Origin of the sequence: Zobellella denitrificans, from assembly GCF_002407485.1 — a bacterium.
Taxonomy (GTDB): domain Bacteria; phylum Pseudomonadota; class Gammaproteobacteria; order Enterobacterales; family Aeromonadaceae; genus Oceanimonas; species Oceanimonas denitrificans.
This window is the reverse complement of record NZ_CP012621.1, coordinates 2,156,137-2,213,807: the sequence shown is the minus strand read 5'-3', so window position 1 is coordinate 2,213,807 and position 57,671 is coordinate 2,156,137. Positions and strand designations below refer to the sequence as shown.

44 protein-coding genes, 1 tRNA gene and 2 pseudogenes (2 of these 47 only partly in view) are annotated in these 57,671 nt (G+C 64.3%); 26 read left to right on the top strand and 21 right to left on the bottom strand.

Translation table 11 applies throughout. The features are described 5' to 3' along the window. On the top strand, positions 1–2,020 hold the 3' portion of the coding sequence (ovoA, locus tag AN401_RS10460; protein ID WP_096779297.1) for a 5-histidylcysteine sulfoxide synthase. It extends 98 nt beyond the left edge of the window; 2,020 of the gene's 2,118 nt are visible here — the last part of the coding sequence; its start codon lies beyond the left edge, outside the window; its stop codon occupies positions 2,018–2,020. Positions 2,021–2,119: 99 nt separating this feature from the next. On the opposite strand, the gene malT is transcribed toward ovoA, so the two are convergent. From malT to AN401_RS10435, 5 genes are all read right to left on the bottom strand, one after another. After that, positions 2,120–4,831: an HTH-type transcriptional regulator MalT gene (gene malT, locus AN401_RS10455; protein ID WP_096779296.1), complete on the bottom strand. Its 2,712-nt coding sequence runs from the start codon at positions 4,829–4,831 to the stop codon at positions 2,120–2,122. Positions 4,832–5,035: 204 nt separating this feature from the next. Beyond that, the gene (locus tag AN401_RS10450) at positions 5,036–5,863 is read right to left on the bottom strand and encodes a MalM family protein (protein WP_096779295.1); all 828 of its coding nucleotides are present in this window, start codon (positions 5,861–5,863) and stop codon (positions 5,036–5,038) included. A gap of 78 nt (positions 5,864–5,941) precedes the next feature. Beyond that, the gene (locus tag AN401_RS10445; RefSeq protein ID WP_096779294.1) at positions 5,942–7,162 is read right to left on the bottom strand and encodes a maltoporin; all 1,221 of its coding nucleotides are present in this window, start codon (positions 7,160–7,162) and stop codon (positions 5,942–5,944) included. A gap of 86 nt (positions 7,163–7,248) precedes the next feature. Continuing rightward, positions 7,249–8,355: a maltose/maltodextrin ABC transporter ATP-binding protein MalK gene (malK, locus tag AN401_RS10440; RefSeq protein ID WP_096779293.1), complete on the bottom strand. Its 1,107-nt coding sequence runs from the start codon at positions 8,353–8,355 to the stop codon at positions 7,249–7,251. 3 nt (positions 8,356–8,358) lie between these two features. Next, on the bottom strand, positions 8,359–9,336 hold the full coding sequence (locus tag AN401_RS10435) for an alpha-amylase family glycosyl hydrolase (protein WP_096779292.1): 978 nt from the start codon (positions 9,334–9,336) through the stop codon (positions 8,359–8,361). 388 nt (positions 9,337–9,724) lie between these two features. Between AN401_RS10435 and malE the strand changes: the two genes are divergently transcribed. The 3 genes from malE (at position 9,725) to malG (ending at position 13,495) form a co-directional block, all read left to right on the top strand. Further along, on the top strand, positions 9,725–10,909 hold the full coding sequence (malE, locus tag AN401_RS10425) for a maltose/maltodextrin ABC transporter substrate-binding protein MalE (RefSeq protein WP_096779290.1): 1,185 nt from the start codon (positions 9,725–9,727) through the stop codon (positions 10,907–10,909). 95 nt (positions 10,910–11,004) lie between these two features. Then, complete coding sequence (gene malF / locus AN401_RS10420) at positions 11,005–12,588, top strand: maltose ABC transporter permease MalF (protein WP_096779289.1); 1,584 nt, start codon at positions 11,005–11,007, stop codon at positions 12,586–12,588. A 16-nt stretch (positions 12,589–12,604) separates the two neighbouring features. Further along, positions 12,605–13,495 (top strand): maltose ABC transporter permease MalG, encoded by an 891-nt coding sequence (malG, locus tag AN401_RS10415; protein WP_096779288.1) that lies wholly within the window; start codon positions 12,605–12,607, stop codon positions 13,493–13,495. Between the two features lie 131 nt (positions 13,496–13,626). On the opposite strand, the gene AN401_RS10410 is transcribed toward malG, so the two are convergent. Both AN401_RS10410 and ppsR read right to left on the bottom strand, forming a co-directional pair. Further along, positions 13,627–15,039: a uracil-xanthine permease family protein gene (locus AN401_RS10410; protein WP_094040788.1), complete on the bottom strand. Its 1,413-nt coding sequence runs from the start codon at positions 15,037–15,039 to the stop codon at positions 13,627–13,629. A gap of 344 nt (positions 15,040–15,383) precedes the next feature. Next, positions 15,384–16,196, bottom strand: a complete 813-nt coding sequence (gene ppsR / locus AN401_RS10405) for a posphoenolpyruvate synthetase regulatory kinase/phosphorylase PpsR (RefSeq protein ID WP_094040789.1) — start codon at positions 16,194–16,196, stop codon at positions 15,384–15,386. Between the two features lie 197 nt (positions 16,197–16,393). Between ppsR and ppsA the strand changes: the two genes are divergently transcribed. The 4 genes from ppsA (at position 16,394) to queE (ending at position 20,714) form a co-directional block, all read left to right on the top strand. Next, positions 16,394–18,772 carry a phosphoenolpyruvate synthase gene (ppsA, locus tag AN401_RS10400; protein ID WP_094040790.1) on the top strand — a complete coding sequence of 793 codons (2,379 nt, stop codon included), beginning with the start codon at positions 16,394–16,396 and terminating at the stop codon, positions 18,770–18,772. Between the two features lie 174 nt (positions 18,773–18,946). Further along, the gene (queC, locus tag AN401_RS10395; protein WP_096779287.1) at positions 18,947–19,654 is read left to right on the top strand and encodes a 7-cyano-7-deazaguanine synthase QueC; all 708 of its coding nucleotides are present in this window, start codon (positions 18,947–18,949) and stop codon (positions 19,652–19,654) included. After that, the gene (locus AN401_RS10390) at positions 19,642–19,998 is read left to right on the top strand and encodes a 6-pyruvoyl trahydropterin synthase family protein (protein WP_096779286.1); all 357 of its coding nucleotides are present in this window, start codon (positions 19,642–19,644) and stop codon (positions 19,996–19,998) included. Before queC ends, AN401_RS10390 begins: the two co-directional genes overlap by 13 nt. Next, positions 19,995–20,714, top strand: coding sequence for a 7-carboxy-7-deazaguanine synthase QueE (queE, locus tag AN401_RS10385; protein WP_232513284.1), 720 nt, complete (start codon positions 19,995–19,997; stop codon positions 20,712–20,714). The genes AN401_RS10390 and queE overlap by 4 nt, the downstream gene beginning before the upstream one ends. Here queE and AN401_RS10380 read toward each other — a convergent pair. Both AN401_RS10380 and moeA read right to left on the bottom strand, forming a co-directional pair. After that, positions 20,711–21,469, bottom strand: a complete 759-nt coding sequence (locus tag AN401_RS10380; protein ID WP_096779285.1) for a molybdopterin-synthase adenylyltransferase MoeB — start codon at positions 21,467–21,469, stop codon at positions 20,711–20,713. The two genes, queE and AN401_RS10380, sit on opposite strands and share 4 nt — an antisense overlap. Further along, positions 21,469–22,710, bottom strand: coding sequence for a molybdopterin molybdotransferase MoeA (moeA, locus tag AN401_RS10375; protein WP_176442088.1), 1,242 nt, complete (start codon positions 22,708–22,710; stop codon positions 21,469–21,471). The genes AN401_RS10380 and moeA overlap by 1 nt, the downstream gene beginning before the upstream one ends. A 173-nt stretch (positions 22,711–22,883) precedes the next feature. On the opposite strand from moeA, the gene folE reads away from it, so the two are divergent. Next, complete coding sequence (gene folE / locus AN401_RS10370) at positions 22,884–23,540, top strand: GTP cyclohydrolase I FolE (protein WP_094040795.1); 657 nt, start codon at positions 22,884–22,886, stop codon at positions 23,538–23,540. Between the two features lie 208 nt (positions 23,541–23,748). On the opposite strand, the gene AN401_RS10365 is transcribed toward folE, so the two are convergent. Continuing rightward, the gene (locus AN401_RS10365) at positions 23,749–24,627 is read right to left on the bottom strand and encodes a LysR family transcriptional regulator (protein WP_094040796.1); all 879 of its coding nucleotides are present in this window, start codon (positions 24,625–24,627) and stop codon (positions 23,749–23,751) included. Between the two features lie 564 nt (positions 24,628–25,191). On the opposite strand from AN401_RS10365, the gene AN401_RS10360 reads away from it, so the two are divergent. From AN401_RS10360 to AN401_RS10350, 3 genes are all read left to right on the top strand, one after another. Continuing rightward, positions 25,192–25,752 carry a YceI family protein gene (locus AN401_RS10360; RefSeq protein ID WP_094040797.1) on the top strand — a complete coding sequence of 187 codons (561 nt, stop codon included), beginning with the start codon at positions 25,192–25,194 and terminating at the stop codon, positions 25,750–25,752. A 15-nt stretch (positions 25,753–25,767) separates the two neighbouring features. Next, positions 25,768–26,496, top strand: a complete 729-nt coding sequence (locus AN401_RS10355; RefSeq protein WP_096779284.1) for a hypothetical protein — start codon at positions 25,768–25,770, stop codon at positions 26,494–26,496. An 87-nt stretch (positions 26,497–26,583) separates the two neighbouring features. Continuing rightward, the gene (locus AN401_RS10350) at positions 26,584–26,856 is read left to right on the top strand and encodes a SelT/SelW/SelH family protein (protein WP_096779283.1); all 273 of its coding nucleotides are present in this window, start codon (positions 26,584–26,586) and stop codon (positions 26,854–26,856) included. Here AN401_RS10350 and AN401_RS10345 read toward each other — a convergent pair. Next, a complete protein-coding gene (locus tag AN401_RS10345) occupies positions 26,836–28,572 on the bottom strand; it encodes a lysophospholipid acyltransferase family protein (RefSeq protein ID WP_094038071.1) in 1,737 nt (578 codons plus the stop codon). The genes AN401_RS10350 and AN401_RS10345 overlap by 21 nt on opposite strands. Before the next feature lie 93 nt (positions 28,573–28,665). On the opposite strand from AN401_RS10345, the gene AN401_RS10340 reads away from it, so the two are divergent. Both AN401_RS10340 and speA read left to right on the top strand, forming a co-directional pair. Next, positions 28,666–29,601: a patatin-like phospholipase family protein gene (locus AN401_RS10340; protein ID WP_094038072.1), complete on the top strand. Its 936-nt coding sequence runs from the start codon at positions 28,666–28,668 to the stop codon at positions 29,599–29,601. Positions 29,602–29,829: 228 nt separating this feature from the next. Then, a complete protein-coding gene (gene speA, locus AN401_RS10335; RefSeq protein ID WP_096779282.1) occupies positions 29,830–31,734 on the top strand; it encodes a biosynthetic arginine decarboxylase in 1,905 nt (634 codons plus the stop codon). A 493-nt stretch (positions 31,735–32,227) separates the two neighbouring features. Here speA and rsmS read toward each other — a convergent pair whose 3' ends face one another. Beyond that, positions 32,228–32,395, bottom strand: a complete 168-nt coding sequence (gene rsmS / locus AN401_RS10330; RefSeq protein ID WP_096779281.1) for a pleiotropic regulatory protein RsmS — start codon at positions 32,393–32,395, stop codon at positions 32,228–32,230. 241 nt (positions 32,396–32,636) lie between these two features. Between rsmS and AN401_RS10325 the strand changes: the two genes are divergently transcribed. Both AN401_RS10325 and AN401_RS10320 read left to right on the top strand, forming a co-directional pair. Next, positions 32,637–33,266, top strand: coding sequence for a TetR/AcrR family transcriptional regulator (locus tag AN401_RS10325; RefSeq protein WP_094038075.1), 630 nt, complete (start codon positions 32,637–32,639; stop codon positions 33,264–33,266). Positions 33,267–33,297: 31 nt separating this feature from the next. After that, complete coding sequence (locus tag AN401_RS10320; protein WP_096779280.1) at positions 33,298–35,562, top strand: acyl-CoA dehydrogenase; 2,265 nt, start codon at positions 33,298–33,300, stop codon at positions 35,560–35,562. 276 nt (positions 35,563–35,838) lie between these two features. Here the strand turns inward: AN401_RS10320 and pyk are convergent, their stop codons facing one another. From pyk to sodB, 4 genes are all read right to left on the bottom strand, one after another. Beyond that, positions 35,839–37,278, bottom strand: coding sequence for a pyruvate kinase (gene pyk, locus AN401_RS10315; RefSeq protein ID WP_094038077.1), 1,440 nt, complete (start codon positions 37,276–37,278; stop codon positions 35,839–35,841). Positions 37,279–37,563: 285 nt separating this feature from the next. Continuing rightward, on the bottom strand, positions 37,564–38,415 hold the full coding sequence (locus tag AN401_RS10310) for a MurR/RpiR family transcriptional regulator (RefSeq protein ID WP_094038078.1): 852 nt from the start codon (positions 38,413–38,415) through the stop codon (positions 37,564–37,566). Positions 38,416–38,669: 254 nt separating this feature from the next. Continuing rightward, the gene (gene rimO / locus AN401_RS10305) at positions 38,670–39,983 is read right to left on the bottom strand and encodes a 30S ribosomal protein S12 methylthiotransferase RimO (RefSeq protein ID WP_096779279.1); all 1,314 of its coding nucleotides are present in this window, start codon (positions 39,981–39,983) and stop codon (positions 38,670–38,672) included. A 135-nt stretch (positions 39,984–40,118) separates the two neighbouring features. Beyond that, the gene (sodB, locus tag AN401_RS10300) at positions 40,119–40,700 is read right to left on the bottom strand and encodes a superoxide dismutase [Fe] (protein WP_094038080.1); all 582 of its coding nucleotides are present in this window, start codon (positions 40,698–40,700) and stop codon (positions 40,119–40,121) included. 509 nt (positions 40,701–41,209) lie between these two features. Between sodB and AN401_RS10295 the strand changes: the two genes are divergently transcribed. Beyond that, positions 41,210–41,548, top strand: a complete 339-nt coding sequence (locus AN401_RS10295) for a Grx4 family monothiol glutaredoxin (protein WP_096779278.1) — start codon at positions 41,210–41,212, stop codon at positions 41,546–41,548. A gap of 154 nt (positions 41,549–41,702) precedes the next feature. Here AN401_RS10295 and AN401_RS10290 read toward each other — a convergent pair whose 3' ends face one another. The 4 genes from AN401_RS10290 to AN401_RS10275 form a co-directional block, all read right to left on the bottom strand. Then, complete coding sequence (locus AN401_RS10290; protein WP_096779277.1) at positions 41,703–43,403, bottom strand: histidine kinase; 1,701 nt, start codon at positions 43,401–43,403, stop codon at positions 41,703–41,705. A gap of 57 nt (positions 43,404–43,460) precedes the next feature. After that, a complete protein-coding gene (locus tag AN401_RS10285; RefSeq protein WP_096779276.1) occupies positions 43,461–43,790 on the bottom strand; it encodes a TusE/DsrC/DsvC family sulfur relay protein in 330 nt (109 codons plus the stop codon). A gap of 26 nt (positions 43,791–43,816) precedes the next feature. Beyond that, positions 43,817–46,003, bottom strand: a complete 2,187-nt coding sequence (gene yccS / locus AN401_RS10280) for a YccS family putative transporter (protein WP_232513283.1) — start codon at positions 46,001–46,003, stop codon at positions 43,817–43,819. An 84-nt stretch (positions 46,004–46,087) separates the two neighbouring features. Beyond that, complete coding sequence (locus tag AN401_RS10275; RefSeq protein WP_094038085.1) at positions 46,088–46,747, bottom strand: Bax inhibitor-1/YccA family protein; 660 nt, start codon at positions 46,745–46,747, stop codon at positions 46,088–46,090. A gap of 219 nt (positions 46,748–46,966) precedes the next feature. On the opposite strand from AN401_RS10275, the gene AN401_RS10270 reads away from it, so the two are divergent. The 3 genes from AN401_RS10270 (at position 46,967) to AN401_RS10260 (ending at position 48,570) form a co-directional block, all read left to right on the top strand. Next, positions 46,967–47,057, top strand: a tRNA-Ser gene (locus tag AN401_RS10270). A 65-nt stretch (positions 47,058–47,122) separates the two neighbouring features. Then, the gene (locus tag AN401_RS10265; protein ID WP_096779275.1) at positions 47,123–47,791 is read left to right on the top strand and encodes a TIGR01621 family pseudouridine synthase; all 669 of its coding nucleotides are present in this window, start codon (positions 47,123–47,125) and stop codon (positions 47,789–47,791) included. Positions 47,792–47,880: 89 nt separating this feature from the next. Continuing rightward, entirely contained in the window at positions 47,881–48,570 is a 690-nt protein-coding gene (locus AN401_RS10260) for an SDR family NAD(P)-dependent oxidoreductase (RefSeq protein ID WP_096779274.1), read from the top strand. 2 nt (positions 48,571–48,572) lie between these two features. On the opposite strand, the gene cra is transcribed toward AN401_RS10260, so the two are convergent. Next, complete coding sequence (gene cra, locus AN401_RS10255) at positions 48,573–49,550, bottom strand: catabolite repressor/activator (RefSeq protein ID WP_094038088.1); 978 nt, start codon at positions 49,548–49,550, stop codon at positions 48,573–48,575. Between the two features lie 173 nt (positions 49,551–49,723). On the opposite strand from cra, the pseudogene fruB reads away from it, so the two are divergent. From fruB to hypF, 6 genes and pseudogenes are all read left to right on the top strand, one after another. Further along, a pseudogene (gene fruB / locus AN401_RS20360) lies at positions 49,724–50,824 on the top strand (fused PTS fructose transporter subunit IIA/HPr protein); the annotation flags it as partial. 36 nt (positions 50,825–50,860) lie between these two features. Then, positions 50,861–51,151 (top strand): annotated as a pseudogene (locus tag AN401_RS20355) (HPr family phosphocarrier protein); the annotation flags it as partial. A gap of 87 nt (positions 51,152–51,238) precedes the next feature. Continuing rightward, positions 51,239–52,891, top strand: coding sequence for a phosphoenolpyruvate--protein phosphotransferase (gene ptsP / locus AN401_RS20350; protein ID WP_408645774.1), 1,653 nt, complete (start codon positions 51,239–51,241; stop codon positions 52,889–52,891). Continuing rightward, the gene (gene pfkB / locus AN401_RS10245; protein WP_094038090.1) at positions 52,888–53,832 is read left to right on the top strand and encodes a 1-phosphofructokinase; all 945 of its coding nucleotides are present in this window, start codon (positions 52,888–52,890) and stop codon (positions 53,830–53,832) included. Before ptsP ends, pfkB begins: the two co-directional genes overlap by 4 nt. Then, positions 53,833–55,578, top strand: a complete 1,746-nt coding sequence (locus AN401_RS10240) for a PTS fructose-like transporter subunit IIB (protein WP_096779273.1) — start codon at positions 53,833–53,835, stop codon at positions 55,576–55,578. It begins immediately after the preceding gene. A 232-nt stretch (positions 55,579–55,810) separates the two neighbouring features. Beyond that, on the top strand, positions 55,811–57,671 hold the 5' portion of the coding sequence (hypF, locus tag AN401_RS10235) for a carbamoyltransferase HypF (protein ID WP_096779272.1). It continues 950 nt past the right edge of the window; the window shows 1,861 of its 2,811 coding nt (coding positions 1–1,861); the start codon lies at positions 55,811–55,813; the stop codon falls past the right edge of the window.

The following is a 57,671-nucleotide window of genomic DNA, read 5'->3' as shown; positions in this document are numbered from 1 at the left end:
CTTCAGCCTGTACGAATCCCTGTTCGACTGTATCAACAGCGACGACGCCTATTACCTGCGGCCGGAGCCGCTGCGCCATCCGCTCATCTTCTATTTCGGCCATACGGCGGTGTTTTTTATCAACAAACTGGTGCTGGGCAAGTACCTGGACCGGCGGCTGGACGAGCGGCTGGAGTCGATGTTTGCCATCGGCGTGGACGAGATGTCCTGGGACGATCTGAACGACGCCCACTACGACTGGCCCTCGGTGGCGCACACCCAGGATTACCGCCGGCGGGTGCGGGAGCAGGTGGATGCCTTTATCGGCGAGATGCCGCTCAGCCTGCCCATCACCCCCGACTCCCCGGCTTGGATAGTGCTGATGGGCATAGAGCACGAGCGTATCCACCTGGAGACCTCGTCGGTGATCCTGCGCATGCTGTCGCTCGACTGGTTGCAACCCCATCCGCTCTGGTCTTCGGCCTGTCCCGAAGCGGGCCCGGCGCCGGAAAACGGCCTGCTGCCGGTGGCCGGCGACACCCTGACCCTGGGCAAGCCGGACTCCGCCGCCAGCTACGGCTGGGACAACGAGTACGGCCGCAAGACGGTGGTGGTGCAGCCGTTCCGGGTCGCCCGCTACCTGGTGTCCAACGGGGAATACCTGCGTTTCGTGCAGGCCGGCGGCTACCAAAGCCCCGAATACTGGACCGAGGAGGGCCGCCAGTGGCTCGCCTTCAGCCGGGCCGCCATGCCCCGTTTCTGGCTTTCCCGCCATGGCGAATACTATCAGCGCAACCTGCTGCAGGAGGTGCCGCTGCCGCTGAACTGGCCGGTGGAGGTCAATTATCTCGAGGCCAAGGCCTTCTGCAACTGGAAGGCGGCCCAGAGCGGCACCCATGTACGGCTGCCCACCGAGGCCGAATGGACCCTGCTGCGCAACCGGCTCGACGCCGACCAACCCGACTGGGCGCGGGCGCCGGGCAACATCAATCTGGAGCACCATGCCTCGTCCTGCCCGGTGGACCGCTTCGCGGTGGACGGCATCCATGATGTGATCGGCAACGTCTGGCAGTGGACCGAGACCCCCATCGACGGCTTTCCCGGCTTCGAGGTGCACCCGCTGTACGACGATTTCTCCACTCCCACCTTCGACAACCGCCACAACCTGATCAAGGGCGGCTCCTGGATCTCCACCGGCAACGAGGCCACCCGCTATTCCCGCTATGCCTTCCGCCGGCATTTCTTCCAGCATGCCGGCTTCCGTTACATCGAATCAGACCATGCAGAGGTGCCCGTGGAACCCGTGAATACCTATGAAACCGACGACCTGGTGGCCCAGTACCTGGAGTTCCACTACGGGGCCGAATATTTCGGCGTGGCCAACTACCCGGTGGCGTGCGTGCGCACCCTGCTGGCGCGGCTGCCGGGGCTGAACAAGGGGCGGGCGCTGGATCTGGGCTGCTCGGTGGGCCGGGCCAGCTTCGAGCTGGCGCTGCACTTCGACAAGGTGGACGGCATCGACTTCTCCGCCCGTTTTATCCAGCACGGCTTCCAGCTGAAGGAGAGCGGCCAGACCCGCTTTGCCATTCCCACCGAGGGCGAGCTGGTGGAGTTCAAGGAGAGCAGCCTCAAAGCCCTGGGCTATGAGGAGGTGGCCCACAAGGTGGAATTCGTGCAGGGGGATGCCCACAACCTCAAGCCCCGCTTCGGCGGTTACGATCTGATCTTTTGCGGTAACCTTATCGACAGGCTCTACGATCCGGCAGCCTTCCTGGGCCAGGTGCACGAACGGCTCAATCCCGGCGGCTGCCTGGTGCTGACCTCGCCCTATACCTGGCTCGAAGACTATACCCCCAAGGCCAGGTGGCTGGGCGGCGTCAAGGTTAACGGCGAGAACTTCACCACCCTGGACGGCCTGCAGGCGGCCCTGGGCGAGCGCTTCGAGCTGGTGGGACGGGAGGACATCCCCTTCGTGATCCGCGAAACCCGGCGCAAGTTCCAGCATACCCTGGCGGAAATGACCCTGTGGCGGCTGAAGTAGCCAGGACGGAGGCCGGCAAGGGCGGCCCCGGATAGAGAGAAAAGCCGGTCATTGACCGGCTTCGTGCCTTTGACCAAGGCCCGGGCGCCCGTCCGGCGCTCAATACCCCATCAGTGTCAACAGGCTCTTGGCCTGGGCTATCGCCTCCTGGCGGTGGTTGATGCCGAGCTTCTGGTAGAGGTTGCGGATATGGGTCTTGATGGTGGTGGCGGCCACGTCCAGCTCGGCGGCGATCTGCTCGTTGCTGTAGCCGGCGTAGATAAGCCCCAGCACCTGCCATTCGCGCTGGGTCAGGGGGCTGGTGCGCACCAGCTCGGGTACCTGGGGGTGGGTCAGCAGTTTTTCCACCAGGGCCTCGTCGAAGTGGGCCGAACGGTGCCGGTGCTGGTGCTGGTTCAGTTCCTTCAGCAGCCGCTGGGCCCGGTGCAGGCTGAGTTCGTCCAGGGCGTGTTCCTGCACCAGCTGGCGCAGCAACTGGCCCAGTGCTTCCCCTTCCAGAATAAAGTGGCTGACAAAGCCGGTACGATTGGCCAGGGTCAGGGCCTCCAGCAGGCACTGGCGCGCCGGGCACGGCTCGCCCCGGCGCAGGTGCAGGTGGGCCTGCAGGATAAGGTTGCGGTTGAGATCGCTCACCAGCTGCAGCCGGCGGGCGCTGTCGCTGCGTTGGCCGAGGATCGCCAGGGCGGTGTCGGGGTCGCCGGCCAGCATCTGGGCCCGGGCCAGGTTGCGCCACTGGGCCTGCTGGAAGTGGTTGGCGTCGCCTTCCGGGGTCCGGGCGCCGGCCAGCCAGCGGCGGAGGGCGGCTTCGTCGCCCGTCAGCTGCCACAGCAGCAGCCGGGTCTGGTCCACGCTGGCCACCCAGTCCATATGGAAATGGTCTTCCTGCAGCAATTGTTCGCAGTGCTGGAGATGCACCCGGGCATTGTCCAGGTCGCCGCGCACCAGGGAGATCTTCACCAGCATGGTCTTGCACTTGAGCTGCCGCTGGGGCGAAAGATCCTCCAGTACCTCCAGCCCCCTGCGGGCCGCGCTTTCCGCCTCGTCCAGGCGGTGCCAGCTCCACAACACCCGGGAGCGCAGATACAGCAGGAACTCGTGCAGCGGTATCTGGCCCAGGTGCTGCTCCTGCACCAGTTCGAAAGCCCTATCCTGTATCTCGAAGGCGGCCTGCAGGTAGCCCTGGGCCAGCAGTATCTCGCTCTGTTGCAGCAGGGCCCACAGGGCCTGGTGGTAGATGCCGTAGCGGCGGGCCATGGCCTCGCACTGCTGCATCACCGGCAGGGCCCGGGTCAGTTGCCCCAGGCAGTGGTAGACCTCGCCGGTAACGGTGGTGGCCACTACCCGGCTGTGGCTGCGGTCGGCCGGTAACCGGGCGAGGGCTTCTTCCGCCAGGGCCAGGGCCTGGTGGGGCTGGCCGGCGTTGATCGCCACCTGGGCCCGCAGGGCCTGGAACTCGGCCCTGTCGCCGGGTGCCAGGGGCAGCCCCTCGGTCGCCATCGCTCGTTCGGCGCGACCGAGCTGCAGCTCCACCTCGGGGTAGCGGTGCCGGCTCTGGGCCAGCCAGGCGCGCAGCAGCACCAGGTCGGGGGAGCGCAGCAGGCAGGCTTCGGGTAACTGACCGAGGCTTTGCTCCAGCAGTCGCAGTTCGCCGCCGTGGAACAGCGACCAGCCCTGCGCCAGCAGCAATTGCTGCAGTTGGGCGGGGTCATTGGCGGCCAGACAATGGTAGAGCGCCTCCACCGGGAAGCCCTGCTCCAGCCAGGCGCGGGCCGCCAGGCCGTGCAGTTGCGGGCCCAGGCCCGGCTGTTCCCGCTCCCGCTGGTGCACCAGAAACTGGGTGAACAGCGGGTGAAAACGAAACCAGACCCCTTCCGCATCCAATCGCTGGGTAAAGAGTCCCTGGCGTTCCAGGTTTTCCAGCACCGACTGGCCGTCTTCCCGTGCCGTCAGCCGGTTGGCGAGTTCGGCGTTGAGCGAGCGCAGCACCGAGCAGCGCAGCAGGAAGTCGAGGGTGGCCGGCTCCACCTTGTCCAGCACCTCCTCCTCCAGGTAGTCCCGCAGGTGCGCCTGATTGAGTCCGGCCAGGCGCCGGGCCGACTGCCGGGGTTCGAGATGGCCCTGGCGAGAGGAGAGGGCGATCAACTGCAGGGCGGTGGCCCAGCCCTCGACGTCGTCGCACAATTGGGCCGTGTCGGCTTCGGCCAGAGGCAGGGTCAGGCGCTGTTGGAAGAACTGGCCGGTTTCCTGGTGATTGAAGGCCAGTTGCCGGCTGTCGATTTCGAACAACTGCTCCCGCACCCGCAGGTTGGCGATGCCGAGTGGCGGCTGGGTGCGGGATACCACCAGCAGGCTGAAGGACTCGGGCATATGGCGCAGGAAGAAGCGCAAGCCTTCGTGTATCTGCTCTTCCCGGAGCAGGTGATAGTCGTCCAGCACCAGCAGGGTGGGGGTGTGCCAGCCGGCCAGTTCCTCGAACAGCTGGCCGAACAGGGTATTGAGCTTGCTGAACTGGCGCTTTTCCGCCATGGCCAGGGTCTTGGGGCAACTCCCGCCCGTGGCCTGGGCCAGGGCGGCAATCAGGTAGTGGCCGAAGCGCTGGGGATCGTTGTCGCTCTCGTCCAGGGAATACCAGCCCAGATGCTCGTGATCGGCGGTCCACTGGGCCGCCAGCGTGGTCTTGCCGTAACCGGCCGGGCAGTGCAGCAGAATCAAGGGATAATGGCCGGCCTGGTCCAGCAGGGCCAGCAACCGCGGGCGCAGCAGGGTGTGGTGCAGCCGCGATGGGCGGTTCAGTTTGGACGGGATCAGCATGGTGAGGTCTTCGGTTCCCCTGTTGCTCGGTCGGAATATTCTACCCACATCCTACCCGGGGCGGTAACGAGCACAACCGCAGCCCCCATTTAACCGTGTCCGATCACAGTTTTTGTGCCTGGGGGCGGGTGGTGCTGCCGGCATGGATGAAAAAAGGGTGTGCAGTGCACACCCAAACACAAGGAAAGTCAGTAGGCTGGACGGCTACTTCACCGCCTCGACAAAGGTACGGCGAGCGGAACCGACGCCCAGCCGCTCGGCTTCTTCCATCAGCCGCAGGGCCTTGTCGATGTCCCCCTGGCCGGCGGCGGCGCGGATGGCGCCGAGAAAGTAGGCTTCGGTGTCGGGCAGGGGCGCCGCGACCGGGCCGGCCGCCGTCGCCGCCAGTGGCTGCGGGCCTATTACCACGGCGCTCTGCTTCTGCTCGGTCGCCACCTTCAGCTGCAACGTACCACCTGCCCGGTGGAATAGCCGCACATCCGGGATGTCCGGCGGCTGGTTGCCCATGGCCCTGGCATGTACCTTGGCGGGGTGGGGCATCATGGTATAACGGGCCAGGTCGTCGGCCCGGGTGAACACCAGCAGATGGATCCGTTGCTGTCCCGGCATGGGGGTCAGCCGGATGCGGCCTTCCAGCCGGTTGTCCAGCAGCAGCCGGCCCGGGGCGAAGGGAAAGGCGTCGGCAGGATAGAAGGCGGCGGGGTTCAGCCCTTCATCCAGTACCAGCGCATTGGGGACGAACACCTCATTGTGCTCGTTCACCAGGCTGTGCAGGGTGATCTCCAGGGTACCCCGGTCGGCGGGCAGGGTGAAGGCCGCTACCGGCCCTTCGCCCAGGCCGGTGTCGAGCCGGGGGGCTGCATCATCGAGTGTCAGGGTTTCGGCCGCCTGCGGGTTCAGCGGCCGCCACTGCAGGGCGGCCAGTTGCTGCTGACCGATGGTCGGCAAGTCCTGCGGTGCCTCGGCCGCCGCCACGGGCTGGGCGGCCAGCACGGCGCCGAACAGGCACAAGGCGACTAGCGTTTTGTTCATGATGCCTCCTATCTGTAGTGGTGCCCTATGATCGAAAAAATCCGGGAGCGCGGACGAGCCGCCCGCGCTCCAAGGGGGTTACCACCAGGCTTCCATCTGCACGCCGAAGGTCACTTCGCCGTCGCTCGCTTCAGGGGTACCGGCACGATCGCCCCACTTGTCGTTCCAGTCCGCGTAGGTGGCGAACAGGCGGATGGCCGGGCGGGCCCAGATGCTGTTGCCGGCCTGCCACTGCTGGGCCAGGGTGTATTTCATCTGATCGTTGCGCCGGCCGCTGGCCTGCTCCTTGACGTTGTCATAACCCACCTCGAGCAGGGTGCTCATGGTGTTGTTCCACTTGTACATGGGACGCACGCCCACCGAGTACCAGGTATTGCCGTTGTTGTTGTCCAGATCCGTGTCCTGGTACAGGGCCACGTACATCAGCTCCCAATCGCTGGCGGGCTGTACCACGCCGTGGTTGATCAGGCGCAGGCGGTCACCCTGGTTGTCGACGTTGCCGCCCGAGGCCTTGCCGTAGAGCATGGCGTCGGTGGCATACTGCACCACGAACTTGTTGAAGCCGCCGAAGAAGTTGCCCTGGGTGTGCTGGGCGGTAAGCATGTAACCGTCCTTGGGGGCGTTGGGTGCGAGGGAAAAGTCGTCGCGGGTGTTGGCGCGGCCGTAGTCCAGGCCCAACTCCAGGCTGCCGTCCCGGTTGGTCCTCAGGCCGGCCAGGCGAAGGTCGAAGATGTCGTTGTAGACCTTGTCCTCTTCGTCGGTGACAAAGTGGGTGGCGCCACCGGCCTCTGTATTGCGGGTGGCCGCCAAAGACAGCTTGCCGAAGCCCAGGTCGACGTTTTCCAGGCCGGCGCCGGGGCCGGAGATGTCCCAGTAGTAGAAATCGATCATGTGCACGTCGTGGCGTTGGTAGAAACGTTTGCCAGCCCACAGGGTGGCGCCAGGCAGGGCGTCGAAGATGTTGCGGGCCTGGACATTGACCTCACGGAAAGCGGGATCGACCTGTTCCCAGTCGTTCTGCTGACTGATGGCGTAGGCCAGGTTGGTATCGAAGTAGAAGCTTTTTTCCCCTTCGGACCACAGTTCCTGGCCCAGCTTCAGCTCGGCATAGGTTTCGCATTCGTTGCCCAGGCGGTACTTGGCGCCGGCACCGGTGGCCGCGAAGCACTGCTGTTCGCCGCCGCTGCCGGTCCAGCCGATACCGGAACGGGCGTAGCCGTGGAATTCCACCGCCATGGCCTGGCCGGCCATGACCGCCGCCACGGCGGATGCAACGGGAAGTAAACGCCATTTGCTCATCTGAGTTCTCCTTAGTTGGCCATGTGCAGGGACCATTCCCTGGTCGGCCTTGCTTGATTAAAAGGGTCGGTTGTGTCGGTACCCGGTCAGACGCCCGGCTCGACGTGCAGCCGGCGACAGGCCCGGCCGTCTTCGTGGAACAGGTGGCAGCGCTCGGGCGCAATGCCGATGTCCAGCGGCTGGCCCTCTTCCACCAGCAGCACGTCGTTCTGCCGGTAAACCAGGTTGCTCTTGAGGGCGGGAATGCGGATGTGCATCTGGGTTTCGTTGCCCAACTGCTCCACCACCTGTACCTCGCCGGTCAGGCGAACCGGTGCCTGTTCGCCGGGCAGCAGGTGTTCGGGACGGATGCCGAGCGACATATTGGCGCCCTCCTGCACGGCGCGCCCGTCCACCGGGATCCAGAAGCGGGTATCGTTGGCACTGATCTCCACCCGGCCGGCCTCGGCGGCGGTCACCTTCACCGGCAGGAAGTTCATCTTGGGCGAGCCGATAAAGCCGGCCACGAAACGGTTGGCGGGGTAGTGGTAGAGTTCGAGCGGCCTGCCCACCTGGGCCACGCGGCCAGCCTCCAGCACCACTATCTTGTCGGCCAGGGTCATGGCCTCCACCTGGTCGTGGGTCACGTAGATCATGGTGCTCTTGAGCCGCTTGTGCAGGCGGGCGATTTCAATGCGCATCTGTACCCGCAAGCCGGCGTCCAGGTTGGACAGCGGCTCGTCGAGCAGGAACACCCGGGGCTCGGCCACCAGGGTGCGGCCGATGGCCACCCGCTGGCGCTGGCCGCCGGACAGCTCCTTGGGGCGGCGTTCCAACAGGTGGGCCAGTTGCAGTATCTCGGCCGCCTGGTCGACCCGGCGGCGGATCTCCGCCTTGGGGGTGCCGGCCAGCTTGAGCCCGAACGACATGTTGTCGGCCACCGACAGGTGCGGATAAAGGGCGTAGGACTGGAACACCATGCCCACGGCCCGCTCCGAGGGTGGCACCTCGTTCATGCGGGTCTCGCCGATACGCAGCTCTCCCGAGGTGATCTCTTCCAGCCCGGCGATCATGCGCAGCAGGGTGGACTTGCCGCAGCCGGAGGGGCCGACAAACACCACGAATTCACCGTCGCGGATGTCCAGGTCGATATCCCTGGAGATATGGACGTTTCCATATGACTTGCACACCTTGTGCAGGCTGACATTGGCCATGAATTACTCCTGTACCTTGGGCGTGACGATGGCGGCGGCGAAACCGCCAAGGTTCAATTGATGGTCGTCGCTCAGTTCGGTCTGGCCGAGGATCAGCTCCGTTTGCCAGCCGTTCGGGAGCGGGGCCAGCCGGTGCTGCTGGCGATAGGGCAGCAGGTTGAGGACCACGGTCAGTGACGGCTGCGCGCCCGCCAGTCGCACCCACAGCAGGCCGTCGTGCAGGCCGGTGGCGGCGATCCGGCCGTTGGCCACCAGCGGCTGCCGGCGGCGCCATTGCAGCAGCCGGCGGCACTGGTTGAGGGGGGACTCGGGTTCCTGCTCCTGGCGGCTGACGGCCATGGCCCTGTGCTCGGTGGCAACCCGGCGCTGCATGGGTTGCTGCGCGACCGGGCTTTGCTCCGGGTATTCGACCCAGGGCAGGGGGCTGCGGTTACCCCTGGTGTCGCCCGGTTCGGCGGCGTGGGGCAGGCCCAGCTCTTCGCCCTGCCACAGGCCGATGGGGCCGGGCAGGCAGGCCAGCAGAGCCAGGTAGGGCAGGGCCACTTTGAGATCGCCGCCGCCGCAGCGGCTGACCACCCGGGTCAGATCCGGGCCACCGGTGGCCCAGACTGCCTGCCCGCCCTGTGCCCGCTTTTCCAGCCAGTGGGTCAGCCCGATGGGGCCGTGATCGACCAGGGTGCACAGGGGCAGGACCTCGCCCTCCGGCCAGGCGCGAAAGTGCCGGTTTTCCGCCAGCCAGAGCGACAGCCCGGCCTGTCGTAGCCGGATCGCAAACGCCTGCCACTGCACCTCCGGGATGCCATGCCGATCGTCCCGGCTCAGCACCAGGCCGTCCACACCCAAACGGCCGAAATAGTCCAGTTGCCGCAATACCCCGGCCAGATCGCCCTGGCCGTCGCCATCGCCATCGAAAAAATGGGCGCTGTCCACGCGATACAGGGTCGCGTTCCGGGGCAGGCTGGAGGGGCGGGTGTCGGACATGGCTCGGCTCGAAGGGGTGGTTGTCGTTGGCCTCATCATGCCCGCCGGCCGACGGGCTGAAATCCTCCGCCAACGGAAATATTGCGGGGGGAGGAGCGGGGAGGAGGAGGCCCCCAGGCCGGGGGAGGAAGTCGGGGCCGGGGCAGGGGGTGGGCTGCGTTTTTTGTGATCCACTTAACGATAACGGCACTCCCGACTGTGCGGTGAGTCACATAACCGGCGGAAGCTTTGAGCCGGCTCACCTTTTTCCGGGCGGGGGCGTAGCGGGGGGGAGGATGCCGGTACCGTCCTCGCGGCGGAAGATGCGGATAACCGAAATCCGTCATGTCCGCCCGTGACGCGACGGTTTTCGCTCTTGCAACTCCCGTCACGGATAAGGATAGGAACTATGGAAAAAGCAATGGGTAAGGTCGCCCTCGGTGTCTTGGCCGGCCTGATGATGTCATCCTCCGCCCTGGCCGCCATCGAGGAAGGCCGGCTGCTGATCTGGATCAACGGGGACAAGGGCTACAACGGCCTGGCCGAGGTGGGGCAGTGGTTCGAGCAGGAAACCGGCGTGCCGGTACGGGTGGAGCACCCGGACAAGCTGGAAGAGAAGTATCCGCAGGTCGCCGCCTCCGGCGACGGCCCCGACATCATCTTCTGGGCCCACGACCGCTTCGGCGGCTATGCCCAGGCCGGCCTGCTGGCCGAGATCAACCCCAGCCAGGCCTTCCGCAACAAGCTGCACGACTTTACCTGGGACGCGGTGAAGTTCGACGGCAAGTTCATCGGTTATCCGGTGGCGGTGGAGGCCCTGTCGCTTATCTATAACAAGGATCTGCTGGCCGAGCCCCCCGCCAGTTGGGAGGAAATCCCGGCCCTCGACACCCAGCTGCGGGCCAGGGGCAAGTCCGCCATCATGTGGAACCTGCAGGAGCCCTACTTCACCTGGCCGATGATCGCCGCCGACGGCGGTTACGCCTTCCGCTTCAACGGCGAAGGCTACGATCCCAGGGACGTGGGCGTGAACAACGCAGGCGCCCTGCGCGGCCTGCAGACGCTGGTGGATCTGGTCAACAACAAGCATATTTCCGCCGATGTGGACTACGCCATCGCCGAGGCGGCCTTCAACCAGGGCGAAACCGCCATGACCATCAACGGTCCCTGGGCCTGGGCCAATATCGACAAGGCCGGCATCAACTACGGCGTGACCACCCTGCCCACCCTCAACGGCAACCCCTCCAAGCCGTTTACCGGCATCCTCAGCGCCGGCATCAACGCCGCCAGCCCCAACAAGGAACTGGCGGTGGAGTTCCTGGAAAACTACCTGCTGACCGACGAGGGGCTGGACAAGGTCAACCGCGACAAGCCGCTGGGTGCCGTGGCCCTGCGTTCCTACCAGAAAGCGCTGTCCAGCGACCCCCGTATCGGCGCCACCATGGACAACGCCATGAAGGGTGAAATCATGCCCAACATCCCGGAAATGGCTGGCTTCTGGTATGCCGAGCGCAGCGCCATCCTGAACGCCATCAGCGGCCGACAGGACGTGAAGGCCGCGCTCGACGACGCCGCCGCCCGGATCACCAAGTAAGGAAAAACCCGCCACCGGCCACACCGGTGGCGGGCAATACCGGCGCTGGCAACTTGCGTCGTGGCCCCGCCCAACCATATCGACAGAGCGTTATCATGCAGTTATCAGAGACGACCACCCTACCTCTCAAATCTCCCGCCTGGCCGCCCCTGCTCGCCTGGCTGAAGTGGCTGTGCATCGTTGGCGTCGGCCTTGTCAATGCCTGGTTGGTGATACTGATGTACGCCCAGGGGGAGATGCTGTTTGCCATGCTGACCCTGGTGCTGGTGGGCAGCGGCCTCTACCTCTTCGCCAACCGGCGCAGCTATGCCTGGCGCTATGTCTACCCGGGGCTGGCGGGCATGGGCCTGTTCGTGCTGTTTCCGCTGCTGTGCACCATCGGCATCGCCTTTACCAACTACAGCGGCAAGAACCAGCTCAGCCTGGAGCGGGTGCAGCAGGTGCTGCAACAACAGCGCTTTCAGAGCGGCAGGGATCTGGGTTTTGCCCTGTACGAAACGGACGAGGGCCAATGGCGGCTGTGGCTGACCGACGACGACAGCGGCGACGCCTACCTGAGCGACGCTTTCACCCTGGCGGCGCCGCCGCCGGCGCCCCTGGGCGCGAGCCCGGCCCACGAGGCGCCGGCCGGCGAGGCGGCGCCTATCCGGGTGATCACCCAGCACCGGGCCGCGCTGTTCGCCCTGGCGGTGGTCCTGCCAAACGGTGAGCGGCTCACCATGAGTTCGCTGCGCCGCTTTGCCGCGAGCGAGCCCGTCTATATGCCGGAAGGCGAGCTGGTGCTGCTCAACCGGCGCAGCGGAGAGCGGCTGGCGCCCAATTTCGACACCGGTTTTTACCAGCCCATCGACGAGGGGGGCCACTTCGTGGGCGAGCCGGTCAGCCCCGGCTTTACCGTGGTGATCGGCTGGGACAACTTCCTCCGGGTGCTCCAGGACAAGGGCATCCAGGTGCCCTTTATCTCCATCTTCATCTGGACGGTGCTGTTTTCCGGGCTGACCGTGTTTTTCACCCTGGCGGTGGGCATGGTGCTGGCCTGCCTGGTGCAATGGGAGCCGCTCCGGGGCAAGGGCACCTACCGGCTGCTGCTGATCCTGCCCTATGCGGTGCCGGCCTTTATCTCCATCCTGATCTTCAAGGGCCTGTTCAACCAGAGCTTCGGCGAAATCAACATGCTGCTCTCGGGTCTGTTCGGCATCAGTCCCGACTGGTTCACCGATCCCCTGCTGGCCAGGGCCATGCTGGTCATGGTCAACACCTGGTTGGGCTATCCCTACATGATGATATTGTGCATGGGGCTGCTGAAGGCCATTCCCGAGGATTTGTACGAAGCCTCGGCCATGGACGGCGCCGGCCCGCTGGACAACTTCCTGCGCATTACTCTGCCGCTGCTGCTGAAACCGCTCACGCCGCTGTTGATTGCCAGCTTCGCCTTCAATTTCAACAACTTCGTCCTGATCCAGCTGCTCACCAACGGGCGCCCGGACATGATAGGCACCACCACCCCCGCGGGCTATACCGACCTGCTGGTGAGCTACACCTACCGCATCGCCTTCGAGGGCTCGGGCACCCAGGACTTCGGCCTGGCCGCCGCCATCGCCACCCTGATCTTCCTGCTGGTGGGGGCCCTGGCCGTGCTCAATATCAAGGCCAGCAAGCTGGAACTGAGCGAGAAATAACCCAAGGAGCAACACCATGGCTATGGTCAGACCAAAATCGATGCGTTACCGGGTATGGGCCGCCCACGCTGGGCTCATCGCCTTCTGTGCCCTCATCATGTTCCCGCTGCTGGTGGTGGTGGCCATTTCCTTTCGCAGCGGCAACTACGCCACCGGCGAGCTTATTCCCAGCAATCCCTCGCTGGAACACTGGAAGCTGGCGCTCGGCATCGCCGTCACCCATGCGGACGGTACCGTCACGCCGCCGCCCTTTCCGGTGCTGCTGTGGCTGTGGAACTCGGTGAAGATCGCCGTGATCTCGGCGCTCGGTATCGTGGCCCTGTCCACCACCTGTGCCTACGCCTTTGCCCGGCTGCGTTTTCGCGGCAAGGAAAGCTTGCTCAAGGGCATGCTGATCTTCCAGATGTTCCCGGCGGTGCTGTCGCTGGTGGCCCTTTATGCCCTGTTCGACCGTATCGGGCTTTATGTTCCCTTTCTCGGGCTCAATACCCACGGCGGGGTGATCTTCGCCTATCTGGGTGGCATCGCCCTGCACGTGTGGACCATCAAGGGCTATTTCGAGACCATAGACCGCTCCCTGGAGGAGGCGGCGGCCCTGGACGGCGCCACCCCCTGGCAGGCGTTCCGGCTGGTGCTGCTGCCGCTGTCGGTGCCCATTCTGGCGGTGGTGTTCATCCTTTCCTTTATCGCCGCCATCACCGAGGTGCCGGTGGCGTCGCTGCTGCTGCGCAATGTCGAGAACTACACCCTGGCGGTGGGCATGCAGCAGTACCTCTATCCCCAGAACTATCTGTGGGGCGACTTCGCCGCCGCCGCCGTGCTCTCTGCCATTCCCATCACGGTGGTGTTTTTGCTGGCCCAACGCTGGCTGGTGGGCGGTCTGACCGCCGGCGGCGTGAAGGGATAGGGCGGTATCGGCAGGGCGGGTCTTTTGGCCGGCGGTTACGGAATGGGCCGGCCGTCAATAAAACGGAAAGCCGGTCATCGACCGGCTTTTTGCTATTCGGGGGGAAGATCCCTGCCTCTGGGCTGACCCTTTCAGTTGCCGGCTTCGGCCTTTATCTGCCGGTTCTGATAAGGGGTGGCGGGCGCTTCGTCACCGTTCATCTCGCGCTCTATCTGTTCGCGCTCGCGGGCCTCGTCCTGCAGCGACTTTTTCGGCAGCAGCATGTTCAGGGTGAAGGCCACGCTGGCGGCCACGATCACCGGGGAACCTATCAGCATGCGGGCGGTGTCCGGTAACTGGGCGATGGCCTCGGGCACGGCGTTGATGCCCATGGCCATGGCGACCGACAGCGCCACTATGGTGATGTTGCGGGACGACAGCTCGTCCTTCACCAGCAGCTGGATGCCGGTCATGGTGATCATGCCGAATACGATGATGGTGGCGCCGCCCAGCACCGGATAGGGGATGGTGGTCATGGCGGCACCGAACTTGGGCAAGAGCCCCGCCAGGATCAGGAAGGCGGCGGCGATGCCCAGCACATAGCGGCTGATCACCTTGGTCATGGCGACGATGCCCACGTTCTGGCTGAAGGAGGCGGTGGGCAGGGCGCCGAAGATGGAGCCAACCAGGGTACAGAAGCCGTTGCCCAGCAGGCCGCCGGACAGTTCCTTGTCCTTCAGCTCCCGGTTCATGCCGCCGACCGTGGTGGCGGACAGATCCCCTATGGTCTGTACCGAGTTGACGATGCAGATCACCACCATGGAGATGACGGCGGAGGCGTGGAACTCGATGCCGAGCGCGAAGGGGGTGGGGACCATCACCCAGGGCGCCTCGTGCAGACGGGTAAAGTCCACCATGCCGAAGGAAAAGGCCATGGCGTAGCCCACCAATATGCCGCAGATGATGGCGGCCAGGCGCAGGTAACCCTTGGCGAACTGGGAGCAGCACAGCACCACCGCCAGGGTGGTCAGACCCACCAGCCAGTTCTGGCCGCTGCCGAAGCCCTCGGCGGCCACGTTGCCGCTGCCGGCCATGTACTTGATGGCGATGTCGTAGAGGGACAGGCCGATCACCAGCACCACGGTGCCGGCCACCACGGGCGGGAACAGGTGGCGGATCTGCTTGATAAAGATGCCCACCACTATCATGGCGACACCGCCGGCGATTTGTGCGCCCAAAATGCCGGGGACACCGTATACGGTACCGATGGCGATCAGGCTGGGCACATAGGCGAAACCCACCCCGAAGATGGTGGGTACGCCGGCGCCCAGGCGGCCGATCGGGTAGAGTTGCAGCAGGGTGGAAATGCCCGAGAACAGCAGGGCGACCTGTACCAGCATCATGGTTTCCTGGGCGTTGGCCCCGGCCACGCCGGCGACGATCAGCGGCGGGGTCACGGCCCCCATGATCATCGCCAGTATGTGCTGGAAGGAGAGTGGCAGCGCCTTGCCGAACGAAGGCTTGCCGTAGTAATCGAATACTGACTTGCTTTGACTGTGTTTCATTGCGAAAAGTCCCTGGGTATTGCTCGAGTGAGTTTTGGCTTCCCGCCCGCGCCCTTGTTGTGGGAGTTATCGCGCGGACAGGGCTGCAAACCACCGGGGTCGACTTCACGTCGCCGGCTGCACAATAGAACGCATCGGCGCTGTCCGCTGCCGTTTGTGTACACAAGCGGCAGGGCAGTCACGACCAGACGTCCATGTTTTATGGTTGATGTTTGTTATTCGCAGGCTGGTTAAACATCGGGGTTAATGTATACATTTTTGTAAACACTAAATCAACGTTTTGTTCTTTTTTGTGTGCAATTTTGACCCTTCGGTTGCAGATTCACAGTCCGGATTGTGTGCAGTCAGAAGATGCGACGGCGGATGCCGGTGCGCTCCAGGATCTTGACCGAAATTTCTTCCACCGAATGGTAGGTGGTGTCGATAAAGGGAATGGCCTCCATGCGGAACAGCTTTTCCACCTGGCCGAGTTCATAACGGCACTGCTCGATGTCGGCGTAGCGGCTGTCGGCCCGGCGCCGCTGGCGGATCTCCTGCAGCCGGCCGACGTCTATGGTCAGGCCGAACAGTTTGTGGCGGTTGGCCTTGAGCGCGGGGGGCAGGCTCAGCCGGCTCATGTCCTGGTCGATAAAGGGATAGTTGGCCACCCGGATACCGAACTGCAGCGCCAGGTACAGGCTAGTGGGGGTCTTGCCGCAGCGGGACACGCCCACCAGTATGATGTCGGCCTCGTCGTATTCCTTGGTGTTGACCCCGTCGTCGTTGTCGAGCGCATAGTTCACCGCATCGATACGGGCATCGTAATGCTGCTTGTTTTCCATGCCGTGGGTGCGGTGGGTGCGCGGCTCGGCCTTGACCCCCAGTTGCTGCTCGATGGGTGCTACGAAGGTATTGAGAAAGTCGTAACACATGGCGTCGCTCTCGGTGATGATGCGACGCAGGCGGTCGTCCACTATGGTGTGGAACACCAGCGGCTGCTTGCCGCTCTGGTGGTAGGCCTCGTTGATGCGGGCCTGCACCGCCCGGGCCTTGTCCTCGTCCTCCACGAAGGGAATGGTGAACTGCTCGAAGGGCAGGGGAAACTGGCTCAGCACCGCATGGCCGAACACCTCGGCTGTGATCGCCGTCCCATCAGAAACATAAAAAACCGTGTGCACAGGGCCTCCAGATCTCACTTTTAACATTTGTCCCAGGTAAAACGTTTACCTGATTTTTGGCACCATTGTAGAATCATTGTGTGTGCAGGCCCATCGTCGCAATCAAATAATAAAGGGCCGGAACAACGCACACAGCCCGCCGTGACATAGGGTGAGATACGGAAACCCCGAGAAACAACTTTTTTGGAGACGTGGCAGTGCAGGATTACGTGATTTGGTACGAACAACTCGGCATGCATGACGTGGACCGGGTTGGCGGCAAGAATGCCTCCCTGGGCGAGATGATAAGCCAACTGGCCGGCGCCGGCGTGTCGGTGCCCGGCGGCTTTGCCACCACCGCCTTTGCCTTTAACGAGTTTCTGGAGCAGAGCGGGCTCAACGCCCGTATCCACGACCTGCTGGACCAGCTGGACGTGGACAATATCGCCGCCCTGGGTGAGGCGGGACGCACCATCCGCCAGTGGGTGATCGACACCCCCTTCCAGCCGGAGCTGGAAACCGCCATTCAGCAGGCCTACGCCGAGCTGGCCGGCCAGGCCGGCAATGAAGCCTCCTTCGCGGTGCGCTCTTCCGCCACCGCCGAGGACATGCCCGACGCCTCCTTCGCCGGCCAGCAGGAAACCTTCCTCAACGTGCGCGGCCTGGACGCGGTGATGGTGGCCATCAAGCACGTGTTTGCCTCCCTGTTCAACGACCGCGCCATTTCCTACCGGGTGCACCAGGGCTACGACCACCGCGGCGTGGCCCTGTCCGCCGGCATCCAGCGCATGGTGCGCTCCGACATCGCCGCTTCCGGCGTCATGTTCACCCTGGACACCGAGTCCGGCTTCGATCAGGTGGTGTTCGTCACCTCCTCCTGGGGCCTGGGCGAGATGGTGGTGCAGGGGGCGGTCAACCCGGACGAATTCTATGTGCATAAACCGACCCTCAAGGCCGGCCGGCCGGCGGTGGTGCGCAAGACCTTAGGCTCCAAGCTGCAGAAAATGATCTACGCCAACGCCGAGGAGCACGGCAAGCAGGTGGAGATCAAGGAAACCAGCAAGGCAGAGCGCCGCCAGTTCTCGCTGACCAACGAGGAAGTGATGGAACTGTCCAAGCAGGCGCTGATCATCGAGCAGCACTACGGACGCCCGATGGACATCGAGTGGGCCAAGGACGGGGTCGACGGCAAGCTCTACATCGTCCAGGCGCGCCCGGAAACCGTGCGCAGTCGCCAGGACGCCAATGTGCTGGAGCGCTTCGCGCTCAATGAAAAGGGCCAGGTGGTGGCCGAGGGCCGGGCCATCGGCCACAAGATCGGCGCCGGCGTGGCCAAGGTCATCGACAGCATCGAGCAGATGGACGAGATCAAGGCCGGCGACGTGCTGGTGACCGACATGACCGACCCGGACTGGGAGCCGATCATGAAGCGGGCCGCCGCCATCGTTACCAACCGCGGTGGCCGTACCTGTCACGCCGCCATCATCGCCCGTGAGCTGGGCATCCCCGCCGTGGTGGGCTGTGGTGACGCCACCAGCCGCATCAAGGACGGCCAGGAGGTAACCGTGTCCTGCGCCGAGGGCGATACCGGCTATATCTACGACGGCAGGCTCGAGTTCAAGGTGGCCACCTCCGAGGTGGGCTCCATGCCCTTGGCGCCGGTGAAGGTGATGATGAACGTGGGCAACCCGGACCGGGCCTTCGACTTCGCCCAGCTGCCCAACGCGGGCGTGGGCCTGGCGCGGCTCGAATTTATCATCAACCGCATGATCGGCGTCCATCCCAAGGCGCTGCTGGAGTACGATCGCCAGAGCCCCGAGCTCAAGCTCAAGATCGACGAGATGATCGCCGGCTACGACAGCCCGCGCGAATTCTTCGTGGCCAAGCTGACCGAGGGCGTCGCCACCCTGGCCGCCGCCTTCTGGCCGGAGCGGGTCATAGTGCGGCTGTCCGACTTCAAGTCCAACGAGTACGCCAACCTGCTGGGCGGTGATGCCTACGAGCCGGACGAGGAAAACCCCATGCTGGGCTTCCGCGGCGCCTCCCGCTACATTTCCGAGGACTTCCGCGACTGCTTCGCCATGGAGTGCGAGGCGATGAAGCGGGTACGGGGCGACATGGGCCTGACCAACGTCGAGATCATGATCCCCTTCGTGCGTACCCTGTCCGAGGCGGCCTCGGTCATCGACATCCTGGCCGAGAACGGGCTCAAGCGCGGCGAAGCCGGGCTCAAGGTGATCATGATGTGCGAACTGCCCTCCAACGCCCTGCTGGCGGACAAGTTCCTGGCCTACTTCGACGGCTTCTCCATCGGCTCCAACGACATGACCCAGCTTACCCTGGGCCTGGATCGGGACTCGGGCCTGGTGGCCGGCTCCTTCGATGAGCGGGACGAGGCGGTGAAGGCGCTGCTGTCCATGGCCATCCAGGCGGCGCGCAAGGCCGGCAAGTACGTGGGCATCTGCGGCCAGGGGCCCTCGGATCACGCCGACTTCGCCGCCTGGCTGGTGGAGCAGGGCATCGACTCCGTGTCCCTCAACCCGGACACCGTGATCGACACCTGGCTGTACCTGGCCGAGCAGTTCGGCGAGAAATAAGCCGGCTCGGTTATCCTGTAAAGGGCGCCGCGGCGCCCTTTGCTTTTTCTCCGTCCACCGGCTCCGGATGGCAATACTCCTCCAGATAATGGTGGACAAGGCCGATCCGGTCGTTAAAATGGCCTCCGCATTACCCCCCGGTCGCAGCCTACCCGGACAAAACAAGGACACAATATGAACGCCTTACTGATCTGCTCCGGCGGATTCGACTCCGTGACCCTGGCCCATCGGCTGGCGGCGGAGCAGTCCCTCGGCGCCTTGCTGACCTTCGACTACGGTCAGCGCCACAAGAAAGAAATCGACGCCGCCCGCCGCTGTGCCGAACGACTCGCGGTGCCCCACCTGGTGATGGACATCGGCCATATCGGCCGCCAGCTGTCCGGCTCGGCGCTGACCGACGACATCGAGGTGCCCCACGGCCACTACAGCGAAGAGAACATGAAGGTGACGGTGGTGCCCAACCGCAACGCCATCATGCTCACCATCGCCTTCGGCGTGGCCGCCGCCCGCGGCCTCGACACCGTGGCCCTGGCGGTGCACGGCGGCGATCACTTCATCTATCCCGACTGCCGGCCCGACTTTATCCGCCTGTTCGGCGAGATGCAGGCCCGCGCCCTCGAGGGCGTGGCCGAGGTGGCGTTGCTGGCCCCCTATGTGAATACCGACAAGGCCGAGATCGCCCGGGACGCGGCGCGCTTCGATGTGCCGGTGGCCGATACCTGGTCCTGCTACGAAGGCGGCGACCTCCATTGCGGCCGCTGCGGCACCTGCGTGGAGCGCATCGAGGCCATGGCCCTGGCCGGGGTTGTTGATCCCACGGCCTATAAAGACGAGCAGTACTGGCGGGAAGCGGTGGCGAGGGTGAACGCATGTACACCATAAAGAAAGAGTTTCATTTTTCCGCCTCCCACCAGCTGAAGCAGATGCCCGACTGGCATCCCTGCGCCCGGCTGCACGGCCATAACTACGTGGTGGTGCTCGAGTTGCAGAGCGAGACCCTCGACCAGTACGGCTTTGTGCGCGATTACCTGGAGCTCAAGGCGTTCAAGGACTATATCGACGAGCGCCTGGATCACCGCCATCTCAATGAGGTGCTGGGGGACGAGTGCACCACCGCCGAACGGCTGGCCTGCCACCTGTTCGACTGGGCCCGGGCCCGCTGGCCCGAGGTGAGCGCGGTTCTGGTCTCGGAAACGCCCAAAACCTGGGCGGAGTACCGGCCGTGAGCATCGCCATCAGTGAAATCTTCGGCCCCACCATCCAGGGGGAGGGGGCGCTGATTGGGGTGCCCACGGTGTTCGTGCGCACCGGCGGCTGCGACTTTCGTTGCAGCTGGTGCGACACCCTCTATGCGGTGGAGCCGCGCTTCAAGGCCGACTGGCAGCCCATGGCGGCTTCGGCCATCCTGGCCGAGGTGAACCGGCTGAGCGGCGGCGCGCCCCTGCTGGTGACCCTCTCCGGCGGCAATCCGGCGCTGCAGCCGCTCGATGCCCTGCTGGCGTTGGGCCACCAGCAGGGCCATACCTTCGCCATGGAAACCCAGGGCAGCAAGGCGCAGCCCTGGTTCAGGATGCTCGATCACCTGACGCTCAGTCCCAAGCCGCCGTCCTCGGGCATGGCCTTCAACCGGGAACGGTTCGAGGCCTGCCTCGCCGCCGCCGGGGCCGATACCCAGGTCAGCCTCAAGCTGGTGATCGCCGACGAGGCGGACTACCGCTGGGCCAGGGCCCTGGCGGACGACTACCCGCAACTGCCCCTTTACCTGCAGCCCTGCAACCCGGCGCCGGCCACCCCGGAGCAGCCGGAGCGGGAAACCGATACCCAGGAACTCAATGCCCGGCTGCGCTGGCTGGTCGACAAGGTCACCGGCGATCGCTGGTACCGGGCCCGGGTGCTGCCGCAGCTGCATGTGCTGATCTGGAACAACGAGCGGGGCGTCTAGGCCGGCCCTTTGCCGCATACCGGGCAGTCCGGCGCCTTGGGCAGGGCCAGTTCCCGGGTGCTGAGGGTCATGCCGTCCACCAGCAGCAGCTTGCCGCGCGGTGAGCGGCCGAGGCCGGCCAGCAGCTTGACCGCCTCCAGCGCCTGCAAGGCGCCCATCACCCCCACCATGGGGGCCAGCACCCCGGCTTCCACGCAACTCAGCACGCCGCCGCCCATCAGCCGGGACAGGCAGGCGTAGCAGGGTTCGTCCTCGCCATAGGTGAACACCGACAACTGCCCTTCCATGCGGATCACCGCCGCCGACACCAGGGGTACCCGGGCCTCGAAGCAGAGGCGATTGACCAACTGGCGGGTGTCCAGGTTGTCGGTGCCGTCCAGCACCAGCTGGTGCTGCGGCAGCAGGCTACGCAGCAGCGCCTCGTCGGCCCGGGCGGCATGGGTGGCCACCTCCAGCCAGGGATTGGCGGCGCGCAGGCTGTCGGCCGCCGAGTCCACCTTGAGCCGGCCCAGATCCGCGTCCTGGTGCAGCACCTGGCGCTGCAGGTTGGACAGCTCCACCACGTCATCATCCACCAGGGTGAGCCGGCCCACGCCGGCCACCGCCAGGTATTGGGCGGCGGCGCAACCCAGGCCGCCGGCGCCGATCACCAGCACGGCGGCATTCTTCAGCGCCTCCTGGCCCTCGATATCGAACTGGCGCAGTACTATCTGGCGGTTATAGCGCAGCCATTCCTGATCACTGAGTTCCTTCATCACCAGTACAGCCCGTCGATAAGCTCCAGGGTGACCAGCTCCCCTTCGGCCACGTTGCCCCTGTCCTGCTCCAGGTGCAGCAGGCAGTTGGCCTCGGCCATGGCGCTGTACACCGCCGAGCTCTGGGAGCCGGCGGCCACCACCCCCAGGCTGCCGTCGGGCTGGGTGCTGACGATGCCGCGCTGAAAGTCCATCCGCCCCGGGCTTTTCCTGAACGGCATCAGCGCCCGGGCCTGCAGCAGCGGGGTGGGTGCGAGGCGCTCGCCGGCCAGGCGGGCGAGGGCGGGGCGCACCAGCAGGTGGAAGGTGACGGCGGCGGATACCGGGTTGCCGGGCAGGCCGAAGAAGGCGCAGTTGCCGATATGGCCGAAGGCGAAGGGCTTGCCCGGCTTGATGGCCAGCTTCCAGAAGCCGATCCGGCCCACCTCTTCCAGCACCTGTTTGGTGTAGTCCGCGTCCCCCACCGAGACGCCGCCGGAGGTGATCAGCGCATCGGCCTCCCGCGCGGCCTTGAGAAAATGCTCACGGATCAGTTCGGGGTCGTCGGCCAGGATGCCGTAGTCGAGCACCCGGATGCCGAGCCGCTCCAGCATGGCGCGCACCCCGATGCGGTTGGAGTCGTAGATATCGCCGGGGGCGAGCAGTTCGCCCGGGTTTTTCAGTTCGTCGCCGGTGGACAGCAGGGCCAGGGTCAGCGGACGGCGCACGCAGATCTGCTCCAGCCCCAGGGACGCCAGCACCGACAGCACCCGGGCGTTGATACGGGTGCCGGCGTCGAACACCACTTCGCCCTGGGCCAGATCCTCGGCGGGAAGGCGCACGTGCTGGCCTGTTTTCACCGGCCCACAAGGATAAACGACGTTGTGCTCGGAGCGGCAGTTTTCCTGCATCACCACGCTGTCGGCACCGAGCGGCAGGGCGGCGCCGGTCATGATGCGCACGCACTCGCCGGGGCCGACCCGGCCGCCGAAGGGATGGCCGGCCAGGCTGGTGCCGACCAGCTGCAGGCCCTGGCCCTCGACCAGATCCTCGGCGCGCAGGGCGTAGCCGTCCATCGCCGAGTTGGCGAAGGAGGGCACGTCGATGGGGGAGCTGACGGCCTCGGCCAGGATGTGGTTCAGGGCCTGCTCGAGGGGAATGATGTCGGTGGCGGCGATCGCCTCGAGCCGGCTCAGCATGTCGTTCTTGGCATCGAGATAGGGGCGCAGGCCAGGTTGGCTGCAGCAGTCGATAATGGCCATATATAAGTTACCTGAGTTGATCGGCGTGGGGATGATTCTTTCAGATTAAAACATTTTTTAACATATTTCTTGGCGTTTCCGCGATGCGAATCCGTCATTCACAGCGGGCGCTAAATGAACTACCATTCCAACAGTTTTTTTTTCCGTATTTCAACTCTCCCACGGAGATAGCCATGACCGCTTTGAGTGATGCCGCCATCCGGGTTCGTTCCGCCCTGGAGGCCCGAGGACTGGAGACCCCGATGCGGGGCAACAACCTGACCCTGGAGGAAAAACAGTCCCGCATCACCGGGCTGATGACCGAGATGATGGATGTGCTGGGGCTGGATCTGGAAGACGACAGCCTGGCCGAAACCCCCGAGCGGATTGCCAAGATGTATGTCCGGGAGATCTTTTCCGGCCTAGACTATGCCCATTTCCCCAAGATTACCTTGATCGACAACAAGATGAAGGTGGACGAAATGGTCCAGGTGCGGGACATCACCCTCACCAGCACCTGCGAGCACCACTTTGTGACCATAGACGGTACCGCCACCGTGGCCTACATTCCCCGCGGCAAGGTGATCGGCCTGTCCAAGATCAACCGCATAGTGCAGTTTTTCGCCCGCCGGCCCCAGGTGCAGGAGCGGCTGAACCAGCAGATACTGGTAGCGCTGCAGACCCTGCTGGAGTCGGACGACGTGGCGGTCAGCATCACCGCCACCCATTATTGCGTCAAGGCGCGCGGGGTGATGGACGCCACCAGCACCACCACCACCACTTCCCTCGGCGGCATCTTCAAGAGCCGGCCCGATACCCGTCAGGAATTTCTGAGCGGCGTGGTGCGCTGACGCGCTGGCGGTAGATGCCGCTGTGGCTGTCGCGTAGATGCCGCTGCAGGTGCCGCTGTAGGTGCCGCTTTAGCTGGCACCATAGGCCGGCGGAAGAAAACGCGCCGGGCTGTCAGGCTCCCCGCCGTTTACAAGTGTGCGCCACCTAAACGGGCGGCTACAGGAGGAGCGCCGACTTGGTGGCTTTTTAAACTGAGCGGTGCTCCAGCTAGTGCTTGAAGCAGTCCTCCATATAGTCCACAAAGCACTTGACCCTGCCGGGCAGGAAATGCCGGTGCGGATACACCAGGTTCAGGGTGAGTGCCGGCAACTGGAACTCTTCCAGCAGGGGCACCAGCTCTCCTTTCGCCAGATAATCCTCCACAATGAACAGGGGCTGCATGATGATGCCCATGCCCTGGCTGGCCGCCAGCGCCAGGGCGCGGCCGGTGTTGGCCCGCATCACCCCCTTGGGCCGGATGTGGTAGCTGTGTCCCTGGCGGCGATACAGCCACTGGGGATCGCTCAGGGTGTAGAGCAGGCAGTTGTGCTCCGCAAGCTGCTCCGGATGGGTGGGGGTGCCGTGCCGGGCCAGGTAGTCGGGGGCGGCGCAGGTCAGCAGTGTCACCTGGGCCAGGGGCCGGGCGATCAGCGACGAATCCGCCAGGGTGCCGATGCGCAGGGCCAGATCGAAGTTTTCCTCCACCAGGGCCACCAGCCGGTCGCTGTACTCCAGGTCGAGCTGGATATCCGGATAGCGCCGGTTGAACTCCGCCAGCAGGGGCGCCACCTTGAGGTTGCCGAAATCCATGGGCACCGAGATGCGGATGCGCCCGCTGGGCTGGCGACCGTGATCGGAGATCAGGGCGTTGGCCTGCTCCAGCTCGGCCAGTATGGCGTGGCAGCGCTCGTAGTAGAGGTGGCCGGCCTCGGTGACGCTGACCCGGCGGGTGGTGCGCATCAGCAGCCGGGCGTTGAGGTGCTGCTCGAGCAGGCCGATTTGTTTGGAGACCATGGCCACCGACAGCTCCAGCTGTTGGGCGGCCCTGGTGAAGCTTTGCAGCTCGACCACCTTGCAGAACACCCGGATGGCGGACAGCTGATCCATCGTTTTTTCCTCTCGTTATTGATTGTGTCCCTGGTTGCGGAGGCATTGGCTGTTTTTTGTGATGCATCCGTTGCTTTTTCCGCCTTTCTCCGCGGTGCCTCTCTCTTGATCCCGTCCAGGACACGGATGACAGTGATATTAAAATACGCCATGCAAAAATGTTAATAATTCATTTTATTCATGGTTCCCCGGCCGATAGAGTGAAGCTGTCGATGCAAGCGGCGATGCGGCTCGGGTTTTATTAGGCTGGAACCCGGCCGTCCCTGGGTGCTTGCATGGGCACATGCCCTTTAGGGATCTGAAGTTGTTTTGCCGAGCTGGTCCCAAGCCGGCGCGCAAGCGCCGGTATTTTTTCCCATCCTTATGTCCCCGCACACTATGCTTTTAGCGATACTTCTATCCCCTGGTGACTGACGCTGCTGATCACAGCATAGTATTGTTTACTAATGGTTGATAATGTTTTATTTCAGGCGAGATTGTTCTCACCTGCCGGGGATCTTACTATCGAGCACGAACAGAAACCTGCGAATGATACGCAGCATGCCAATAATGACGGAGATCGTTATGAAAACCACCGCAACCCTGTTGTTCTCTTCCCTGCTGCTGGCAGGTCCCGCCCTGGCTGCCGACTACAAGGTCGATCCGGCCCACACCACAGTGGTGTTCGAGGTGGGACACCTTCAGGTCAGCACCCTGCTGGGCCGCTTCAACGAGTTCGAGGGCGATTATCATTTCGACGGTGACAACCCCGGCGCGGCCAAGGCCCGTTTCACCATCCAGGCCGAGAGCATCGACACCAACCACGAAGACCGTGACAAGCACCTGCGCAGCCCCGATTTCTTCGACGTGCGCCAGTACCCGACCCTGGATTTCGAAAGCACCGGCTACGAGGGCGACAAGGACGGCGGCAAGCTTGCGGGCAACCTGACCGTGCACGGTGTGACCAAGCCGGTGACCTTCGACGTGCAGTTTATCGGTGAAGGTGACGATCCCTGGGGCGGTTACCGCAACGGCTTCAATGCCCAGGCCGAGATCAAGCGCAGCGACTTCGGCATGAGCTACGGCCTGCCCGGGGTAGGCGACGACATCACCATCCGGCTGTTTGTCGAAGGTATCCGCCAGTAACCGAAGGAGGCTGTCATGGGCTTGGATCTGCTGATTCAAACCCTGCTGCCGGCCGCAATAGCGGGCGCCATCGGATGGTGGCGCCCGTCGTTGTTCTGGTGGGCTGCGGGGCTGGCGGTATGGGCGACCCTGGGATGGGCGGCGCACTGGTATTTCTGGCCGAGCCGGGGTATCCACTGGCTGCCGGTGGTGTTCTGGGCGGTGGCCCTGGCGGGGCTGGTGCCCGCGGCCACAGGGCGGCTGCTGCGCCTGGTGCTGGCTGGCGGTGTGTTCCTGTTGGCCCTGTGGCCGCTGCTGCCCCGCTATCCCGAGGCCATCATCGGCCTGCTGGCCTTCTTGCTGTGGCAGGGCTGGCGGGAATGGCGCCCAGGCCCTGGCGTCGGGATCGGCTTCGTGGCCGGCGCGGCCATGTTCACCCTGGTGGTGGCCATCGGCGGCAGCGTGCTGCTGGCCCAGGCCGGGGGCGCCCTGGCGGTGCTGGCCGGCTTCCTCTGGCTGGCCGGACTGAGCCGGGGGCTGCCCGACAGGGAGATGACCGCCGGCTACGTGCTCTGGCTCGCCCTGTGCTGGCAGTTCATCCCCCTGGATTGGTGGGTGGTGGCGCTGGCGCTGGTGCCGCCCCTGGTGGATCAGGGCTTGCGCGGCCGGGGGCCCTGGCCCGCGGCCCTGGGAGCCCTGGCCTCGGCGGCGCTGGCTGGTGCCGTCGGCCTCTGGCTGGTATGGCCCAAGGTGTCCCTCTATTGACTGACACGGAAAGCGCCCACGGGCGCTTTCCTGCTCTTTACCCCGGCGGCGGCTTGGGTCATGCTGCGCCTTTTGGGAGGAGAGAGCATGAAACCCAGAGTGGAGATCCGTTATTGCACCCTGTGCCGCTGGCTGCTGCGCTCGGCCTGGCTGGCCCAGGAGATCTTGTCGACCTTCGCCGACGAGGTGGGGGAGGTGGCCCTGATCCCGGGGGACAAGGGCCAGTTCCAGATCTATGTGGATGGCGAGCTGATCTGGTGCCGGGTGGCCGACAACGGTTTCCCCGAGGCCAAGGAAGTCAAGCAGCGCCTGCGGGACAAGATAGCCCCCGAGCGCAACCTAGGTCACAGCGACCGCTGACGGCTCCGCCTTTTCCGGCAGATGGGGGGCGATATAGCGCTGATAGCGGCTGGCCTTGAGCCGGTGCAGATCCACCAGCACCAGGCCGTCGATGCAGTCGGCAAAGTCAGGATCGGTACCGAAGTCGACAAACTGCACGCCGCCCGGCTCGCACAGCTCCGAATACTGCTTGTACAGGGTAGGGATGCCGACGCCCATGTTGTCCAGCAACTGCTTGAGCAGCGTCAGATCCTGGTGGTAATCCTCGCCGCCGAAGGTGTCGCGCAGGGCGGGCGTCGTCGGCGGCAGCGGCCGGCGCGAGCGGGCCAGGGCGGCGGACGCCGGGAAATGCAGGCGGTAGAAGGCCACCAGCAGATCCCGCGCCGGCACCGGCAGGGCGGCGCTCAGCGAGACGGGCCCGAACAGGTAGCGGTAATGGGGGTGGCGGGCGAGGAAGGCGCCGATGCCGAACCAGAGGTAGTCCAGGCTGCGCCGGCCCCAGTAGGCGGGCTGGATGAAACTGCGGCCGAGTTCCAGGCCCTGGGCCAGGAAGGGCTGCATGGTTTCGTCGTAATCGAACAGGTGATGGCTGTAGAGGCCGGCCAGGCCCTTGCGGGCCAGTTGCTCGGCGGTGGGCACAAAGCGGTAGGCGCCGATCACTTCCAGCTCTTGCGGATCCCACAGCAGCAACTGGTAATAATCGTCGTCGAAGGGATCCAGATCCCGCCGCTTGCCGGTGCCTTCGCCCACGGCGCGGAACGACAGCTCCCGCAGCCGCCCTATCTCCCGCAGTATCACGCAATGGCCGGATCTGTGGTTGCGGGTGAGATAAATCGCCTTGCCATCCTGGGTCTGGCCCAGCAGCTCGCATTTTTCCACCGCCTTTTTCAACTGCTGCCGGGGTTCGGGGGGCGCTATCGCCACCTGGGTCTCGAGCAGGCCGGGCTTGCCCTTGCCCAGGCGGTACAGATGGCGGCGAAACAGCAGGCAGAGCCCCTTGTCGTTGAGGCCGGTCTGGCGGCAGCTCTCCCAGGCGATGGGTTGGCCGATGCGCAGGGCTATCTGTTTGTTCCGCTGGCGAAACATTTCCCGTACCAGCAGCAAACCGCCCAGCGGACGGCTGGCCAGTGAGCTTAAATAAAAGAAGGCGGAATTGCGTCCGCGGATATGCACCGGCACTATGGCCGCCCGGGCCCGGGTGGCCAGGCGGATAAAGCCCGAATGCCAGCGGCCGTCACGGATGCCCTTGGGGCCCAGGCGGGAGACTTCGCCGGCGGGAAAGACGATCACCGTGCCGCCCTGATCCAGGTGCTGATGAACGGCGGCCAGCTGGGCACGGGCGGTCCTGCCGGTCATGTTGTCCACCGGCAGCAACAGGGAGGCCAGCGGCTCGAGCCGTGCCAGCACCTGGTTGGCGATGATGCGGGTGTCGGGACGGACCCGGGACACCAGCTTGAGCAGCGCCAGGCCGTCGAGGGAGCCGATGGGGTGGTTGGCGATGATCACCAGGGGGCCCGAAGCCGGGATATGCTCCAGCTCCTGTTCTCGCAGGGTCACCTGAAAGCGGAAATAGTCGAGCACCTGCTCGACAAAATCCAGCCCGCGCAGGTGCGGGTACTGTTCGGCGAACTCGACGAAGGCCTGCTCGTGCAGCAGATAACGCAACAGCGCTTTGCAGCCGGGAAAATGCTGCCACCTGGGCAGGTACTCGGCGGCCAGGGTGTCGACAGATAACATAACGGCTTCCTCCCTTGCAGTGGTACCCAAGCTAGGAAGCCCCCGTGACGGCGGTATTGCGCCGTCGTGATGATTTGATGACAGGGATACGCCATGACCAACCATGTTCCGGTCAGCCTGGACCAGATAGCACCGCTCTATGTCCGTACCGACGGCCTCCGGGGCCGGCTTGCCCTGGTTTGCGAAGGGGGTGGCCAGCGGGGGATCTTTACCGCCGGCGTGCTCGACGCCTTCCTGGAAGAAGGCTTCGATCCCTTCGATATCCTGATCGGCACCTCGGCCGGCGCCCAGAACCTGGCCGCCTACATGTGTGCCGCCCACGGCTACGCCCGTGAAGTGATCAGCGGCTATACCACCCGCGCCGAGTTCTTCCGGCCGCTGCATTTCGCCCGCGGCGGCGACCTGGTGGATCTGGACTGGTATTTCGAGGTGCTCGGTCAGACCCTGCCGCTGGATACCCGTACCGGTCAGAAGCGATTGGGAGGGCGGGAACTGCTGTTTTGCAGTACCCGGGCACGTGACTACCGGCCCCATTATTTCCGGCCGGCCGATGGCGACTGGCTGCTGGGGCTCAAGGCCTCCAGCGCCATCCCCCTGTTCTACCGGGCCGGGGTCGACTGGCAGGGCGAGCGCTTCGTGGACGGCGGCGTGGCCGACGCCATACCGGTGCGCGAGGCCTATCGCCGGGGCGCGCGCACCATAGTGGTGGTTCGTACCCTGCCCCAGCACAGCCGCTTCAGCCTGCAGTGGGCTCGCCGGCTGGAAGGCTGGATAGGGCGGGAGCGGCTGGGGGACCTGCTGCAGATAGTGGAAGCCCACGAACGCTGTTTCAACGATGCCCACGACTTTATCCGCCGGCCGCCGGCCGATGCCCGGGTGATCGAAATCTTCCCCCACCGGCCGCTGCAAAGCCGGGTGCTGGGCTCGACCCGGGCCCAGCTGGATCAGGACTACCAGCTGGGCCGTCGTTGCGGCCGCTATTTCCTGCAGGTGCTGGGGCCTGCCGTCATGACGGTGGCGGCGCAATAAATTTGTCGTCTGCCGGGGTCATGCTCTGGTCATGGCCCGGCTCTGTGTGTACACTCGCCCCCCGATTTTCAGGCCAAGCCGTCTTTAGGCCGTTACTATATTTAGGATGTAACGGTGTTGCTTGCTGAAGCGAGGGAGCCCACACCCTGGGCGCCGAACAATTATCGCACCGGGTCTTACCGAGGTCCGGATCTTCTATGGCCCTTACACTGAATGGGGACAAAGAACATGGCAGAATGGTCCGCAAACGACGCGCTCAAGGTGTATAACCTGCCTTACTGGGGCGCCGGTTTCTTTCATCTGGACGACCAGGGACGCGTCGTTGTCACGCCCGACAAAACCCGCCCCGAGGCCAGGGTGGTGCTCTCCGAGGTGGTCGAGCAGCTCAAGGCCGAAGGCTATGCCGCCCCGGTGCTGCTGCGTTTCCCCGACATCATCAAGAGCCGTATCGACGCCCTGTTCAATGCCTTCAACGGCGCCATCGAGGATTATGGCTACGAGGGGGACTACCTGACCGTTTACCCGATCAAGGTCAACCAGCAGCGCGGCGTGCTGGACGCGGTCACCAAGGCCTACAAGGACAAGCCACGGCTGGGGTTGGAGGCGGGTTCCAAGCCCGAGCTGCTGGCGGTGCTGGCCCATACCCACGAGACCGAGTCGGTGATCGTGTGCAACGGCTACAAGGACAAGGAGTATGTGCGCCTGGCCCTGCTCGGTACCAAGATGGGCCACCAGGTCTATATCGTGATCGAGAAGCTGTCCGAACTCGAGCTGGTGATGGCGGAGGCCAAACGCATCAACGTGACGCCGCGCCTGGGCGTGCGCGCCCGTCTGGCCTCCCAGGGCGCGGGCAAGTGGCAGTCCAGCGGCGGCGAGAAGTCCAAGTTCGGCCTGAGCGCCTCCCAGGTGCTGGCCCTGGTCAACCAGCTGAAGGACGCCGGCTGCATCGACTGGCTGCAGTTGCTGCACTTCCACCTGGGCTCGCAGATCGCCAATATCCGCGACATCCAGAAGGGCATCCGCGAATGCGGCCGCTTCTACGCCGAGCTGCGCCGGCTGGACGTGCCGGTGGACATCGTCGACGTGGGCGGCGGCCTGGGCGTGGACTACGAAGGGACCCGCTCCCAGAGTTACTGCTCCGCCAACTACAACCTGCGCGAATATGCCAACAACGTGGTGTGGGGCATCGGCAACGTCTGTCGTGAATTCGACCTGCCCTATCCGCGCATCATCAGCGAGTCGGGCCGGGCCATCACCGCCCACCACGCCATGCTGGTGGCCAACGTGATCAGCATCGAATCGGCCACCCCGACCCAGCCGGCGGCGCCGGCGGACGATGCGCCCTTCCTGCTGCAGAACATGTGGGAAACCTGGGAAGACCTGTGCCGGGACGATCCGCCCCTGCTCGAGATCTACCACGACACCGTGGCCGAGCTGGCCGACGTGCACGAGCAGTACAACATGGGGCTGATGAGCCTGCAGGACCGGGCCTGGGCCGAAGAGGTACACCTCAATATCTGCCTCGGTATCAAGGCCAGGCTGGACTCGGTCAACCGGGCGCACAGGCCCATCATGGACGAGCTGAACGAGAAGCTGGCGGACAAGTGCTTCGTCAACTTCTCCCTGTTCCAGTCCCTGCCCGATGCCTGGGGTATCGATCAGATCTTCCCGGTGCTGCCGCTGGACGGCCTGGACCGGCCGCCGAGCCGGCGGGCGGTGATCCTGGACATCACCTGCGATTCCGACGGCGCCATCGATCAGTACGTGGATGGCCAGGGGGTGGAGACCACGCTGCCGATGCCGGAGTTCATGCCCGGCCAGCCCCATTACCTGGGCTTTTTCCTGGTGGGGGCCTACCAGGAGATCCTGGGTGACATGCACAACCTGTTCGGCGACACCCACAGCGCCGAGGTGGTGCTGGACGAACGGGGCCAGGTGCAGATCAACAACATCAAGGAAGGCAGCAACGTGGCCGAGCTGTTGCGCTACGTGGACATCGATCCCAGCGTGATCAACGCCCAGTACGAGCTGCAGGCCAGCCACCCGGATCTGGACGAGGCAACCCGCGCCATGCTGCTGAAGGAGCTCTCCGCCGGCCTGGAAGGCTACGCCTACCTGGAAGAAGAGCTCTGACGAGCCCGGTTTGACAGCGGAAGCTGGAAGCGCAACGCTTCCAGCTTCCAGAACGTCATATGGTTTAAAAATGGGCAAGAAGGCTCGGCACTATCTTTTGTCGTCGTCGCCCATGTTTTAGCTGCCGTTGTAGGTGTCGCTGTAGCCGGCACAAACCGGTGGGTGCAAACGGCGTCGGATGTCCAGATCCGGCGCTGTTTTTTTGCGCCACGTAAACGGGCGCCTACAGGAGCGCGGGCGGGCCGCCCGCGCCCCAAGAAACATCGCACTGCTCAACTTTTAAACTGATCGGTGCGCTAGCACCACCATCAGGCGACGTCGGGGCTTGAAAGAGGCAACAGGGATTGCCTCCGCCGACCGTCACATGCCAGGGATGGCATGTGCGAGCCTACATGGACGTACTTGCGGCGTGTCGGCGGAGGTGGCCCTGCTGCCTCTTCTTTGCGTTAAATCAGACAGCCGGACTTGTGACCAAGAGTCAGGCTTCCAGCTTCTAGCTTCCGCCTTCCAGCTCCTGCTGCCGTTCCAGTTTGCGTTTGAAATCCCGGGTGACGATGGCCAGGGCGGCCAGCGCCAGCGCGGGACTCACTTCATTCACTTCCAGCAATTCGATCAGGTCCACCGCCAGTTGAACTTCTGCCGGAGCATCGGCCAGGCTCATGATAGGCTCCTCTTTTGACAATGCCGGACTCATCACCGGATTTTACCCAAAAAAATGCCCAGCAGAGCTGGGCAAAGACTTAGTGCTTAATTGCAGTGGCATTACTTTTGAGCGGGGATAGGGCAGAAGGTTCCCGCAAAAGATGCCGTATAGCGTAAAATTTTTTCGATGCGTTTTTAACTTGACAGCAACCGGTTTTGAAACGTAAATTTTAAACATGTGTTTTATTTTGAGGTGATCAGTGAGCAAGAAAGATACCAAGCAGAAGATCCTCGACGCCGCCGAGGTGTTGTTCGCCGAGCAGGGGTTCAGCGAGACCTCGCTCAGGCTCATCACCAGTGCGGCCGACGTCAACCTGGCATCGGTCAATTACCACTTCGGCTCCAAGAAGGATCTGATCAAGGCGGTGATGGACCGTTACCTGGCGATCTTTATGCCCGGTGTCGACGAAGCCCTGAAACGCCTGCTGGCGGAGCCGGACACCAATCTGCATCAGGTGTTCGACAGTTTCGTGGCGCCGCTGATGGCGCTGACCAGGATTAAGCGCCGGGGCCCGGAGATTTTCCTGCAGTTGCTGGGCCGCGGTTATATCGACAACCAGGGTTTCCTGCGCTGGTTTATTGTCAACCACTACGGCGAGGTGCTGGAGCATTTCACCCAGGCCATCCGCAAGGCGGCGCCCGAGCTGTCCTCCGCCGACGTGTTCTGGCGGCTGCACTTCACCCTGGGCACAGTGGTGTTCACCATGGCCTCCAGCGAGGCCCTGCGCGATATCGCCCGTACCGATTTCAACGAAGAAATAGATGTGGAAGGGCTGGTGCGTAAGGTGATCCCTTACCTGGCCAGTGGCGTCGGTGCCAAGCCCTGTTGATTTGCCATCCCGGTTACTAAGGAGAGGGAGCATGAGTTTACGCAAGAAATGGATCAGTGGGCCGGCCTTCGCCACCTTCAAGAAGATACTGCCGCCGCTGTCGGCCACCGAGCGCGAGGCGATGGAGGCCGGCTCGGTGTGGTGGGACGGCGAGCTGTTCTGCGGCAAGCCGGACTGGTCCAAGCTGGCGGCCTATGGTCCTTCCTCCCTCACCGACGAAGAGCAGGCTTTTCTCGACAACCAGGTGGAAACCCTGCTCGCCATGCTGGACGATCATCATATCGTCAACGACGAGCGCGAACTGCCCGAGCCGGTGTGGGACTATATCAAGAGGGAGGGTTTCTTCTCGCTGATCATCCCCAAGTCCTACGGCGGCCGGGACTTTTCCGCCTATGCCAATTCCACCATCGTGGCCCGCATCGCCAGCCGCAGCATCAGCGCCGCCGTCACCGTGATGGTACCCAACTCCCTGGGACCCGGCGAACTGCTGATGCACTACGGTACCCAGGAGCAGAAGGATCGCTGGCTGCCAGGCCTGGCCAGGGGAACCGAGGTGCCCTGTTTTGCCCTCACCGGGCCGGAAGCCGGCTCCGATGCCGGCGCCATTCCCGACAGCGGCGTGCTGTGCCGGGGCGAGTACAAGGGCGAACAGGTACTCGGCATCCGCCTGAACTGGGACAAGCGCTACATCACCCTGGCACCGCGCGCCACCGTGCTGGGCCTGGCGTTCAAGCTCCAGGATCCGGACGGCCTGCTGGGCGACAAGCCCGAGCTTGGCATTACCTGTGCCCTGATCCCCACCAGCCATCCCGGGGTGGAGATAGGCGATCGCCACTTCCCCATGGGCCTGGCCTTCCTCAACGGTACCACCCGGGGCAAGGACGTATTCATCCCCCTCGACTGGATCATCGGCGGTCCCGATTATGCCGGTCGCGGTTGGCGCATGCTGGTGGAGTGCCTGTCCGCCGGTCGCGGCATCTCCCTGCCGGCCCTGGGTACCGCCAGCGGTCACCTGGCGGTGCAGAGCACCAGCGCCTATGCCTATGTGCGCAAGCAGTTCGGCCTGTCCATCGGCAAGTTCGAGGGCGTACAGGAAGCCCTGGCCCGCATCGGCGGCTTCACCTACCAGTTGGAGGCGGCGCGCCGGCTGACCACCCGCGGCCTGGATCTGCAGGAGAGCCCGGCCATCGTCACCGCCATCTCCAAATATCACATGACCGAAATGGCCCGCACCGTGATGGACGACGCCATGGACGTGCACGCGGGCAAGGCCATCCAGATGGGGCCCAAGAACTACCTGGCCCACAACTACATGGGCATTCCGGTGGCGATCACCGTGGAAGGGGCCAATATCCTCACCCGCAACCTGATGATCTTCGGCCAGGGTGCCACCCGCTGCCATCCCTATGTACTGAAGGAGTTGGAGGCGGCGGCCAACCCGGACGAGAAGGCAGGCCTGGAGCAGTTCGACCGCTTGCTGTTCCAGCATATCGCTTTCGCCGCCGGCAACGTCTTCGGCGCCTTCTGGCAGGGGCTCACCGGTGCCCGCTTCAATGGCGCGCCGGTATCCGGGCCCACCGCCGGCTATTACCGGCAACTGGCCCGCATGAGCAAGGCCCTGGCCCTGTGTGCCGACATGTCCATGCTGATCATGGGCGGCGACCTCAAGCGCAAGGAGATGATCTCGGCCCGCCTGGGGGATGTGCTGAGCCACCTCTACCTGGCCTCCGCCACCCTCAAGTTCTATGAGGACAACGGCCGTCTCGCCGACGAGCTGCCCTTCGTGCACTACGCGGTGGGCCGCAACCTGCACCAGATCGGCGAAGCCCTGGACGGTTTCTTCCAGAACTTCCCCAACCGGGCGGTGGCGGTGACGCTGAAGGCACTGATTTTCCCGTTGGGCAACCGCTACAGGAAGCCGCTGGACAAGCACGCCCAGGCCATCTGCAAGCGGCTGATGACCCCGGGCGGAGTGCGCGATCGCCTGACCCACTTGTGCTATGTGCCCAGGGACAGCGAACCGGGCCTGGGCGAGGTGGAAGCGGCCTTCCTGGCCATGGTGTCGGTGCAGGGCATCGAGCAGAAGTTGCTGGAGGCGCAGAAGGCCGGCCGGCTGCCGCGCAAGCTGCCCTTCGAGCAGATGCTGGCGCAGGCGAGGGCTCAGGATATTATCAGCGATACCGAAGCCCAGCGCCTGAACAAGGCCGAGGAGCTGCGCCGCCGTGCCATCGCGGTGGACAGCTTCGCCCCCGGGGTGCTGAGCCGGGAGATGCCAAAAAAGTCTGACGCGGCCTGAGACGCCGACCGCCATCAACAGAAAAGGCCGGGCAAATGCCCGGCCTTTTTATATTTCTTCTAGAACGTCATATAGTTTAAAAATCAGGCAGCCAGGCTCTGCCTAGCTGCCGGTTTGTGCCGCTGTAGGTGTCGCTTTAGCCGGCACAAACCGGCGCTCAACTTCCACGTCCCACGCCGTTGCAGGTTTGCGCCACGTAAACGGGCGCCTACAGGTGAGATATCGAACGGCTCACGTTTTAAACTGATCGGTGCTCTAGCTTCCAGCTTCGGCCGCTTATTCCACGGTCAGGATCTTGCAGGTATTGGTGCTGCCGACCACTTCCATCATGTCGCCGTGGGTGAGCAGGACCAGATCACCGGAGCTGACGTAACCGGCCTTCTTCAGGGTAGCCAGGGCCTCGCGGCAGATCTCGGCATTGCTCAGGTTGTCGTCGGGCTTGAAGTAGACCGGGGTCACGCCGCGATACAGGTTGGTCCAGGCCAGGGTCTTGGCTTCCCGCGACAGGGAGAAGATCGGCAGGCCGGAGCTGATGCGGGACATCAGCAGCGGGGTGGTGCCGGACTGGGTCAGGGCCACGATGGCCTTGACGCCCTGCAGGTGGTTGGCCGCGTACATGGTGGACATGGCCACGGTTTCCTCCACCGAGGTGAAGGTAAAGTTCATGCGGTGGTTGGACACGTTGACGCTGGGGTGCTTCTCGGCGCCCAGGCAAACCTCGGCCATGGCCTTCACGGTTTCGATCGGGAACTGGCCGGCGGCGGTTTCGGCGGACAGCATCACGGCGTCGGTGCCATCCAGCACGGCGTTGGCCACGTCCATCACCTCGGCACGGGTGGGCAGGGGCGCGGTGATCATCGATTCCATCATCTGGGTGGCGGTGATCACCACCCGGTTCAGGCGGCGGGAGGTGCGGATCAGCTTCTTCTGCACGCCGACCAGCTCGGGATCGCCGATTTCCACGCCCAGGTCGCCCCGAGCCACCATCACCACGTCGGAGGCCAGGATCACGTCTTCCATGGCGGCGTCGGTGGCCACCGCTTCGGCGCGCTCCACCTTGGCCACCAGCTTGGCGTTGCTGCCGGCGGCGCGGGCCAGTTCACGGGCAATGCGCATGTCTTCACCGGTACGGGGGAAGGACACCGCCAGGTAGTCGACGCCGATCTTGGCGGCGGTCTTGATGTCTTCCTTGTCCTTGTCGGTCAGGGCCGGAGCGGACAGGCCGCCGCCTTTCTTGTTGATGCCCTTGTTGTTGGACAGGGGGCCGGCCACGGTGACTTCGGTCAGTACCTTGTTGCCGTCCACACCTTCGACCCGCAGCTGGACGCGGCCGTCGTCGAGCAGCAGGATGTCACCCTGTCTGACGTCTTGCGGCAGCTCCTTGTAGTCGATACCGACGCGTTCCTGGTTGCCTTCACCCTTGGGCAGATCCGCGTCCAGCACGAACTTGTCACCGATATTGAGGTGGATCTTGCCGTCCTTGAAGGTGGACACCCGGATTTTGGGCCCCTGCAGGTCACCCAGTATGGCCACGTGCTTGCCCAGCTTTTTCGCAATTTCACGCACCTGGTTGGCGCGGGCCATGTGATCTTCCGGAGTACCATGGGAGAAATTCATGCGCACCACGTTGGCGCCGGCGGCGATGATCCCTTCCAGGTTGTTGTCGCGGTCGGTGGCCGGGCCCAGGGTGGTGACAATCTTGGTACGTCTTAACATAAGAGACTCCAATAGAGATGTAGATGTAATAAAGAGGGGAAGTTCGGATTGCTTTTTAAGCCTGGCAGGCTGCGAATAGGGGACGAACGACGGATGTCTACAGACGGGAGCCTGGTGGGTGCCAATTGAGCCGTAATGGGCTCTCGGTAGGTGATAAGTGGCTTGCTCACGGCCTGACGCTGCATCCTTGGTTTTGTAAATTGTTACCGATAATAACCGAAGCGAGGACCAAAGTGTAGACTCGGTCACAAAAATGGCCGGTATTTGCCGGCCATTTGATCAAAATCAAAGGTGAGGGTTATCAAATCGTGAATTTTTTATCCCTTCCTTAACTTTCTTCAGGTTTTCCCGAAATTTGGTGCCGCGGCGCAGGATAAAGCCGGTGGCGAGCACGTCGATCAGCACCATCTGGGCCAGGCGGGAGGCCATCGGCAGGTAGACGTCGGTGTCTTCCGGCACGTCCATCGACAGCACCATGGTGCACTCCCGGGCCAGGGGCGAGTCCTTGGCGGTGAGGCCGATGACGATGGCATCGTTCTGGCGGGCGAGCTGGGCGATTTCCACCAGCGCCTTGGTGCGGCCGGTGTGGGAGATCAGCACCACCACATCGCCTTCGGAACTGCTGATGCAGCTCATGCGCATCATCACCACGTCGTCGAAGCACAGCACCGGCACGTTGAAGCGGAAGAACTTGTTCATGGCATCGTGGGCCACGGCGGAAGAGGCGCCGAGGCCGAAGAAGGACAGCTTCTTGGCCTGGGTCAGGATATCCACGCAGCGGTTGACCGCCTGCGGGTCCAGGCTGTGCCGGGCCGAGTCCAGGCAGGCCATGCTGGACTCGAAGATCTTGGCGGTATAGGACTCGGGACCGTCGTCTTCTTCCACGTGGCGGTTCACGTAGGGGGTGCCGTTGGCCAGGCTCTGGGCCAGGTGCAGCTTGAAATCGGGAAAGCCCTTGGTATCGAGCCGGCGGCAGAAGCGGTTGACGGTCGGCTCGCTCACATCCGCCAGCTTGGCCAGGGCGGCGATGCTGGAATGGATGGCGGTTTGCGGCGAAGCCAGGATCACTTCCGCCACTTTCCTTTCAGACTTGCTGAAACTCTCTATATTTTTTGTAATTTTTTCCAATGTATTCATCTGGACTACCGGGCTCGATGGGACGGGCCAGGAACAACCCTGGGCTGCGTAACATAAGTGGATACACTATACAGGACAATCGATTGCGTTAAGAGTATCCCCATACCAAAGTATGACTGAACTCTAAAAAAATTACTCGAAAGGCGAAAAAAATGCCAACAATGGTGTTGCTTAATAACAAATGACATGACCTGGATCGGGTTGGAGATGTAAAAAAGCCCCGCGAACGGGGCTTTTGTTGGGAGCTCCAGTAGTTAGACCGGCTCGGCCCAGAGATCGTATTCGTCGGAGTGGGTGACGGTCACCTTGACCAGGTCGCCGGGCTTGAGCTCGGTCTCGCCATTGAGGTAGACCAGGCCGTCGATTTCCGGGGCGTCGGCGCTGGAGCGGCCGATGGCGCCTTCTTCGTCCACCTCGTCGATCAATACCTCGATGACCTTGCCCACCTTCTGCGCCAGCTTGCGGGTGGAAATCTCCTGCTGCAGCGCCATAAAGCGTTCGAAGCGCTCCTGCTTGACCTCTTCCGGCACCGGGTCCGCCAGCTCGTTGGCGCGGGCGCCTTCCACCGGGCTGTAGGTGAAGCAGCCGACCCGATCCAGCTCGGCCTGCTCGATAAAGTCGAGCAGCAGCTGGAAGTCTTCTTCGGTTTCGCCCGGAAAGCCCACGATAAAGGTGGAGCGGATGGTGATCTCGGGGCAGATCTCGCGCCAGCTGCGGATGCGCTCCAGGGTGCGCTCCACCGCGCCCGGGCGCTTCATCAGTTTCAGGATGCGGGGGCTGGCGTGCTGCAGCGGGATATCCAGGTAGGGCAGTATCTTGCCGTCGCGCATCAGCGGGATCAGATCGTCCACGTGCGGGTAGGGGTAGACATAGTGCAGCCGTACCCAGACCCCCATCTTGCCGAGCTCCTCGCACAGAGCCTGGATATGGGTCTTGACCGGCATGCCATCGGCGAAGCCGGTCTTGTGCTTGACGTCCACCCCGTAGGCGGAGGTGTCCTGGGAGATCACCAGCAGCTCCTTCACCCCGGCGTCCACCAGGCGGCGGGCTTCACTCAGCACCTCGCCGATGGGGCGGCTGTCCAGATCGCCGCGCATGGAGGGGATGATGCAGAAGGTGCACTTGTGGTTGCAGCCCTCGGAGATCTTCAGGTAGGCGAAATGCTTGGGCGTGAGCTTGACGCCCTGCTCGGGTACCAGGCTGACGAAGGGGTTGTACTCCGGGCGCGGCACGTACTTGTGCACATGGTTCAGCACCTGCTCGTAGGAGTGGGGGCCGGTGATCTCCAGCACCTTGGGGTGCACTTCACGGATTTGATCTTCCTTGGCGCCCAGGCAGCCGGTGACGATGACCTTGCCGTTTTCGCTCAGGGCTTCGCCCACCGCTTCCAGGGATTCCTGCACGGCGCTGTCGATAAAGCCGCAAGTATTGACGATCACCAGATCGGCATCATCGTAGGAAGGCACCACGTCGTAGCCTTCGATACGCAACTGGGTCAGGATACGCTCGGAGTCGACCAGGTTTTTCGGGCAACCGAGGGACACGAAGCCGATACGGGGAACAGACATACTCACTTGACTTGACTCACTTTGAAAGAGGGTAGAAACAAAAGAGGGCGCATTTTACACCCAAGCCGGCTGATTAAAAAAGAGCCAGCAACAAAAACACCCCGGAAGGCCGGGGTGTTTTCAACTGACAAAAACTTACTTGGCGAAGTTTTCTGCCACGAAGTCCCAGTTGACCAGGGCCCAGAAGGCCTTGACATAGTCGGGGCGCACGTTGCGGTAGTCGATGTAGTAGGCGTGCTCCCAGACGTCACAGGTCAGCAGCGGGGCAACGCCCTCGGTCAGCGGGCAGCCGGCGTTGGAGGTGTTGACGATGCCCACGGAGCCGTCGGCCTTCTTCACCAGCCAGGTCCAGCCGGAGCCGAAGTTGGTCACGCAGGACTTGGTGAACTCTTCCTTGAAGGCATCGAAGGAGCCGAAGGCGGCCTTGATGGCGTCGGCCAGGGCACCGGTCGGCTCGCCGCCACCGTTGGGGGACAGGCAGTGCCAGTAGAAGGTGTGGTTCCACACCTGGGCGGCGTTGTTGAAGATGCCGCCGGAAGAAGTCTTGATGATGTCTTCCAGGGATTTGCCTTCGAACTCGGTGCCGGGAACCAGGTTGTTCAGGTTGACCACGTAGGTGTTGTGGTGCTTGCCGTAGTGGTATTCCAGGGTTTCCTGGGAGATATGGGGTTCCAGAGCATTTTTGGCGTAAGGCAGTGCGGGAAGTTCAAATGCCATTGTTATCTTCTCCATTTTGATTGTGCCAGCCGGGGCTGGCCGAGACATTGCTGCTTGCTTTCTTTCCATGGCGGAAACGGCCCAAATCCGAGCTTAGCCGCAAACCGCTAAATTGCTGAAAGGATTGTAACAGTTTGGCGGATGACGAAACAACAACAGCTTTTGTAAGGGGATAATGCCCCGGTATTCGCTGGCAGCTTGATGACAAAGTCGTTGTCATGACCGAATAAGTCGGCCAAAGGGCCAGCCCCGCCGACACGCCGTGAATCCGTCCATGGAGGCTCCACCGCGCCCTCCCTGGCGCGGAGGGTCGGCGAAGCGGTTCCCTTTGTCCTCCTGTTTTGGCATGGTGCCTGTCTAAGTAAGCCCGAAGCTTTGTCAGCAGCCTGCCCGGTATTCAGCGGGACTTTTATTGCCTTGCAGATACCGATTTATGTGTCCTCGCTCTTGTGACCGCAGAGGGATAAAGTAGAATAGCCTTTTTTAACAACACGCCGTCCGAGGTGGTTATGGACACCATTGAGAAAATCAAGACCCAGATCAGCGAAAACCCGATCCTGCTGTACATGAAAGGATCGCCCAAGTTCCCCAGCTGCGGTTTCTCCGCCCAGGCCTCCCAGGCGCTGATGAACTGCGGCGAGCCCTTCGCCTATGTGGATATCCTGCAAAACCCCGATATTCGCGCCGAGCTGCCCAAATACGCCAACTGGCCGACCTTTCCCCAGCTGTGGGTCGAAGGGGAGCTGATCGGCGGTTGCGACATCATCATCGAGATGTTCCAGCAGGGCGAACTGCAGGCCCTGATCAAGGACACCGCCGCCCGTCATCCCCGCCCCGAGCAGGCATAAGCCCGCCCGACGCCAGGCGGAAAAGCCAAGAGACATGCGCAGTGCCGGCTGAAATATCCGGCCGGCACTGCTGTCGCAGGCTTGCCGGCCTATTATTTTCACACCTCACACCTCACACCTCACACCTCACACCTCACACCTCACACCTCACGCCTCAGGGCCTGAAACACACTTCCAGCAGGGTGCCACCCCCGTCAGCGGAACCGATGCGCAGGGTACCGCCCAGGCTGGCGGCCCTGTCCTGCATGATCCTGAGCCCATAGTGCTGGCCCTGCTCCGCGCCGGCCTCGATGCCGGTGCCGTTGTCCTCTACCGACAGGTGGATTTCTTCGTCCTGCTGCCAGACCCGCACCGCCACCTGGCTGGCGTGGGCGTGCTTGAACACGTTGTGCAGGGCCTCGCGGGTGATTTGCACCAGGTGGATGGTCTGGTTGGGGCTCAGCCGGTGGGGCGACAGCCGGTATTCGAAATCGATGGCATAGCCCATGCGACGGCTGAACTCGGCCAGGGTGTCGCTCAGGGCGGCGTAGAGGCCGGGCTTGTCCAGCTTGAGGCGGAAGGTGGTGAGCAGTTCCCGCAACTGGCGGTAGGCGTTGTTCAGCCCTTCGCGCATTTCCTCCAGTCCCGAGGCCACCTCCGGGCTGGGGTTGGGCAGTTGCAACTGCACATAGCTGACCTGCAGCTTGAGGTAGGTGAGGGCCTGGGCGAGAGAGTCGTGCAGCTCACGGGCGATGGTCGCCCTTTCCTCCATCAGTTGCAGTTGCTGATACTGGTGCTGGCGCCGGTCCAGGGCCAGCGCCGTGGTGAACTGATCGAAAATACTGGCCAGCAGCTGTTGCTGCTCCTCCGCCAGCTCTTGCCCCGGCGGGCAGTAGGCGAGGACCTGACCGTAATGGCCGCTGCCATCCTGCAGCGGCCAGCGGTAGTTGGGGACGTCGCGGGGGCCGCCGGCTTCGGAGCAGGCGGTGACTTCGTCGAAGGGGCTGTCGTCATCGCCTTCGTAGAGATGGATGCAGATCTGGCGCAGGGGAGTGAGCTGCTCCAGTCGGTTCAGCAGGCTGGGCAGGCGTTGATAGAGGGGCTCGACTCCCTGCAGCTCGCGCTGGGTATCGTAGAGGGTGCTCAGGGTCTGGTTGGAACGCACCAGGGCCCGGGTCTGTTGCTCCACCTTTTCTTCCAGTTGGCCGTAAAGCTCGGACAGCTGCCGGTTCATGGTATCCATGGTGTCGGCCAGCACCGCCATTTCATCGTCGCCGCCGATGCCGCTGCGGCAGGCAAAATCTCCCTGGCCCACGGCCCGGGCCACCAGCAGCAGGCGGCGCAGGGGGGTGAGCAGGCGCTGGTGCAGGTAGATGACCGCTGCCACCAAAATCAGCAGCATGGCCAGCATCACCATGAACTGCAGCCAGCTCTGGCGCTGGAGACTGGCCTCGGTGTTTTGCTCGAGCTGGGCCACCAGAAGGTCGATGGCGTCGACGAAGGCGGCCACCTGTCCGCGGACCGGCTCGCGCGCTTCGGCCTGCTGCAGGCTTAGCCTGAGCTGCTGCCATTGCTGCTGCAGTTGCCGGTGCTCCTGGCTGAGGGCGTCGCTGTCCAGCACCCGCACCAGCAGCGGATCCTGCAGATCCCGCTCCAGCATCAGCAGATCATCCTCCTCCTGCAGCGGCACCCGGCTGAGCAGGCGGTAGCTCTGCATCCTGAGCGAGCCGGCCTTGTTGATCACGTAGGCCCTGCCTTCGCTCTTGTCGGACAGCCAGGCCGAGGCCGCCAGGCTGATCAGGGCCAGCAGCACCAGGATCAGCATCAGCAGGGTGATGCGGGTCAGCAATGAGCGGGAGAAGGGAATGGACGACATGGCGCACTGTCCTTGGTGGCGGTAACGAACGGACCCTTCGGGCGAAGGGCCCGGGGCTCAGATGCACTTTACCGGTTTGGGCAGGCCGGCCAGCTTGGTGGCCTGCTTGGCCGGTCCTTTGGGAAACAGCCGGTACAGGTAGCGGCTGTTGCCCTTTTCCTCGCCCAGCTCCCTGGCCATGGCCTTGACCAGGGCACGGATGGCCGGGGAGGTGTTGTATTTGAGGTAGAAGGCGCGCACGAACCGGATCACCTCCCAGTGCTCGGGGGTGAGCGCTATTCCTTCCTGCTCCGCCAGCCGCTCGACCATGGCCGGCTGCCAGTCCTGATGGTGCTTCAGATAACCCTGGGCGTCGGTTTCTATCTGCCGCCCTTCGAATTCGAACATAATGACTCCTCTGTTGGGCCGCCATCTTACCCAAGACGGGCGGTCGCTGCATCCTCTGCCGGCGTCTGCTCCCGAAAGCCCCGGGCCAGCTGGTAGAGATCGTTGACCAGCAGGGTGATATGGCCGAGCAACTGGCGGGTGAGGATCACCCATTCGTCGTCGCTGTCCGCCACCGCCACCGGCAGCGGGGTATAGGCGGGCAGCTCCTCGCCACTGCGCAAAGCCTTGGCCGCGGCTTCGAGTCGGGTCACCAGCTCCTGCACCGGGGTGTCGGCCAGCACCTGGGAGTGCATGCGATGGGCGCCCAGGGTCGACAGGTAGGACAGCAGGGCGTGGTTACGGTAGGCGATGTCGAAACAGAGGTTCAACCAGTGCTTGGGCACCGGCTCGACCCGGATGTTCTGCCAGGCCAGGGCCAGCTGGTTGTCGGCCAGATGGGCCTGCTTGCGCGGCAGCCGGTAATCCAGCTCGTCACTGCGTCCCTGCTCGAACTGGCGGGCGATGGCGGCCAGGTAGGCGGCGTTGGCGGCCATGGCGTCGGCCATCAGCCGGGGCAGGTGGCGTCGTTGCCAGTCGGGCCAGATGAACCACACCGCCACAAAGGCCAGGGCGCAGCCGGCCAGGGTGTCGAGCAGGCGCGGCAGGAACACCGGCTCCTGGCCGCTGCCCTGCAGGTTGAAGGCCAGCAGCACGAACAGGGTGACGAACCCCACCGCCCAGCTGTAATAGACCTTCACCTGGGTGAAGAAGATGAAGTTGCACAGCAGCAGTATGCCTATCTGGGCCCCGGCCGAGGGGAAGAGGTACAGCAGCGGGATGCCCGCCAGCAGGCCGCCGATGGTGCCCAGGGTACGCTGTGCCAGGCGCTTGCGGGTGGCGCTGAAGCTGGGCTGGCAGACGAAGAGGATGGTCAGCAAGATCCAGTAGCCCCGCTCCAGCTCGAGGGTGGCGATCAGTGAATAGCCGAGGGCGAAGCACAGGCTCAGGCGCACCCCGTGGCGGAACAGGATGGAGTTGGGATGCAGCAGCGCCTTGAGCTTGGGCCAGAACGGCTGGCGCGGCGGACGGGCCAGCTCGATGGGCGCCGCCTCGGGCGGCGTCTGCCGCCGGGTCAGCGCCTCGGCCCGCACCAGGGCCCGGTGCAGGTGCTCCATGTTGCGGGTCAGGAACTTCATCGGGCTCAGCAGGGTGCGCGGGTAGTGGCGTTTGAGGTGGCTGTAGTCCAGCTGATCCTGCAGCGCGCTCAGCTCCCAGGCGATACGCTTGCCGTGCCGGTAGGCATTGTGGGTGAGGATGGCGTAGCCCAGCCTATAGCAGGCCTCGCCCAGCTCCACCAGCAGGGTCTGGTAGCCGGCCAGCACGTCGGCCTGGTGGAGATCCCGGTTGAGCTGCTGGTAGGAATAGTGGCTGGAGGTGGCCCGCTCGTGCATTTCCTGCACCAGCAGGTAGAGCGCCAGCAGCCGGCCCAGCTCCGCGTCCTGCCGGTCGCGGCCCTGGATGCGGCGGTTGAGCATCTGCTTGGTGACCTCCAGGGCGTTCACCAGCTGGATATTGAGCTGGGCCAGGCCGTGGCGCAGTTGCTGGTGCTCCTCTTGCGGGCTGTCGAAGAAGCGGGACTTCTCCAGCAGGTAGCGGGACAGGGCGAAGTAGCACTGGGCCAGTTGCTCGTGCACCTGCTTGTAGGGCCAGGCCAGCAGCACCAGCCAGGACAGCAGGCCGTACCAGGCCGCCCCCAGGGTGAGCAGCAACGGCTGGTACCAGAAGGCGGGGCTGTCCGCGTGGCCCTGCATGGCGTAGAGGGACACCAGCAGGGTGCCGAAGCCGAGGCTGCCGGCGGTGGGCCCCCAGGCCCCGAGCAGCACCAGGGCGAAGGTGGTGAAGACCAGCAGGGGCCCGAACAGCCAGGGGCTGTCGATGAGCCAGCTGACGCCGCTGATGGCGGCGAAGAAGCACAGCAGGCTCAGCAGCAGGTGGCGCAGCCGGCCTTTGGGATCCTGATCCACCTCGCTCAGGGCGCCGGCCATGGCGCCCAGGGCCAGGGTGACGGCGGCGGGAATTTGCCCCAGCCACCAGCCGGGCAGCAGCAGGCTGGACATGGCCAGCAACACCTTGAGGGCGAAGAAGAAATGGCTGTCGGTAAAGACGCGTCTGAGCCAGATGATAGCGGGCGACATATTGCGTTTGACCAGGGTGGGGGCTCGAGTCCAAATCATACCCAAGTCGCGGCCGGAGCACAGCCGCCAGCGCCAATAAAAAAGCCCCGGACGGGGCTTTTTTGGTGACCAGAAGGGGGAAGCTCAGTCCCGGCTCAGGCCCAGCAGTTGCAGCAGGCTGAGGAAGATGTTGAAGATGGACACGTACAGGGTCACGGTGGCGGAGATGTAGTTCTGCTCGCCGCCGTGGATGATGGCGCTGGTCTGCATCAGGATGGCGCCGGACGAGAACAGGATGAACAGGGCGCTCAGGGCCAGGCTCAGGGCCGGCAGGGCCAGGAACAGGTTGGCCACGAAGCCCACCAGTATCACCACGAAGCCGGCCATCATCATGCCGCCGAGGAAGGACATGTCCTTCTTGGTGGTCAGCACATAGGCGGACAGCGACAGGAAGGTCAGGGCGGTGCCGCCCAGGGCCAGCATCACGGTCTCGGTACCGGAGGAGGTGCTCAGGTAGTAGTTGAGGATGGGGCCTATGGTGTAGCCGGTGAAGGCGGTGAAGGCGAAGATGAACAACAAGCCCAGGCCGCTGTTCTTGTTGCGCTCGGTCAGGAACATCAGACCGTAGAAGCCGACCAGGGTGATGATAAGCCCCGGGCGGGGCAGGGCCAGCATGGCGCTGACGCCGGCGGACAGGGCGGCGACCACCAGGGTCATGCCCAGCAGCATATAGGTGTTGCGCAGGACCTTGTTGGTTTCCAGCGCGCCCGCCTGGGTACGGGACAGGGTGTTGTTGTATCGCATCGTTCAGACTCCTTTGTGTCTAAAACAGGGATGGAACCACTGAATTAATGAGGTACATTGTGGACATAATATGACCCGGTTGTCGAGCCTTGCGTGTCCGAATTCAAGGGCTTGCCCGGGGAAACGGACGACTCCTGTCCATTTAGTGTCCACTCGCGCCCGGGGCGGCATTTATCAGTTTACAAGAAGAAAGCGCCTGAAGTAGTATGGTCGCCCGTCGGAGGGGTGGCAGAGTGGTTGAATGCACCGGTCTTGAAAACCGGCGTGGGTTAATAGCCCACCGTGGGTTCAAATCCCACCTCCTCCGCCAGACCGGAAAAGCCCGCTGCGTGACCCGCAGCGGGATTTTTGCATTGGCCCGCCCGGAGTTTGCCCATGGACATACTGCTACGCCACGACCATTTCTACGTGATCAACAAGCCCGCCGGCATCGGCATGCACCAGGAAGGGGACAGTCCGGGCCTGGTGCGCCGGCTCAGCGAGGAACTGGGCGAACCGCTCTATCCGGTGCACCGGCTCGACAAGATGACCACCGGCGTCCTGCTGCTGGCCCGCACCGTCGAGGCCAACCGCGAACTCAGTCGCCAGTTCGCCGAGCGCCGCACCCGCAAGCTGTACCTGGCGCTGTCGGATCGCAAGCCCGGCAAGAAGCAGGGACTGATCAGGGGCGATATGGAAAAGGCCCGGGGCGGCAGCTGGAAGCTGACCCGGGGCAGCGCCAACCCGGCCATCACCCGCTTTTACAGCACCCCGCTTGCCGAGGGACTGCGGGCCTTTCTGTTGCAGCCCCACACCGGCAAGACCCACCAACTGCGGGTGGCGCTGAAAAGCCTGGGCAGTCCCATACTGGGCGACGATCGTTACGGCGGCAGTCCGGCGGACCGGGGCTACCTGCACGCCTGGAAACTGGACTTCGAGTGGCAGGGCCGGTTGCTGTCGGTGACCGCGCCCCCGGACCAGGGCGTCCTCTTTGTCGAGCTGGCCGAGCCCCTGACCCGCTGGGCCGCCAGCCTGCAGCCGGAGGCGGCATCCCCGGTGCCGTAATCACCGCCGGGTCAGCCGCCATCCCCCCGTAATAAAGTCCCCTCGGCCCCGGTCCGGATGAGTTCTGCAAACGACGGGGAGACACAGCCATGCGTTACTGGATCATGGGCGGCGGCGGTATCGGCTGCGCCCTGGCAGAGGCCTGTCTGGCCGACGGCCATCAGGTGCTGTTGTTGAGCCGGCGCGCTCCGCACTTGGCCGGCCTGGACTGGCACCTGCTGGACTGCACCGACGGCGAGGCCCTGGAGCGGGTCTGTGCCGGCTATTCCCTGCCCGACAGGGTGATCAACACCCTGGGCATGCTGCACCAGGACGGACAGCAGCCGGAAAAACGCATCGAGCAGCTGAGCGAATCCGCGTTGCTCAACAGCATCCATATCAATACCTGGCCCACCCTGGCCATGGGCCGGTTGCTGTCGCGGCGGCTGGGGCGCCACCAGTCATTGCGGTTTGCCGCCCTGTCGGCCCGGGTCGGCAGCATCAGCGACAACCGGACGGGCGGCTGGTACAGCTATCGTATCAGCAAGGCTGCCCTCAATATGGCCGTCAAGACGCTGGCGGTGGAGTGGAGCCGGCGTTTTCCCGCTGCCTGCGTGGTGGGCCTGCATCCGGGCACGGTGGCAACGCCCCTGTCGGCGCCGTTTCGCGCCGGCCTGGCCGAGGGGCAACTGCAGACACCGGCACAGGCGGCCCGGCATTTGCTGACGGTGCTGGAGCGGCTGGAGCCGGCGGACTCGGGCCGGCTCTTCGCCTGGGACGGGCAGGAAATCGCGCCCTGAACTCAGCGCTTGTGCAGTATCCGCGGTACCGGGTAATGGCCGCTGCGGTAGTTGCCCCGCACCGCGTCCAGCGTCAGGTTCAGTACCTGCTGGGTCACAATATGGTGATCCTGGGCGATGGTGTTGATCGGGCTCGACAGGAAGTCGAGCAGCCGGTGATCGCCGAAGGTGCCGAGCCGCAGCCGGGGCGGCAACTGGGCCTCGTGCTGGTAGAAATAATCGAGCACCCCTTCCAGTAGCACGAAGGCGGTGGTGACGATGGCCTGGGGCCGCTGCCAGTCCACCTGATCCAGCTCGTTCAGCAGGCGGAAGGCGGTCTGGCGCTCGAAGCGTTCGCCATAGAGCACCTGGTAGGGAATACCGGTCTTTTCCAGGGCCTTTACGAAGCCCTGCTCCCGCTCCAGGCTGATGCCCAGATCCGGGGCGGCGGCAATCAGCCAGGCCTGCTCCAGCTCGGGGCTGGCCAGGGTCTGGGTCAGGCGGAAGGAGGAGGCCTTGTTTTCGCTGCTCACATAGATAAGGGGGGCGGGCAGGGAGCGGTCCACCCCTATCACCGGCAGCTCCTGGTTGATCCTGAGGTAGAAATCGTCCTCCAGCGGCAGGCAGGACGCCACTATCAGGGCATCCACCCGCCGCCCTTTCAGCATCAGCGCCAGATCCTTCTCGGTGTCCGGTTCGTCATCGGAGCAGGTCACCAGCAACTGGAAACCGGCCTTGCGGGCATGCCATTCCAGCAGTTTGGCCATGCGCGCATAGCTGGGGTTTTCCAGATCCGGCACTATCAGGCCGAAGGTGTGTGACAGGGCCCCGCGCAGGGCGGCGGCCTGGCGGTCGGGCTGGTAGTTGTGGGCCCGGACCACCGCCATCACCTTGTCCTGGGTGGCCTGGCTTATCCTGTGCTGCTCTGCCTTGCCGTTGATCACATAGCTGGCGGTGGTGCGCGATACCCCGGCCAGGCGCGCGACTTCGTCAAGTTTCATTGTTCGTTAAATCCATCAAAATGTGCACCAGATCATATCATCGCAATCTATTGGTGCAGATAGCTTGCCTGAATAGCTGAAACGATTCAGTATGAATTCAGTTACAAAATAACCCAAGTTCCTTCCATCTTGTTCTAGGGTGTAAATATCCTTGTAAATCAGCAGGTGATGTCATGCTTTCACTGTCTACACAAGACGTAAAAATCGGTGCCGCCTTGGCCGACAAGACTTCCGTGATCAATGCGCTGGCCCAGTGGCTGGAGCAGGATGGCAATGTGGCCGCCGGATACGAGGCCGGCATGCTGGCACGTGAAGCCCAAACCGCCACCTACCTGGGGCAGGGCATCGCCATCCCCCACGGCACCCAGGATACCCGCCATCTGGTGAAAAAAACCGGTATCAAGGCCATCCACCTGCCCGAAGGCGTAGAGTGGGGCGACGGTGAAAAAGCCTATCTGGTGCTGGGCATCGCCGCCGGCTCCGACGAACACCTGGGGCTGCTCAAGCAACTGGCCCGGGCCCTGTCCCAGGAGGATCTGGCCGAACGGGTCAAAGCCGCCCGCGAGCCGCAGGATATTTTGCAACTATTGCAGGGTGATAGCGAGCCCGAATTGGCCCTGGGCGTGGAAAGCATCGCCGTCAAGGCCAAGGCCAGTTCCCTGAGCCAGCTGGCCGAACAGGCCGCAGTGCTGCTGCAGGCCTCGGCCGGCGAGCAGTCCGCCCTGATCAAGGGTGACGCCAGTCACCTGGGACAGGGCTGGTGGCTGAGCCAGACCCCGACCACCGGCTCCTCCCGGGCGGCGCTGGTGACCGTGGACGCCTTCGAGCACCGGCAGCAGCCGGTAGCGGGCCTGCTGGCGCTGGCGGTGAAGGGCGCGGCCCACAAGACCCTGCTGAGCCAACTGGCCGACTGGCTGGCCGCCGGCAAGGGCAATGAACTGGCCGCCCAGGCTTCCGCCGAGGCGCTGCTGGCCGCCCTGAACCAGGGGCCGACCGCCCTGGCCACCGGCGAGGTGACCGTGGAAGTGCGCAACCCCCACGGCCTGCACGCCCGTCCCGGCGCCATGCTGGTGCAGGCCGCCAAGCAATTCCAGGCCGATATCAAGGTGCGCAACCTGAACGGCGACGGCAAGGCGGTGTCCGCCAAGAGCCTGATGAAGATCATGACCCTGGGCGTCAAGCTCGGTCATACCCTGGCCTTCACCGCCGATGGCGCCGACGCCGACGCCGCCCTCAAGGGCATGGTGGAGGCGGTGCGTTCCGGCCTGGGCGAGGAAGTGGTGCCGGCCGAAGCCGCCGCCGCCCCGGCACCGGCCCTGGCCGCCAACGAGCGGCTGGTGGTGGTGCGCAACCCCCACGGCCTGCATGCCCGCCCCGGCGCCATGCTGGTGCAGACCGCCAAGAAATTCGAGGCCGACATCCAGGTACGCAACCTGGACGGCGACGGCCACAGCGTGTCCGCCAAGAGCCTGATGAAGGTCATCAGCCTGGGCGTCAAGGCCGGTCACCAACTGGTGTTCAAGGCCGAGGGCAGTGATGCCGAAGCCGCGCTGGCCGGCCTGGTCGAAGCGGTGAACAATGGCCTGGGCGAAGACATCGCTCCGCTGGCGGCCGCCCCTGAGGCCGAGGTCGGGCAGCCCGAGATCCACCAGGTACACGACATCGCGCCCAATACCGAGGTACAGGGCGTGGCCGCCTCGCCGGGCACCGCCATCGGACCCGTCTACGTGGAGTCGCCCATCCAGTTCGACTACCCGGAAAAGGCCGTCGATGCCGCCGCCGAGCAACAAAAATTGAGCGCTGCCATCAAGCAGGCTCACGCCGACCTGGCCGCCAGCGTGGCCAAGGCCACCCAGGCCCAGGCCCGCGAGATCATGGCCATGCACCAGGAACTGCTGGAAGATCCTTCCCTGGCCGAAGGCGCCGCCGAGCGCATGAGCAAGGGGCTGTCCGCCGCCGCTGCCTGGTGGAGCGAGATCGACTCCGCCGCCACCCTGCAGGCGGCGAGCAGCGATGCCCTGCTCGCCGAGCGGGCGGCCGACATCCGTGACATCGGCCGCCGGGTGATGGCCATTTTGTGCGACACACCGCTGCCGCAGAAGCCGGATACCCCCTACATCTGGGTGGCGGAAGACATCGGTCCCTCCGACGTGGTCAACATGGATCCGGCCAAGGTGCTGGGCATGGTTACCGCCGGCGGCGGCGCCTCTTCCCACAGTGCCATCCTGGCCCGCTCGCTGGGCATTCCGGCCCTGGTGGCCATGGGCGGTGCCGTCATGAGCCTGAAGCAGGGCACCGAAGTGATACTGAACGGCGAGGCCGGCACCCTCTGGGTGGCGCCCGAGGCCGAGCAACTGGCGCAGGCCAAGGTCCGCCAGCAGCAAGAGAAGGAGCTGGCGGAAAAGGCCTGGGCCAGCCGCGATCAGCACGCGACCACCCGCGACGGCCATCGCATGGAGATCTGCGCCAACCTGGGTGAGACCGCCAAGGCGGTGGAAGCGGTGGAAGCCGGTGCCGAGGGCGTGGGCCTGCTGCGTACCGAATTCGTGTTCATGGCGCAGAGCAGTGCCCCCGGCCTGGATGCCCAGATTGCCGAGTACAAGAAGGCCATCGACGCTCTCGACGGCCGCCCCCTGGTGGCCCGGACCCTGGACGTGGGCGGTGACAAGCCGCTGCCTTACTGGCCGGTGCCGAAAGAGGAAAACCCCTTCCTCGGGGTGCGTGGCATCCGCCTGTGCATGCAGAAGCCCGAACTGCTGGAAACCCAGCTGCGTGCCCTGCTGACCGCCGCCGGCGACCAGCCCATCCGCATCATGTTCCCCATGGTGGCGGACTGGTCCGAATGGCGCTGGGCCAAGGACATGTTCGACAAGGTCCAGGCCGAGGTGCAGGCCAAGGACGTGCAGGTGGGCATCATGGTGGAAGTGCCTTCCGCCGCCCTCAACGCCCAGGTGTTCGCCGAAGAGGCCGACTTCTTCAGCATCGGCACCAACGACCTGACCCAGTACACCCTGGCGGTGGACCGCGGCAACGGCGAGCTGGCCAGCCTGTCCGACGGCCTCAACCCGGCGGTGCTGCGCCTTATCAAGATGACCGTCGACGCCGCCCATGCCAAGGGCAAGTGGGTCGGGGTGTGCGGCGAGCTGGGCTCGGATCCCAAGGCGCTGCCGCTGCTGGTGGGCCTGGGGGTGGACGAGCTGTCGGTCAGCCTCAAGCGGGTACCCATGGTCAAGGCCCAGGTCCGCGACTGGAGCCTGACTGCCTGTCAACAACTGGCCGAACAGGCGCTCAAGGCCAGTGACGCCAACGCCGTGCGGGCCCTGGTAGGAGAAGCCAAATGAGTATTTTAACCCTGACCCTGAACCCGGCCCTGGATCTGACCGTATCCCTGGATGGGCTCAAGCCCGGCGAGGTGAACCTCGCCAAATCCGGCCACCTGGGCGCGGCCGGCAAGGGCATCAACGTGGCGCGGGTGCTGGCCGATCTGGGCCATACCCCCAGGGCCTGCGGCTTTCTCGGCCTGAACAACGACTCGTCGTTCCGCGCCCTGTTCAGCCAGCACGGCATCGAAGACGACTTCGTGCGCCTGGCCGGCGACACCCGGGTCAACGTCAAGATAAGCGAGCAGGACGGCCGGGTGACTGACATCAACCTGCCCGGCCTCAAGGTGACCGACGTGGACTGGAACCGGCTGCTGGCGCGGCTGGAGTCCCTGGCCAACAACTTCGACACCCTGGTGATGGCGGGCAGCCTGCCGCCCGGGGTCCATCCCCAGCAGCTCGAAGGCATGATCGAAATGTGGCGGGAGCGGGGCAAGACGGTCCTGCTGGACGCCAGCGGCGAGGCGCTGCGGGCGGGCATCAAGGGCCTGCCGGCGCTGATCAAGCCCAATATCGACGAGCTGGCCGGCCTGGTCGGCCGGCCCATCCAGGATGATGCGGACCTGGCCGCCTGCGCCCGCGAGCTGCAGGCCCAGGGCATCGAGCACGTGGTGGTGTCGGCCGGTGCCGACGGCGTGCACTGGTTCAGCCCCAAGGGTTACTGGCGGGCCCAGGTGCCCAAGGTCAAGGTGGTCAGCACCGTCGGGGCAGGGGACAGCCTGGTGGCCGGCCTGTGCGCCGGTTTCGTGGAAGGACTAGAAGAAGCAGAGACCCTGCGCCGGGCCGTGGCACTGTCGTTGATGGCGGTGACCCAGATCGGGGTAGGCATTCGCAATCAAAAGGAAGTCAGTGACTATCAAAACGCCATTCTGATCACTCAGGTCGAGGCCAAGGAGATATAAATGAAGACATTGATCGTAACCGCCTGCCCCAGCGGCATGGCGAGCAGCTACATGGCAGCCCGTCTGTTGCGCCAGGCAGCAGAGGAACTGGGCTGGCAGGCCACGGTGGAATGCCACAGCCAGCTCGAGCCGGTGATCCCCTTTACCCAGGCCCAGATCGACGAGGCCGAACTGGTGGTGGTGGCCGCCGGCACCGAGCTGGACCTGTCCCGCTTTGCCGGCAAGCCGTTGTACAAGAGTGATATCCAGCAGGCGCTGAACGGGCCCAAGGCCTGGCTGCAGCAGGCCGCCGGCCAGGCGGTCAGGCAGCAGGGGAGCGCGCCGGCCGCCGCTGCCGGCGTCAGGCTGGTGGCCATTACCGCCTGTCCGACCGGGGTGGCCCACACCTTTATGTCCGCCGAGGCCCTGAATGAGACCGCCAAGGCCATGGGCCACCAGATCAAGGTGGAAACCCAGGGCTCGGTGGGTGCCCAGAACGCCCTTACCGCCGAGGACATCGCCGCCGCCGACTGCGTCATCGTGGCCGCCGACATCGACGTCAACCTGAGCCGGTTCGACGGCAAGCGGGTGTACCGCACCAGCACCGGCCAGGCGCTGAAAAAGCCGAAGATCACCATCGAGACCGCCCTCGCCGAAGCCAAGATGTACCAGCATCAGGGGCAGGGCAACGGCGCCGCCCAGGAAGGCAAGGACGACAAGAAACAGGCCGGTCCCTACCAGCACCTGCTGACCGGGGTTTCCTTCATGCTGCCCATGGTGGTGGCGGGGGGCCTTATCATCGCCCTGTCCTTCGTGTTCGGCATCGAGGCCTTTAAAGAGGAAGGCACCCTGGCCGCCGCCCTGATGCAGATCGGCGGCGCCTCGGCCTTCGCCCTGATGATCCCGGTGCTGTCCGGCTATATCGCCTATTCCATCGCCGACCGTCCCGGCATCGCGCCCGGCATGATCGGCGGCATGCTGGCCAGCTCCCTGGGAGCCGGTTTCCTCGGTGGTATCGCCAGCGGTTTCCTGGCCGGCTATGCCGCCCGCTTCCTGGCACGCAACATCCCCATGCCGAAGAGCCTGGAGTCGCTCAAGCCGATCCTGATCATCCCGCTGTTCGCCAGCCTCTTTACCGGCCTGGTGATGATCTACATCGTCGGCGGCCCGGTCGCGGCCATCATGAACACCATGACCGACTTCCTCAACAACATGGGCTCGGCCAACGCCGTGCTGCTCGGCATCATTATCGGGGCCATGATGTGCTTCGACATGGGTGGCCCGGTCAACAAGGCGGCCTACGCCTTCTCGGTCGGCCTGCTGGCGTCCGAGACCTATGGCCCCATGGCGGCGGCCATGGCGGCGGGCATGGTGCCGGCGCTCGGCATGGGCATCGCCACCTTCCTGGCCCGGCGCAAGTTCAACACCAACGAGCAGGAAGCGGGCAAGGCCTCCTTCGTGCTGGGGCTGTGCTTTATCTCCGAAGGGGCCATTCCCTTCGCGGCCCGGGATCCGCTGCGGGTGATCCCGAGCTGCATGATCGGCGGTGCCCTGGCCGGCGCCCTGTCCATGCTGTTCGGCGCCAAGCTGCTGGCACCCCATGGCGGCATCTTCGTGCTGTTCATCCCCAACGCCATCCAGCAACTGACGTGGTACGTGCTGGCCATCGCCGTCGGCTCCCTCGTCACCGGCGTGCTCTACTCGGTACTGAAGCGCAGCGACGCGGAAATGCTGGCCGCCAGCCAGCAGGCCGCCGCCAAGGCATAACGGCCGAAGCAATAAAAAACCCGGGAGTTTCCCGGGTTTTTTGTCTCCAATTACTCACGCCTCACGCCTCACGCCTCGCGCCTCACGCTTCACCACGCCGGTAAAAAGGAAGAAGAGGTGCACTTTGGCAAGGAATGACGAATGCACCTTCTTCACTAAAAACGGGCGCCGCAGCGCCCGTTTTTAGTGGGTGAGCCATAGTTGAAAGACCAGGCATCGAAGAAGGACGGCAATGAAGGCGACGGCCGGGGTACGGATTGTGTTTCTGGGGAACCCTCTGCGGGGCGACGATGCCGCCGGTCTGCGCGCGCTGGCTCTGTGCCGGCGCTTTTCCTGGCCCGACGGGGTCGAGCTGGTGGACGGGGGCACGGGGGGAGTGAGTCTGCTGCCGCTGTTTCGCCACTGCCGGCGCGTGATACTGGTGGACACTTTTTTGACCGCCGGGCGTGCGGGCGGCATTAATCTTTTGCGCAATGTGACGGCGGACGCGCTGGCGGGCAGTGATGGGGCTGAACATGGCGGCGGCATCAAGGGGCTGCTGGCGCTGGTGCCGCAACTGGTATCACCGGCCCCGGTTGTCGATCTGATGGTGATTGGCGGGCACCGTTTTACGCCCTGTACCCTCGAGCTCAGCCATGAGCTGGCTTGTGCCCTGCCGGCATTGTGCTGGCGCCTGCATGGCTATGTAACGGAAGAGCTGATGCCGCCCGGCCTGGTGAGCAAAGCGCTGGCGGGTTACCGCCTGCACATTACCGGGTGTGTGCAGGGGGTGGGCTTTCGCCCCTTTGTTTACCGGCTGGCCACCGGGCTCGGTCTGGTGGGGGAGGTCGGCAATATCGGCACCGGAGTGCAAATCCGGCTGGCCGCCGATGAGCCCACGGTGGCGGCGTTTTGCCGGCGGTTGCGGGCCGAGTGCCCGCCTCATGCCCGCATTGAGCGTATCGATACCGAGCCCTTTGACTGGGTGTCCGCTCCCCGTGTGTTTGAGGTGGTGAACAGCCAGACGAAGGGACAGGGCGCCCGGATCCCGCCGGATCTGGCGCCTTGTCCGGCGTGTCTGGCGGAGCTGAACGACGCCACTGACCGGCGCCATGGTTACCCCTTTATCAACTGCACGAATTGTGGCCCCCGCTATTCCATTGTGCGGGCCCTGCCCTGGGACAGGGCCCATACCGCCATGGCGGAGTTTGCCCTGTGCACTGCCTGTGATGAAGAGTATGGCGATCCCGGCAACCGGCGCTTTCATGCCGAGCCCGTGGCCTGTGCCGTTTGCGGTCCGCATTTGTGGCTGCAAGGTGCCGAAGGGCAGCATATCCGGGGGGCCGCGGCGAGCCTGCTGGCGCAATGTGCCACCTGGCTGAAGCAGGGTCGAGTGCTGGCGCTCAAGGGCATTGGCGGGTTTCAGCTGGCCTGCGATGCCGGCTCGGCAACGGCCATTGGGTTATTGCGCGAGCGCAAGCACAGACCCGCCAAGCCCTTTGCGGTCATGATGCGGGATCTGGCGCAAGTGGACGCCTGGTTTGAACTGAATGACGCCGAGCAGGCGCAACTGAGCAGCCCGGCGGCGCCCATTGTGCTGTTGCCCAGGGCGCGGCTGCGACCGCGGCTGGCGGGCATGGCGACCGACGCGCTGGCGCCGGGGCTGGCGCACCTCGGTGTGATGGTGGCGAGCTCGCCGCTGCACTGGCTGTTGCTGAACGAGCTGGACGGTCCGCTGGTGATGACCTCGGGCAATGCCGGGGGCGAGCCCATCTGTACCGGTAACCGGCAGGCCCTGTCGGCGCTGGCCCCACTGGCCGATGCGTTTCTGCTGCATGACCGACCCATAGTGAACCGCTGCGATGATTCGGTGCTGGCCGTGGTGGCCGGCCGGCCCAGGCTGATCCGCCGGGCCCGGGGTTTTGTCCCGGAGCCCATCCCCCTGCCTGCCGGGCTGAACGGCACCGTGCTGGCGTTGGGCGCGGATTTGAAAAACAGTTGCTGCCTGGCCGGTTCAGGCCGGGCAGTGCTGTCTGCCCACATGGGCGATCTGGCCAGTCCGGCCTGTCTGGATGCGTTAGGGCAGGAGGTGGAACGTCTGCCGGCGCTGCTGG

Excerpts from the sequence above, each read along its gene's own strand:
- malT (WP_096779296.1), bottom strand. The coding sequence starts at position 4,831 with ATGCTGATCCCGTCCAAACTGAACCGCCCATCGCGGCTGCACCACACC.
- AN401_RS10450 (WP_096779295.1), bottom strand. The coding sequence starts at position 5,863 with ATGAACAAAACGCTAGTCGCCTTGTGCCTGTTCGGCGCCGTGCTGGCC.
- AN401_RS10445 (WP_096779294.1), bottom strand. The coding sequence starts at position 7,162 with ATGAGCAAATGGCGTTTACTTCCCGTTGCATCCGCCGTGGCGGCGGTC.
- malK (WP_096779293.1), bottom strand. The coding sequence starts at position 8,355 with ATGGCCAATGTCAGCCTGCACAAGGTGTGCAAGTCATATGGAAACGTC.
- AN401_RS10435 (WP_096779292.1), bottom strand. The coding sequence starts at position 9,336 with ATGTCCGACACCCGCCCCTCCAGCCTGCCCCGGAACGCGACCCTGTAT.
- malE (WP_096779290.1), top strand. The coding sequence starts at position 9,725 with ATGGAAAAAGCAATGGGTAAGGTCGCCCTCGGTGTCTTGGCCGGCCTG.
- malF (WP_096779289.1), top strand. The coding sequence starts at position 11,005 with ATGCAGTTATCAGAGACGACCACCCTACCTCTCAAATCTCCCGCCTGG.
- malG (WP_096779288.1), top strand. The coding sequence starts at position 12,605 with ATGGCTATGGTCAGACCAAAATCGATGCGTTACCGGGTATGGGCCGCC.
- AN401_RS10410 (WP_094040788.1), bottom strand. The coding sequence starts at position 15,039 with ATGAAACACAGTCAAAGCAAGTCAGTATTCGATTACTACGGCAAGCCT.
- queC (WP_096779287.1), top strand. The coding sequence starts at position 18,947 with ATGAACGCCTTACTGATCTGCTCCGGCGGATTCGACTCCGTGACCCTG.
- AN401_RS10390 (WP_096779286.1), top strand. The coding sequence starts at position 19,642 with ATGTACACCATAAAGAAAGAGTTTCATTTTTCCGCCTCCCACCAGCTG.
- AN401_RS10380 (WP_096779285.1), bottom strand. The coding sequence starts at position 21,469 with ATGAAGGAACTCAGTGATCAGGAATGGCTGCGCTATAACCGCCAGATA.
- moeA (WP_176442088.1), bottom strand. The coding sequence starts at position 22,710 with ATGGCCATTATCGACTGCTGCAGCCAACCTGGCCTGCGCCCCTATCTC.
- folE (WP_094040795.1), top strand. The coding sequence starts at position 22,884 with ATGACCGCTTTGAGTGATGCCGCCATCCGGGTTCGTTCCGCCCTGGAG.
- AN401_RS10365 (WP_094040796.1), bottom strand. The coding sequence starts at position 24,627 with ATGGATCAGCTGTCCGCCATCCGGGTGTTCTGCAAGGTGGTCGAGCTG.
- AN401_RS10360 (WP_094040797.1), top strand. The coding sequence starts at position 25,192 with ATGAAAACCACCGCAACCCTGTTGTTCTCTTCCCTGCTGCTGGCAGGT.
- AN401_RS10355 (WP_096779284.1), top strand. The coding sequence starts at position 25,768 with ATGGGCTTGGATCTGCTGATTCAAACCCTGCTGCCGGCCGCAATAGCG.
- AN401_RS10350 (WP_096779283.1), top strand. The coding sequence starts at position 26,584 with ATGAAACCCAGAGTGGAGATCCGTTATTGCACCCTGTGCCGCTGGCTG.
- AN401_RS10345 (WP_094038071.1), bottom strand. The coding sequence starts at position 28,572 with ATGTTATCTGTCGACACCCTGGCCGCCGAGTACCTGCCCAGGTGGCAG.
- AN401_RS10340 (WP_094038072.1), top strand. The coding sequence starts at position 28,666 with ATGACCAACCATGTTCCGGTCAGCCTGGACCAGATAGCACCGCTCTAT.
- speA (WP_096779282.1), top strand. The coding sequence starts at position 29,830 with ATGGCAGAATGGTCCGCAAACGACGCGCTCAAGGTGTATAACCTGCCT.
- rsmS (WP_096779281.1), bottom strand. The coding sequence starts at position 32,395 with ATGAGCCTGGCCGATGCTCCGGCAGAAGTTCAACTGGCGGTGGACCTG.
- AN401_RS10320 (WP_096779280.1), top strand. The coding sequence starts at position 33,298 with ATGAGTTTACGCAAGAAATGGATCAGTGGGCCGGCCTTCGCCACCTTC.
- pyk (WP_094038077.1), bottom strand. The coding sequence starts at position 37,278 with ATGTTAAGACGTACCAAGATTGTCACCACCCTGGGCCCGGCCACCGAC.
- AN401_RS10310 (WP_094038078.1), bottom strand. The coding sequence starts at position 38,415 with ATGAATACATTGGAAAAAATTACAAAAAATATAGAGAGTTTCAGCAAG.
- rimO (WP_096779279.1), bottom strand. The coding sequence starts at position 39,983 with ATGTCTGTTCCCCGTATCGGCTTCGTGTCCCTCGGTTGCCCGAAAAAC.
- sodB (WP_094038080.1), bottom strand. The coding sequence starts at position 40,700 with ATGGCATTTGAACTTCCCGCACTGCCTTACGCCAAAAATGCTCTGGAA.
- AN401_RS10295 (WP_096779278.1), top strand. The coding sequence starts at position 41,210 with ATGGACACCATTGAGAAAATCAAGACCCAGATCAGCGAAAACCCGATC.
- AN401_RS10290 (WP_096779277.1), bottom strand. The coding sequence starts at position 43,403 with ATGTCGTCCATTCCCTTCTCCCGCTCATTGCTGACCCGCATCACCCTG.
- AN401_RS10285 (WP_096779276.1), bottom strand. The coding sequence starts at position 43,790 with ATGTTCGAATTCGAAGGGCGGCAGATAGAAACCGACGCCCAGGGTTAT.
- yccS (WP_232513283.1), bottom strand. The coding sequence starts at position 46,003 with ATGATTTGGACTCGAGCCCCCACCCTGGTCAAACGCAATATGTCGCCC.
- AN401_RS10275 (WP_094038085.1), bottom strand. The coding sequence starts at position 46,747 with ATGCGATACAACAACACCCTGTCCCGTACCCAGGCGGGCGCGCTGGAA.
- AN401_RS10265 (WP_096779275.1), top strand. The coding sequence starts at position 47,123 with ATGGACATACTGCTACGCCACGACCATTTCTACGTGATCAACAAGCCC.
- AN401_RS10260 (WP_096779274.1), top strand. The coding sequence starts at position 47,881 with ATGCGTTACTGGATCATGGGCGGCGGCGGTATCGGCTGCGCCCTGGCA.
- cra (WP_094038088.1), bottom strand. The coding sequence starts at position 49,550 with ATGAAACTTGACGAAGTCGCGCGCCTGGCCGGGGTATCGCGCACCACC.
- pfkB (WP_094038090.1), top strand. The coding sequence starts at position 52,888 with ATGAGTATTTTAACCCTGACCCTGAACCCGGCCCTGGATCTGACCGTA.
- AN401_RS10240 (WP_096779273.1), top strand. The coding sequence starts at position 53,833 with ATGAAGACATTGATCGTAACCGCCTGCCCCAGCGGCATGGCGAGCAGC.